The organism is Sphingomonas sp. CBMAI 2297 (assembly GCF_029870595.1).
Taxonomy (GTDB): domain Bacteria; phylum Pseudomonadota; class Alphaproteobacteria; order Sphingomonadales; family Sphingomonadaceae; genus Sphingomonas.
Genome location: NZ_JAPDIR010000010.1, coordinates 106,278 through 161,263, shown reverse-complemented (window position 1 = coordinate 161,263; position 54,986 = coordinate 106,278). Strand labels below are relative to the sequence as shown.

Genomic DNA, 54,986 nt, shown 5'->3' with positions numbered 1-54,986 from the left:
AGGACAGCCGCACCTACAATGCGTTCGGCGAGCTGGTCTATCAGTCCGTCAACGGGCGCGAGACCTATTATGGCTACAGCACGATGGGCCGCTCGCTCTGGATTTCCCAGGCGCAGGTGCAGATCCAGGGCGAGAATGGCGCCCTGACGAACGTCCGCCCGACCGAGACCTATTATTACGATCTTTCCGGACGGCTGGTTGGGGTGCGCGATGCGAATGGCGGCGTGAACACGCGCCTGCTGCTCGCGGGCAGCGGCTATGGCGGCACCGATCCGCTCGTGACGGCGGAATTCCATCCCGATGGCGGCGTCGTGCGTCACGATTATGACCAGTTCGGCGACCTGCGCAGGACGACGGACGAGATCAGCCGCGTCTCGACCATGACCTATGACGGCATGGGCCGGCTCATCGCCTCGGTCCGGGGCTATGAGACCGACTATTATTCCTATGACATGCTCGGCCGGCGCCTCAGGCATTGGACGGGAGCGCTCGGCGCGACCGTCTTCGACGCGACCGACTATGACGCGCAGGGGCGCGTGGTCCGCACGATCGCGATGGGCGGCGACACCACCACCATCAGCTATGAATGGCGCTCCACCATGGCGACGCCCGGCACCGAGACGGTCGGCGGCTGGGTGAGCACCACCACCTATGCAAATGGCCGCACGCTGGTCGAGCACACCGATTTCTTCGGCCATGACGTGTACCGCAAGGACCTGGGCGGGCACGTCTACACCTTCACCTATGACCGTGCCGGGCGGATGGTGACCAGCGCGCCGGCGGGCAGCGACGCCTTCACCTACACCTATCTCAATACCGGCTGGGTCGGCCGCATCGTCACTACCGGCCAGAGCGGCGGGACGCCGGTGACCGATCGTTCCACGACCTATGGCTATGATCTGTGGGGCAACCTCACGCTCGAGCAATATTCGGAGAACAGCCGCTACCAGACGAACCTTCGCAAGGATTATCGCAACGCGACCGCCACCTACGATATCCTCGGCCGGCTGACGCAGATCGTCGAGGCGGGCGCCGCCGTGGCGGCCTCGACGACGAGCTATTGGTACGACGCGGTCGGCAATGTGCGCCATGTGCGGGCGCTGCACTACACGCTCGATGCCCAGGGCAACCGCTCGTCCGCGGCGACGACCGACGACCGATGGTATCGCTACGACAGCATGAACCGCGTGGTGACGAGCCAGGGCGCGCTGGTGAGCGGCCAGATCGTCCGGAGCACGACCGGGATCGACATGCTCTATGACGCGGCGGGCCAGCGCGTGCAGGCGACGCGCTGGGTGACCAATGCCGATCAGGCCGAGCGCTATGAATATGACGCGCTCGGCAATCTGAAGACCGTGAAGATCAAGCTGGGCACCGCCGCCGAGCGGCTGGCGGCACTGTATCAATATGACGGGCTGGGGCGGCTGACCCGGCAGACCGACTATTCCGGCAACGGCACCGGTGTCGTCTATGACCGGCTGCTCGAATATAACACCAAGGGCCAGCTCTATCGCGAGACCGTGTCGGGGCTGCAGGGCAGCGACACCTACACCACCGTCAACACCTATGATTTCGGCACCGGCGGCAATTATGCGCTGGGCGCGGTGGTTGCCATCGATACCACCAATACCCGCAACGGCGCCGCGCAGCCCACGTCGCGGACCGAGAATGATTTCGTCTGGTATGGCGGTGCCGTCCAGTCGGCCACCCGCTACCGGGCCGACATCACCAAGGCCACGGTCTTCACCAGCACCTATTACAGCAATGCCTGGGGGCAGCTGACGTCGGTGGGGATCGCCGACGGTCGCCCGCGCACCGTGACGTTCGTGAACGACATGGCCGGCCAGGTGATCCGCCGCGACGAAGCCGACAACAATGGCAGCCAGGGCGATCCGCACGAGATCTGGTATCGCTTCGGCGGCGAGCAGCACGGCTATCTCGGCAACAACGGCACCTTCGAGACCAGCTACCAGGTTTCGATCACCAATCGGACGGCGGCGATCGGCACCGGCCCGTTCCGCCTGGGTTCGACGACTTCCGTCTCGCAGGTGGATTTCGACCAGAGCTACTCGCCGATCACCAGCTACACGCAGGGCGGCTCGGGCGGCAGCTACACGGTGCAGTCGGGCGACACGCTGCAATCGATCGCGGCCCAGCTATGGGGCGACGCTTCGCTCTGGTTCCGTCTGGCCGAAGCCAATGGCATGACGGCGTCGGGCGCGCTGATCGAGGGGCAGCAGCTGGTCATCCCCTCGGGCGTGCTGCGCAGCTCGAACACTGCGAGCACCTTCAATCCCTATGACCCGCTCGAGGCGCTGGGCGACACCAGCCCGACCACGCCGCAGCCGGCCGCCAAGCCGAAGAAGAAGAAATGCGGCGGCGTGCTCGGCACGATCATCATGGTGGTGATCGCAGTGGTGGTGACGGCTGTGACGAAGGGGGCGACGGCGACCTTCTTCGCGAATGCGCTTGGTGCGACCGCTGGCGCGGCAACCGCCGGGGCCGTTGGCGCGGCAGCCGGCAGCATTGCCAGTCAGGGCTTTGGCCTAGCGACAGGTCTGCAGGACAGGTTCAGCTGGAAGGGTGTGGCACTCGCGGCGATCGGTGGCGGTGTAAGCGGAGGCCTTCAGGCCGAGTTTGCGCAACGCGGCCTCGATGGAGCGATGCGGGGCAGTGAGTTCCTCGGGAACGTCGTGCGAGGGGCGGCGATCAATGGCGTGACCCAGGGCGTCGGCATCGTCACTGGATTGCAGGGCAAATTCGATTGGGCCGGGTTTGGAGCCGCGAGCATTGGCTCTGCACTGACAGCGGAAATCAAGGGCCGAATCCCCGACGGTCCTTCCGACAGTTGGTTCAAACGACTTCCAGGGGAGGTCCAGGAAGTCGGGAAGAGCATGGCGCAAGGGATAGGGGAGGCGGCCGCGAGGTCGCTTCTGACCGGCACCAGTTTCGGCGACAATCTCTTGAGGACGCTTCCTCAGGTCATCGGCGAGACGCTCGGCGAGCGGATCAATAAGTATATAGATTCTAAGGGTATCATACCTTCGGTTGAAGATATAAGGATCTCCAGTGCCGATGGTGGCGCACCGCCAGCCTTAGGCGGTGTGATAGATATTCTTGGTAAGATAAACGCTCTACCTATAACGATAGTAGGGGGTGCGATCGGCTTGCTGAACATGGGAATGGGTTTGCTGGCAGGAAATGACGTTAAAATTAGGTTCGAGGATAATTCTATCCAGTTCATTGGTGGGGGCATTGGTCAAGCCCGAGATGGTCGCCTGATATTTGGAGGAAGCGGCGCCGTTACACTCGGGAATGTCCAACTCTATGCGGGTTCAATAAATCCGGGTGCCGATGACACTGGGTATTCAGGATCAAAATATCGAGATTTCAATGGAATAAATGTAATTCGTACGGGCGATCATGAACAATCGCACACATATCAATACCAAAATCTTGGCCTGGCCTTCCTGCCTCTATATCTTCTTAACGGTTTTCAATCGGGGGCAAATTCGTTCGAGGCTGCGGCCGATCGCGGCGGGCGAGGGGGAAGCCCGTACCCGGATTATGTTCTTCCGTGGCATGCAAGGTGATTTCTAAGTTCGCGTAGACAATAGGTAGGAGGGTGCGGGCCCCGAGGATATGGGGACGATCCTACACAAGGTATGCGTCACGATCCGTTGCTTGACCGGGCTGCCGGCGATGCGGGCGCCGCTGCCGAAGGCCTCTCTCACGGCAAAAGCAGCGACGCGTCCCCATAGGAATAAAACCGATACCCCTCGGCGATCGCATGCGCATAGGCCGCCTGCATCCGCTCCAGCCCCATCAACGCCGACACCAGCATGAACAGCGTCGAGCGCGGCAGGTGGAAGTTGGTGACCAATCCGTCCACGCCCTTGAAGCGATAGCCCGGGGTGATGAAGATCGCGGTGTCGCCTTCGAAGGGGCGGATCAGCCCGTCCTCGCCCGCGGCGCTCTCGATCAGGCGCAGGCTGGTGGTGCCCACCGCGATCACTCGGCCGCCACCGGCGCGGACGGCGTTGAGGCGGTCGGCGGTTGCCTGGTCGATGCAGCCCCATTCGGCATGCATCCTGTGGTCCGCCGTGTCCTCGGCCTTGACCGGCAGGAAAGTGCCCGCGCCGACATGGAGGGTCAGCATGCTATGGCCGATGCCGGCTGCGTCGAGCGCGGCGAGCAGCTCCGGCGTGAAGTGGAGCGCCGCCGTCGGAGCCGCCACGGCACCGGGCGCGCTCGCGAACATCGTCTGGTAGTCATCGGCATCGCGCGCATCGGTGGGGCGCTTCGAGGCGATGTACGGCGGCAGCGGCATGCGGCCGCAGCGCGCCAGCAGCAGCTCGACCGGCTCGTCGCCCCGGAAGTCGAGCGCGAAGCTGCCGTCCTCGGCGCGGTCGCCGGCCGTGGCGATGACGCCCTGGCCGAAATCGATCGTGTCGCCGTCGCGCAGCCGCTTGGCGTTGCGGATGAAGGCACGCCAGCGGCGCGGCCCCTCGCGCTTGTGGAGCGTGGCGCCGATCCTGGCCTCTCCGCGCATGCCCTCGAGCTGGGCGGGGATCACGCGGGTGTCGTTGAACACCAGGCAATCGCCGGCCCGCAACTGGCCGGGCAGGTCGGTGACGCGCAGATCGCGTGTCTCGGCGCCGTCGAGGACGAGCAGGCGCGCCGAATCGCGCGGCGCGGCGGGGCGCAGCGCGATCCGGTCGTTCGGAAGCTCGAAGTCGAAAAGGTCTACGTTCACGGATAGTTTCCGCCGGGGCCGGCGCGCGTTATTGCGGCAGCGTCGCCTTCACTTCGCCCGGCGGCAGCGCCTTGGGGGCATCGGCCGGCAGGTTGGCATAGGGCGGCGGGTTGTCCGACTGGATATAGGCGTGGACGATCTTCGTCGGGTTGGCCGGCGGCTCGCCCCGCTCGATCTTGTCGACCCATTCCATGCCGGCAACGACCCGGCCGAACACGGTATAATCGTGATCGAAGGCGAGCTTGGGCGACATCATGATGTAGAACTGGCTGTTCGCGCTGTTCTCGGCCTCGGTCTTCTGCGCGGGCGTGGCATGGTCCGGCGCGCCGCGGCGGGCGGCGGCGACGGTGCCGCGCACATGCGGCAGGTTGTTGAACTCGGCCGGCACGTTGGGCAGGTCGGAATCGCCGGTGCCGTTGCCCTTGGGATCGCCGCCCTGCGCCATGTAATAGGGATCGTCGACCACGCGATGGAAAGTCAGCCCGTCATAGAAATGGCGGCGGGTGAGCGTCTTGATCCGCTCGACCATCTTGGGCGCGGCATCGGGGCGCAGCCGGATTAGCACGCGGCCGCCGGTCGACAGGTCGAGCACCCAGGTCTCGGCCGGATCCGCGGGCACCACCGCGGGATGGATGCTGTTCACATCCTCCGCGCTCACGCCCTTGAGCGGCTCGGCGGCCGGCTTGCGGGCCTTGCCCCCGCCGCCCTGGGCAAGGGCGGGCGTGGCGAACATCATCAGGGCCGTGGCGGCCAGTGCGGCAAACAAACGCATCAAATTCCCCACTCGGATATACACCCTCGACAGGCGCTCTAGACCAATAGCGTGGCCTCAACCACTCCCTTTGCGACCGATCACGGCGATGCGCGCGGTCATCTCGGCATGGACGGCGGCCGGCACGAACTTGCGGATATCGCCGCCATAGAGCGCGATTTCCTTGACCAGCCGGCTGGCGATCGGCTGGAGCGAGACATCGGCCATCAGGAAGACCGTCTCGATCCGGCTGTTCAGCTGCTGGTTCATGCCGGCCATCTGATATTCATATTCGAAATCGGCGACGGCGCGCAGGCCGCGGACGATCATGCTGGCACCCTCGCGCTCGGCAAAGTCCATCAGCAGCGAATCGAAGCTGACGACATGGATCTCGCCCGCGATCCCCGCCACTTCGCGCTTCACCATCTCCATCCGCTCCTCGACGGTGAACATCGGGTTCTTGGAGGGATTGGTGGTCACGCCGATCACCAGCCGGTCGCACAGCTTCGCGCCGCGCCGGATGATGTCCATATGGCCGAGCGTGATCGGATCGAAGGTGCCGGGATAGACGCCGGTGCGCACAGTCATAGGTCCTTTCCTCCGTCGCGATGACGGCAAGAATAAGTCACCGGTCGCGTTCCAATGTATAGCGGGCGATATCGCGCAGCAGATCGGCTTCGGCGCCATAGGGCTTAAGATGCGCGATCGCCTGTTCGACCAGCATTTGCGCCTGCGCCCGCGCGCGGTCCATGCCGAGCAGCGAGAGGAAGGTCTCCTTGCCCGCCGCGCCGTCCTTGTGCAGCTTCTTGCCGACCAGCGCCTCGTCACCCTCGGCATCGAGGATGTCGTCGGCGATCTGGAAGGCAAGGCCCACGTCGCGGGCATAGCCGCGCAGGCCGGTGCGGCCCTCCTGCGGCGCCCGGCCCAGGATCGCGCCGCTCTCCACCGCGCAGCTGATCAGCGCGCCGGTCTTCATCGCCTGCAGCCGGGTGACGGTGGCGAGGTCGAAGCTGGCCTTTTCGGCCTCCAGGTCCATCATCTGCCCGCCCGCCATGCCGGCCGGGCCGGCGGCGAGGGCGAGCGTGCCCGACAGCTCGATGCGGACAAAGGGATCGGGATGGGTGCGCTCGTCCGCGATCACTTCGAAGGCGAGCGCATGCAGGCAGTCGCCGGCCAGGATCGCGGTCGCCTCGTCGAATTCGCGGTGCACCGTCGGCTTGCCGCGGCGCATGTCGTCATCGTCCATCGCCGGCAGATCGTCATGGATCAGCGAATAGACATGGATGCATTCCAGCGCGAGCGCGGTGCGCGCGATGCAGGTCCTGTCGACGCCGAACAGCTGCGCGGTGGCGGAGACGAGCAGCGGGCGCAGCCGCTTGCCGCCGCCGATCGCGGCATGGCGCATCGCACGGTACAGCCCCTCGCGCGGATCGGAGGGAATCGCCAGCAGCAGGTCGAACTGGCGGTCCATTTCCGCCGAGACCTGCTTGAGCGCCGCCTGCAGCGCGAGGGAGGCGTGCGCCATGGCGTGGCTCAGCCGGCGGCGAAGGGGGCGGTGCCCGCGGCCCGCCCTTCGGCGTCGGTGCGGATTGCCTCGATCCGCGCCTGGGCGGCGTCGAGCCGCGCGGCGCATTGCCGGCGCAGCCGGTCGCCCCGCTCATAGAGGTCGATCGCTTCCTGGAGCTGCGCCTCGCCGCTCTCCAGCCGCGCGACGATGCGTTCCAGTTCCTTCAGCGCTTCCTCGAACGAGAGCGCGGTGACGTCCGCTTCTTCTGCCATGGTTTCGCTATGCGCCGGGCCGGGGCGCGATTGCAACCGCGCATCCCGCTTCCTAGCTGCGCGTTACGGGATCGGGCCCAAGGAGAAGCGCGCATGTTCACCAGCATCAATCCTGCCACCGGCGAGACGGTCGGCACCTATCGGGAGCTGGACGCGGACGGGATCGAGACGGCGCTCGCCCGCGCCGATGCGGCTTTCCGCTCCTGGCGCGATTCGCCGCTCGAGCAGCGGACCGCGTTGCTGGGCAGGATCGCCGACGCCTGGGAAGCGAACAAGCAGCATCTGGCCGAGACCGCGACCAGGGAGATGGGCAAGACGCTGGCCAGCGCGGTTGCCGAGGTGGAGAAGTGCATCAGCGGCTTCCGCCATTATGCGGAGAACGGCCCCGCTTATCTGGAGCCGACGACGGTGCGGACCGCGGGCGGCGGCCATGCGGTGGCGCGCTGGCTGCCGATGGGGCCGGTGCTGGCGGTGATGCCGTGGAACTTCCCCTATTGGCAGGTCGTGCGTTTCCTCGCGCCGACGATCATGGCGGGCAATGTCGGCCTGTTGAAGCACGCTTCGAACGTGCAGGGCTGCGCGGCGCTGATCCAGCAGATGGCGAGCGCGGCCGGCGCGCCCGACGGGCTGTTCCAGAACCTGGCGATTAAGTCCGACAAGGTCTCGGCGATCATCGCCGACCGGCGCGTGGTGGCGGTGACGCTCACCGGCAGCGAAGGCGCGGGTGCGCAGGTGGCGCAGGCGGCCGGGCGGGCGCTCAAGAAGGTGGTGCTCGAGCTGGGCGGATCCGACCCGCTGATCGTGATGCCTTCGGCCGATCTGGAGCTGGCGGCGAAGACGGCGGTCACCGCGCGCATCCAGAATGCCGGGCAGAGCTGCATCTGCGCCAAGCGGATGATCGTCCATGCCGATGTGTACGACGCGTTCCTCGACCGGTTCGAGGCGGGGATGAAGGCAGTGGAGATCGGCGATCCGATGGCGCAAGGCGCGGGCATGGGCCCGCTCTCCAGCACTGCCCAGCGCGACACGGTGCTCGAGCAGGTCGCGCGTGCCGTGGCCGAGGGCGCGACCCTGCGTTTCGGCGCGGAGAAGATCGCGCGGGAAGGGGCCTGGATGACGCCGGGCGTGCTGACCGACCTGGATCCCGAATCGGACGTGGCGAAGGAGGAGATCTTCGGGCCGGTCGCCGCCGTCTACAAGGTGAAGGATATCGACGCGGCGATCGCGCTGGCCAATGACGTGCCCTATGGCCTTGGTTCGGCGGTCTGGACCAAGGACGAAGCCGAGATCGAGCGCTTCGCCCGCGACATCCAGTCGGGCATGACGGCGGTGAACTCGCTGCTCGCCTCCACGCCCGAGGCGCCGTTCGGCGGGGTGAAGCTCTCCGGCCATGGCCGCGAGCTCGGTCCCTGGGGCATGCACGAGTTCATGAACCTGAAGGCCGTGATGTTCGGCAAGGACGTGAAGCCGGGGGACTAGGGCGAAGCGACATTCAGGCCAAGGATGTGGCCGGCGGGCCGGAGCGTTTCGAGCCAGCCCCTTGCGTCGCCCTGAGCTTGCTTGGCGCGCATCCCGTAAAGGCAAGCACACCCTATTCCGTCATCCCCGCACCGGCGGGGATGACGGAATAGGGCACTCCTTGTCCCAAGGGGATAGATGCCAACTTGTTTCAGGGTCCGAAGTGCCACCAGCGACATCGCCGGTGGAGAATTGGATGCTGAAACAAGTTCAGCATGACGGAGGGAGATGCTTCAACATGCAACTTCCACCCCTCGCCTCCGGGAGCGGAAGAGGCAGAGCTGAATGTCGATGCTGCCTGGACTAGTTCCTCCCCGAGACAAGCTCGGGGGAGGAATTTACGAAACCACGAATTTCCCCGTCATCCCGAAGCTCGCATGGAGCAGGTGGGTGCACCTGATCGGATAGGTGCCGGGCCCGGGCGCGGTGAAATGGAGGTCGACGACCGTGTCGCTGTCGAGCTCCACCTTGCCGTCCCTGATCTTCGCCCGGTCCGCCGCCGGCATCGCCGCCGCCGCGAAGAATTGCTTCGCCGCGAAGCTGTGCCCGCCGCTGCTGGTCAGGCGCAGCACATAGGTCTGGCCATGGACCAGCGCGATCGTCGACGGCGTGAACTTGAAGTTGGAGAGCGCGACGTCGATCCGCTGCTCGGGTGCCGGGGCCGCCGCCGTGAGCGCGAGCGCGAGCACGGGCAGCAGCGCCTTCATCCCCGGCGCTCCCCCATCACTTCGTTGATCAGGTCCTTGCGGCTCAGCTTGCCGATCATCGTCTTGGGCAGGCTCGCGCGCACCACCACTTCTGCGACGCGCTCATGCTTGCCGATACGGGCATTGACCCATTGGGCGAGCGCGGCGCCGTCGATCGGCGCGGCATCCTCGTCGAGCGTCACATAGGCGTGCGGCATCTCGCCATGATAGGCATCGGGCAGGCCGATCACGAGCGCCTCCTTGATCGCCGGATGCTGGTAGAGCACCGCTTCGATCTGGCTCGGGAACACCTTGAAGCCGCCCACCGCGATCATGTCCTTCAGCCGGTCGACGATGCGGATATAGCCGTCCTCGTCGATCAGGCCGACATCGCCGGTGCGCAGCCAATGCCTCTCTCCATCGACTTCGACGAAGACCTCGGCATCGGCGTCGGGGCGGTTCCAATAGCCCTTCATGATCTGCGGGCCGGCGACGACGATCTCGCCGGGCTCGCCTTCGGGCGGCGGCCGGCTGGGGTCCTCCTTGTCGACCAGGCGGACGCGGGTGCCCTGGATCGGCTGGCCGATCGTGCCGGGCTTGTTGAGCCCCGCATAGGGATTGGTCGAGACCACGCCCGAGCTTTCGGACAGGCCATAGCCCTCGATCACCCGCGCGCCGGTGATCCGCTCCCATTCCTCCTTGAGCTGGGCGGGCAGGGGCGCGCCGCCCGAGATGCAGAAGCGCAGCGACTTGAAGTCCTCGGGCTTCATGCCCGGCGCGTCGAGCAGCGCCTGGTACATGGTCGGCACGCCGGGCAGCGCGCGCGGCTGGGTGCGGCGCAGCTCGGCCAGCGCCTGCTTGGCGTTGAAGCGGGGCAGCATCACGATCTCGCCGCCGGTCACCACGGTGCGATTGAGCACGCAGGTATTGGCGAAGACGTGGAAGAAGGGGAGGACGGCAAGCACCGTGTCCCTGGCCACGCCCATCTCGGGATCGAGCCGCGCGACCTGGCGGGCATTGGCCGACAGGTTCTGGTGCGTCAGCATCGCGCCCTTGGGCGTGCCGGTGGTGCCGCCGGTATATTGGATCAGCGCCAGGTCCTTCTCGGGATCGATCTTCGGCGCGGTGCAGGCGCCGTCGTTCGCGATCAGTCCGGAAAAGGCGAGGATGCGTTCGTCCTGTGGACGTTCGGTCACCTCGGCGCGCTTGAACAGGCGATAGAAGAAGGATTTCGCCGCGGGCAGCGCGCCTGCCACCGATCCGACCACCAGCCGCTCGAGCGCGCTCTGCTCGAGCACCTTGAGCGCGGTGGGCAGCAGGGCCGAGGCCGAGAGAGTGAAGAGCAGCCTGGTGCCCGAATCCTCGACCTGGTGGCTCAGCTCCTCGACCGTGTAGAGCGGCGAGAAATTGACCACCGTCGCGCCGAGCTTGAGGATGCCGTAATAGGCAGCGACATAATGGGGGACATTGGGCAGGAACAGCCCGATCCGGTCGCCCGGGCCATAGCCCAGCGCCTTCAGGCCGCAGGCGACGCGGTTGGCGCCGTCCAGCGTCTCGCCATAGCTGTAGCGCCGCCCCATGAAATCGAGCAGCGGCGCATCGGGATGCGCGCGGGCGCTGCCTTCGAACAGATCGACCATGGACTGGGGCGGGAACTGCGTGTCCCATGCGCCCGGGTGACGATAGCTGGTACGCCAGATCTGTTCGGGGTCAGTCATTGACACAGGTGTAAGCAAGCCTTTGCGGGGGTCAAGTCGTAAGCCGTTTGCTCCAGGTGATGAGCACCGAGACGGCGAAGAAGCCGATGTCCAGCACGGCTTCGAGCCGCTGCGGCGAGAGATCGTCGACGCGCTGCATCTGGATGGCGATGTCCGCGCGGCGATTGGGCGAGGCGAAGGCGAGCAGCGCAAGCGCAGCTAGCGCCCCGAAGGCTATCCTTCTGGCTCGTCCCGACATGGTAAAGGCCATACGCCGCGCGGCGCTGCCGGGCAAGCGGGTCAGGCGGCTTCGCGATGCGCCGAGCGGGCGCGGTCGCGCCCAGCGGACTTGGCCTCGAACAGCGCGATGTCGGCGCCGCGATAGAGCGTCTTCCAGTCGATGTCGCTGGTCAGCGGGCCGGTGCAGGCGCCGATGCTGGCCGTGACCTTGAGATCGAAGGGCATGCGCGTGGTGCGCAGCCGGGCGAGCAGCTGCTCCGGTTCCACCCCGGCATCGGCGGGGGCCAGGATCGCGAACTCCTCGCCGCCCAGCCGGGCGACCAGCGCGCCCAGCGGCGCGCTCTGGCGCAGCGTGCGGGCGAGCAGGCGCAGCACCTCGTCGCCGCCGTCATGCCCCAGCGTCTCGTTGACGCGCTTGAAATGATCGATGTCGGCGATGAGCAGCAGCTGCTCGCCCGGCCGGCCGATCGCCTGGGCGAGGAAGGCGCGGCGGTTGAGCAGCCCGGTGAGCGGGTCGGTGTCGGCCAGGCGGCGGGCCATCACTTCGCTGGCGATCGCGTCGTCGCGCTCGTCGCGCAGCAGCTTGATGCGATAGGCGATGGCGAGGCTCGACATCAGCGCCTCCAGCGCCATCGAGAGGAGCGTCGAATTGTCGAGCCAGAAGCTCCATTGGAGGACGTGGAAATTGGCGAGCGTCCGCATCATCGAGGTGAGGATGGGCGCGCCCCAGCCGATCGCGAACAGCCACAGATAGTTGGAGCGCACCCGCCAGGCGCGCCACAACATGGGGGCCACCACCGCGCCGAGCATCAGGAAGACGGAGCTGAAGGCGGCATCGACGATCTGGACGTTGAGCGGCGCGAAGCAGAAGACGAGTAGCCCCACGCCGAACAGCGCCCCGGCCACCACATAGACGAAGCGGCCGACCCAGCCGGAGAACACCTGCTCCTCGAAGAAGCTGCGCGCGAAGATCAGCGCGCTCGCGCCGGTGAAGCCGAGCAGGAGATAGTTGAGTCGCAATCGATCATTGTTGGCGATGTCCGGAAAGGCCCAGGCCAGTCCGCCGGAGGAGGAGAAGACATAGCCGAGCAGCCCCAGCGCCATCACGCAGTAGAAGAGCTGGAAACGGTGGCGCAGCGCGCCCCACAGCGCGAGATTATAGACGAACAGCGCCAGGCACAGCCCGCCAAAGCCGGCATAGAGCCCGGTGAGCGCGATATTGGCCTGCTGGCTCTCGGCGCCGGTCACCAGTCGTGACCCCAGCATCACGCCGCGCATGTTCGCCGATCCCTCGACGTGCCAGAGCAGGCGCACGACCTTGGCCTCGCGCCGCGCGATCGGCATCTCGGCGACCGCGCCGAGCTCGACCCAGGGCGTGATGCCGCGGGCGTCGGTGCGCTGGGTCGTCATCCGCCCATCGGCATAGAGCGCGTGCAGCGCCAGGTCCCGCTGCCAGAGACTGGCGAAGCGCACCGAGAGCGGATCGGTCGTGCGGGAGCGCTGCTCGATGTCCCGCGAGATCACCCAGAAATCGCCGGGGCCGAGCCGGTATTGCGGTGTCCTGCAATCGAAGCGCTCGGGGTGGCGGATCAGCTCGGCCGGGTTCATTCCGCCGGTGTCGCGCAGCACGCAGACATTGAGCGCCTGCCCCACCATCCCTTGCGCCTGCGCAGGCGCGACCATGCCCAGCAGCGCGATCAACGCGCCGACAAGGACGGACAGCCGCAGGAAACGCAACGCCAGCATGGCGCGGGTCTACGCCCAACATGACAAACAACCCGTAAAGATACATGCGTACCGGATCGTCTTTATGAAGCCGCTCAGCCACTTATCCCGTGCCAGGGGCGCGGCGATGCGCGCCGCTCCCCTGGCCCCGGCGGTTCAGCAGCCGTCGCCGATGCCCGCGGCGCGCTTCAGCAGTCCGCCCAGCTTGGGCTTGCAGGGCTTGGGCTTCTGCTCGGGCCGCTCTTCCGGCTCGTCCGCCATCTGGCCGCGCATCGCATCGGCCATGTCGGGCATGCCGGCCATGAAATTGCCCAACGCCCGGTAGCGAACCTTGGCGGTCCATTTCGGGCGCCAGGCGATCTTCGGATCCCTGGGCCGCTCCGGGAAGGCGAAATTGGCCTCCGGTCCATAGGCATAGAGGAAGCCCATCATCATCTGGCCCGCGGCCTTCTTCACTTCGGCGGGAATGGCGCAGCTGGTCTGGCTGGGCGGCATCACCACCTTCTGGCCGATCAGCCGGTTCACCGTGCCCGGGGAGAGCCAGCTCCACAGGTCGCCGCCGAACTGGCGAGTGGCGGAGGACGCCCACCAGACCATGTCGTCCTTGCCTTCGCCGGCCGAGCCCATCGCCCAGGCATAATAGCCCGTCGCGGCGGGAACCGCCGCCCAGTTGAGCGGGATCGAGCCGTCGGCCGCCTGGCCGGACTTCACGCGCGGCGCGGCCATGAAGTCCTGGGCGAGCGTGAAGCCGATCTCCGGGCTGTAGTTGCCGGCGATCCGGTGCGGGCCGAGCAGCGAGGAATTGCCGCGCACCTTCGCGTTCGTCTTGCCGTTCGGCCAGTCGCCATAGGTTCGGCTGGTGCCCGGCCGGGGCACCGCCTCGGCGGGGATGCTCGCGCTGAACAGCTCCGGCGGGGCCTGGCCCTTGCCGAGCCTGGCGAAATCGATGACCACCGGCTGGCCCGGCCCGGCATGCGCGCCGCAACCCCAATAGATCAGCAGCCGCCCCTTGGGCCGCATGAGCTTGTCATAGGCGGATTTGTCCTCGTCGCGCGTGCCCGGCGCGGGCGAGACGAGCGGCACCGATGCGCCCATGCGCATGCCCTCGGGCAGGAAATGATCGGCCTTGGGCGCGCCGCCGGTGGCGGGCAGGCGCGAGCCGAGGCGCAGCGTCATCTCGCGGCCGTCGCCCTGGCCCATCATGCCGGCGGTGGTGCCGACGTCCATCACATATCGTGCTTCGGGGGCGGTATCGTTGCCCGTCTGCGCAACGACCAGGCCGGCGGCGAGCGTGCCCGCCAGCGCGGCGCCGGCGCCCGCGATTTTCCAATTCATCGATCGCATTCGGATTCTCCCTGGCAAGACCATGGCTGCGACCCGAAACGCGTGCCTTCCTTACGGCAACGACACGAAAATACAACGGGTGTATTATTCAAATATAACACATGCGCCATGGGCGAAGGCCAGGCGCGTGGCGCATCGCGATCGTCACGGCAAAGACCGCGCGACGTAATCGTCCGATCATGCGGCTTACGCATCGCGCGACCAGGGCGCGCCCGAGCCGGCGAGAGACCGGCCGCGGGGAGCGGGTGGAAGGCCAACTCGCGCAGGAGCTTGTCATGAAGATCATTCTCATTGCCGCCGCGCTCGCGGTTCCGGCCGTGCCGGCGTTTGCCCAGAACAGCGTGCAGGTTTCGTACCGGGCCGGCGATCTCACCACCGCCGAGGGCCGCCAGGCGCTGCACCGCCGCGTGAACCGCGCCGTGGTCCGTGTCTGTGGCGACCATCGTTCCGCCGGCTTGCTGCTGCACAACCCTGGCGTCCGCGCCTGCCACAGGGTCGCGGCGGAGACCGCGCGCCCGCAGGTCGACCGCGCCATCGCGCTCGCCAATCGCGGCGTCGAAGTCGCGAGCCGCGAGCGCTGATCCCCGGGTTGGGGACGCATATTCTCCAGCGTCGTCCCCGCTCAGGCGGGGATGACGGGCGCGGTTTCAAGGACTCGTCTGGGCTCCATCCAACCCGGGCATCGGCGACGCCGGGCGCAATGGCTGTGGCGGAGGGGCGGGGCCGCCAAGGGGCCGGGCAAGCAAAGCGGGCCGGGAGTCGCCCCCCGGCCCGCATCGTCTCTCAGCGGCCGAAGCCCTTATTTGGAGGCCTTGGCGGCCTCGGCCCTCTTGCCCTTTTTCGGCTTGGGCGCGGCCGGCGTGACCTGGAAGGTCAATGCGCCGTCCTTCAGCTTCACATTCACCTCGCCGCCATGGACCAGCTTGCCGAACAGCAGCTCCTCGGCCAGCGGCTGCTTGATCTTCTCCTGGATCAGGCGGCTCATCGGGCGCGCGCCATAGAGCTTGTCATAGCCCTTCTCGGTGAGCCACGCCTTGGCCGGCTCGTCGAGCTGGATGTGGACGCCGCGATCGGCCAGCTGCAGCTCGAGCTGGAGGATGAACTTGTCCACCACCCGGCTGACCACCGCGGTCGGCAGATAGTCGAACGGCACGATCGCATCGAGGCGGTTGCGGAATTCCGGGGTGAAGAGCTTCTTCACCGCTTCTTCCTGCACGTCGTCGCGGCTGATCTCGCCGAAGCCGATCGACTCCCGGGTCATGTCGGAAGCGCCCGCATTGGTGGTCATGATCAGGATCACGTTGCGGAAGTCCACCGTCTTGCCGTGGTGGTCGGTCAGCTTGCCATTGTCCATCACCTGCAGGAGGATGTTGAACAGGTCCGGATGCGCCTTCTCGATCTCGTCGAGCAGCAGCACCGAATGCGGCTGCTGGTCGACCGCGTCGGTGAGCAGGCCGCCCTGATCATAGCCGACATAGCCCGGAGGGGCGCCGATCAGGCGCGAGACGCTGTGCCGCTCCATGTATTCCGACATGTCGAAGCGCTGGAGCGGGATGCCGAGCAGCTCGGCGAGCTGCTTCGCCACCTCGGTCTTGCCGACGCCGGTCGGGCCCGAGAACAGATAGTTGCCGATCGGCTTGTCGGGATCGCGCAGGCCCGCGCGGCTGAGCTTGATCGCCGAGCTGAGCACCTCGATCGCCTTGTCCTGGCCGAACACGACTCGCTTCAGGTCGGTCTCCAGGTTGGCCAGCGTCTTGGTGTCGTCGGTCGACACGCTCTTCGGCGGGATGCGCGCCATGGTGGCGATCACGGCCTCGATCTCCTTGGGCGTGATCGTCTTCTTGCGCTTGGACGGCGGCACCAGCATCTGCATCGCGCCGACTTCGTCGATCACGTCGATCGCCTTGTCGGGCAGCTTGCGGTCGTTGATGTAGCGCGCGCTCAGCTCCACCGCCGACTTGATCGCGTCCGGCGTGTATTTGACGTGGTGATGCTCCTCGAACGCGGTGCGCAGGCCGGCGAGGATCTTGATCGTGTCCTCGACCGTCGGCTCGTTCACGTCGATCTTCTGGAAGCGGCGGAGGAGTGCCCGGTCCTTCTCGAAATGGTTGCGGAACTCCTTGTAGGTGGTCGAGCCGATGCAGCGGATCGAGCCGCCCGACAGCGCCGGCTTGAGCAGGTTCGACGCGTCCATCGCGCCGCCGCTGGTCGCGCCCGCGCCGATCACGGTGTGGATCTCGTCGATGAACAGCACCGCGTGCGGCAGCTTCTCCAGCTCGGTGACGACCTGCTTCAGCCGCTCCTCGAAATCGCCGCGATAGCGGGTGCCGGCGAGCAGCGCGCCCATGTCGAGCGAGTAGATCACCGCTTCCTTGAGCACTTCGGGCACCTCGCCCTCGACGATCTTGCGCGCGAGGCCCTCGGCAATGGCCGTCTTGCCCACGCCGGGATCGCCCACATAGAGCGGATTGTTCTTCGAGCGGCGGCAGAGGATCTGCACGGTGCGGTCCACCTCGGCGGCGCGCCCGATCAGCGGATCGACCTTGCCGGCCTTGGCCTTTTCGTTGAGGTCGACGGTGAACTGCTTGAGCGCGCTCTCGCCCTTGCCGGACTTGGTCTCCTGCTTGGCGGCCTTGTCCTCGTCGGCGGCGCCCTTCGGCGTGGGCGCCTCGGTGCTGCCGGTGCCGCCCTTGCCGACGCCGTGCGAGATGTAGCTTACCGCGTCGAGGCGGCTCATATCCTGCTGCTGCAGGAAATAGACGGCATAGCTCTCGCGCTCGCTGAACAGGGCGACGAGCACGTTGGCGCCGGTCACTTCGTCGCGGCCCGAGGACTGGACGTGCAGGATCGCGCGCTGGACGACGCGCTGGAAGCCGCTGGTCGGCGACGGATCGGTCGCCTGGTCGACCTTGAGCGCCTCGAGCTCGGTGTCGAGATAGTGCGCCACGGTATTCTTGAGTTCGCCCAGGTCCACGCCGCACGCGCTCATCACCTTGCTCGCATGCTCGTCGTCGACGAGCGCGAGGAGGAGGTGCTCCAGCGTGGCATATTCGTGGCGCCGCGAGCTCGCGGCTTCGAGCGCCTTGTGAAGGGTCGATTCCAGGGCGGAGGCGAAGCTAGGCATTCAGGTACAACTCCTGTGGGCCGGAAAGGATTCGCGGCCCCTGTCTCCCCCTATGTCGGGAGGCATGGGCCCGGCATCAAGCGCAGCGGCCCCGCACCGGAGCGGATTGGCGTTTCGCCCCATCTCCGGTGCCGTCACGCTCATTTCTTAAATAGAGCGTCCGCGCTTGCGCGGTGGTTAATGGCAAATGAAATTTTGTTCCGACTTCGGGCGATCTCGGCCTCGAGCAGCGCGATACGCTCGTTAAGCTCCTCAACCGAAAGGGGATCGAGGTCCTGCTTCGCGAGCTGGGCGACGAGGTCGTCCTTGCGACGCGGAAGATTTTCGTCGGCGTCCATGATGGCCCAGCGTTGACCGGGGCCGGACCGATGTCAATAAGACCCCGGGTTTCTTCTGCGTTCGAAAGCGACGAGCCGATGGGTCTTCCGGAAACGATGCTGGCAATCGACCCCGAGGCGCCGGGCGGGCCCGAGGTGCTGGTGCCCGTGTCGCGCCCGGTGCCGCGGCCGGGGCGCGGCGAGCTGCTGGTCAAGGTCGCTGCGGCGGGCGTGAACCGGCCCGAGGTGATGCAGCGCAAGGGCCTGTATCCGCCGCCGCCCGGCGCGCCCTCGATCCTTGGCATGGAGATCGCCGGCACCGTCGCCGCGGTGGGCGAGGACGTGCCGCGCGAGCTGCTGGGCCAGCGCGTCTGCGCGCTGATCGCCGGCGGCGCCTATGCCGAATATGCGGTGGCGCCGCAGGGCCAGTGCCTGCCCGTGCCGCCCGCGCTGTCGATGGTCGAGGCGGCGGCGATGCCGGAGACGCTGTTCACCGTGTGGAGCAATGTCTTCGAGCGCGCCTATGCGACGGAGGGCGAGTGGATCCTCGTCCATGGCGGCACCAGCGGCATCGGCACCATGGCGATCCACCTCGCCAACCTGTTCGGGCTGACGATCATCGTCACCGCGGGATCGGCGGCCAAGTGCGAGGCCGCGCGGCGGATCGGCGCCGATCACGCGATCGACTACAAGGCCGAGGATTTCGTCGCCCGGGTGATGGAGATCACGGCGGGCAGGGGCGTCGACATCGTGCTCGACATGGTCGGCGGCGACTATGTGCCGCGCAACCTCCAGTGCCTGGCGGAAGAGGGGCGGCATGTGTCGATCGCCGTGCAGGGCGGCATGCAGGCGACGATCCCGATCTTCGAGATCATGCGCAAGCGGCTGACGCTGACCGGATCGACGCTGCGCCCGCGCCCGCTCGAGTTCAAGGCGCTCCTCGCCGACGAGCTGCACCGCACGGTCTGGCCGTTCGTGACGGAGGGCAGGCTGAAGCCGGTGATCGACAAGGTGTTCCCGCTCGCCGAGGCGCCGGCGGCGCATGCCCGCATGGAATCGGGCGAGCATGTCGGCAAGATCGTGCTGACGATCGACTGAGCACCGGCCCCCAGCCGGCTGAAAAGATTCCGATTTCGCTAGTGGAACGATCGATCGGCATCTAGATTCCATCCTCGAATCGGGGGTGTCCAGGGTGCTTGCGTTCCTTCTTGCCGAAGGGAATTTCGCGTTCGTCGTCGCGGTATTGCTGATGCTGCTCATCGGCCTCGTGCAGGTGATCGGCTTCGGGCATGACGTGGACGCGGACCTGCATGCCGACGTCCATGGCGATCTCCATTTCGACTTTCTGTCCTGGCTCGGCATCGGACGGCTGCCGCTGCTGATGCTGATCGTCATCTTCCTGGCGGTGTTCGGGGTCGGCGGGCTCATGCTCCAGCAGCTGCTGCGCGACTGGACCGGCGCCCCGCTGCCGATGTTCGCCGCGGTGCCGCTGGTGGGCGTCGCCGCGCTGCCGGTCACCGGGCTAGCCGCCCGGCTGCTGGCGCCGATCCTGCCGCGCGACCATACGACGGCGGTGCCGCTCGAGGTGCTGATCGGCACCACGGCGCAGATTGTCACCGGGCGCGCCAGCCAGGGCTCGCCCGCCCGCGCCCGCGCGCAGGACCATCACGGCCAGGTCCATTATGTCATGGTCGAGCCCGACGGCGCCGGCCAGGTCTTCCAGGAGGGCGAGCAGGTGCTGCTCGTCCGCCGCGAAGGCGAATGCTTCCGCGCGATCTCGCGCGGCGACTTCTACCTCCCCCGACTGGATGGGTGACCCATGAATGCGATCGTGCCCCAAGGAGCTTCGTCGATGATCCCCTATTTCGTATATGCCGGCGTCGGGCTGCTCCTGTTCCTGGTCATCGGCCTCATGCTGGCCCGCCTCTACAAGCGCGCCTCGAAGGAGATCGGCTTCGTCCGGACGGGCTTTGGGGGCGAGAAGGTGGTGATCAACGGCGGCGCGCTGGTGCTGCCGGTCTTCCACGAGACGATGCCGGTCAACATGAACACGGTCCGCCTCGCCGTGGAGCGCAAGAACATGGACGCGCTGATCACGCTCGATCGCCTGCGCATCGACGTTAAGGCCGAATTCTATGTCCGCGTCCGCCCCGATGCCCAGGCGATCGCCACCGCGGCGCAGACGCTCGGCATGCGCACCATGCACCCCGATGCGCTCAAGGAGCTGGTCGAGGGCAAGTTCGTCGACGCGCTGCGCTCGGTCGCCGCGGGCATGACGATGGCGCAGCTCCATGAGCAGCGCGCCGAGTTCGTCCAGAAGGTGCAGCAGGTTTCCTCGGTCGATCTGGCGATGAACGGGCTGGAGCTGGAATCGGTGTCGCTCACCGGCCTCGACCAGACCTCGATCGAGCATTTCAACGCCAACAATGCCTTCGACGCCGAGGGCCTGACCAAGCTGACCGAGCAGATCGAGCTGCGCAAGAAGGCGCGCAACGACATCGAGCAGGACACGCGCGTGCAGATCGAGACCAAGAATCTCGAGGCGCAGCGCCAGTCCTTCCTGATCGGCCGCGACACCGAGTTCGCCCGGCTCGAGCAGGAGCGCGAGGTGGAGATGCGCCGTGCGGTGCAGGCCGCGGAAGTCGCGCGCGAGCAGTCGCTGCGCCAGCAGGAGGCCGAACAGGCGAAGATCGAAGCCAAGAAGCTGGTCGACAGCCAGCAGATCGAAGCCGATCGCGCGGTGCAGCAGGCCAAGATCGCGCAGGAGCAGGCACTCGAGCTCGCCCGGCAGGAGCAGCAGATCGCGGTGCAGAACAAGAGCCGCGAGGAGAGCCAGGCCCGGGCGATCGCCGACGAGGCGCGCGCCAAGGCGGTGATCGCCGAGGAGCGCGTCGGCACCGCGCGCGAGGCCGAGGTCGCCGAGCGCCAGAAGCGCATCGAGCTGATCGACGCCGCCCGCGAGGCCGAGCGCGCCGCGATCGGCATCAAGGTCCAGGCCGATGCCGAGAAGCAGGCGGCGGCCGACCGCGCCGAAGCGGCGCGGCTCCAGGCCGAGGGCGAGGCGGAGGCCGCCAAGCTCAAGGCCGAGGCCGACCGCGTCCGCTTCGAAGTCGAGGCCGCGGGCCAGCGCGCGATCAACGAGGCGGCGAACCTGCTCTCTTCCGACAACATGTCGCTCCAGACCAAGCTGGCGCTGCTCAAGGTGCTGCCGGAAGTGATCCGCGAAGCCTCCAAGCCGCTCGAGGCGATCGATTCGATCAAGATCGTCCAGGTCGACGGCATCACCGGGCGCGGCGGCGCGGCCGGTGTCGCGGAGAGCGGCGGGGACGGCGATCGCAACCTCGCCAATTCGGCGGTGGCGGCGGCGCTGCGCTACCGCGCCCAGGCGCCGGTGATCGACGGGCTGATGCGCGAGCTGGGCTTCGATGGCGGCACGCTCGACGGGCTCGTCGCGGGCGCTGCGGAAACGGGCGTCAAGGGCGTCGCCGCGGCGCCGGCGGACGATGGCGATGATGACGACGCGCCGGCGGGATCGTCCGGCGCCGCGTCGCGAAAGGCGCGCTCGGGCAGCTGAGCGCGTCGCCTTGGGGGAGGGGACGCATGCATTTCCTGCGGAAGGATCCGGCGCTCAAGCTGCTCTGTGCCGTGCTGCTGCTCGTGCTGGCCGGCGCGCTGCTGCTGTCGGATCGCTATTGGGTGGCGGCGAACCGCCCGGTCGTGGACGATCTGGCCGAAGTGAAGGTGCCGCCCGAGCTGGGCGAGATGATCTCGGCGATCGATGCCTATGGCGTCCATATCCAGCGCGTGCCGAGCAAGGCCGAGCAATATGTCGCGATCAAGCGCGCCAGCTACGGTTTGGAAGCGCCCGTGCCCTCCCATGCCAATATGAGCGCGCCCAGGTTCGGCTATTCGGTGCGCGAGACGACCTTTCTCGGCATGCCCTTCTGGTACAATGTCGAATATGGCCATGTGCTGTTCTTCCGCTCGGACTGGGGCGTGGTCGCCGCGCCGCTCAACGAGGTCGGCCATGCGGCGCTGGACAAGGCCAATGGCCGTGATCTGCGCGCGTCGAGCGGGGTGCCCTGGTGGAGCCATGTCTGGGGCTGGCTGTTCGTCGCGGGGGTCGGGCTGGCGCTATGGCTCTGGCATCGCCGCACGGTGCGCTGGCGGGCGGAGAACGGCTATATTTGATCATAAGCCTTGCTTATGTTTTGCCCGGCGCATTTTATTGGACGCCGCGCGCCGCCCGGTCCGAAGAACCGGCTGATCTAGGGAGGAAATCATGGCTGCGCTGGTGCTTCACGAATATGCCGCTTCGGGCAATTGCTACAAGATCCGCCTGACCGCCGCGCATCTGGGGCTGCCGCTCGCGCGGCGCGAATATGATATCGTGAAGGGCGAGACGCGCACCCCCGAATTCCTGGGCCGGGTCAATGCCAATGGCCGCATCCCCGTGCTCCAGATCGGTGCCGACGATTTCCTGCCCGAGAGCAACGCCGCCTGCTTCTACCTGGCCGATGGCAGCGACCTGATCCCGCACGACCGGTTCGAGCGCGCGGACATGCTGCGCTGGCTGTTCTGGGAACAATATAATCACGAGCCCAATGTCGCGACGTTGCGCTTCTGGACCGTCTGGATCGGCCTCGACAATCTGAGCGACGCGCAACGGGCGATGCTGCCGGCGAAGCGGGCCGCCGGCGAGGCGGCGCTCGCGCTGATGGACGAGCATCTGGCGAAGCGCGACTGGTTCGTGGCCGACCGGCCGACGCTCGCCGACATCGCGCTCTACGCCTATACCCATGTTGCCGAGACGGGCGGATTCAGCCTCCAGCCCTATCCCGCGCTGCGGGCCTGGCTCGATCGGATGGCGGCGCTGCCGCGGCACATTCCGATCACCGCCTGAATTATGGGGTGCCCGATTCGTAGAGCGTAAGCGATCGATTATGCAGATTTCTGTGACATCCCCGTGAAGTCGAAACGATTCCAATTGTAATATTCCGCGGCCATTTAGCCGGGCCAGGCAAGGGCATTTGCAGGGCTGGTTGAATGGCCACGATCACCAGACTTCCGTTCGACGCGCAGCATGTCGCGGATTTCCACGCATCGACTCCGTCGATCCCCGAAAAGGCGATCACCGAGCGCAAGCGCTATCGCACGGTCTGGATCTCGGACATCCATCTCGGCACGCGAGGCTGCAATGCCGAGATGCTGATCGACTTTCTCGACCATGTCGATTGCGACGTGATGTATCTGGTCGGCGACATCATCGACGGCTGGGCGCTCAAGAAGCGCTTCTACTGGCCCGATTCGCACAACGACATCGTCTGGCGGTTCCTGAAGCGGGCGAAGCGCGGCACCGAGATCGTCTATATCCCGGGCAATCACGACGAGATGTTCCGGCAGTTCTCGGGGCTGAACTTCGGCGGGGTGCATATCCGCCGCCAGGCGATCCATACCACCGCCGATGGCCGCCGCCTGCTCGTGCTGCACGGCGACGAATTCGACGCGATCACCATGTCGCACCGCTGGCTCGCGCATCTGGGCGACGCCGCCTATGAGGCGATGATGGGCCTCAACCGGCTGGTCAACCGCGTCCGGCGCTGGCTCGACATGCCCTATTGGTCGCTGAGCAAATACGCCAAGGCCAAGGTGAAGAACGCAGTCGAGTTCATTTCGAAATTCGAAGAGATCGTCGCGCACGAAGCCGGTGCGCGGGGAGTCGACGGCGTGATCGCCGGACACATCCACACTGCCGAGATGCGCAACATCGAAGGCGTCGCCTACTATAATGACGGCGATTGGGTGGAGGGTTGCACCGCGCTCGTTGAGCATTACGACGGTACCATGGAAATTCTCCATTGGGCCGAAGAGATGGCGAAACGCGAGAGCGAGGCAGCATCCGGGGTCAGACTGGCGGCTGCGTGACGGCAACGGAGGTCGGGCCTGTGCGGATAGCTATCGTGACCGACGCCTGGGAGCCCCAGGTGAATGGAGTCGTGCGCACGCTGCAATCGGTGCGCCGGGTGCTCGAGAAACAGGGCCATCTGGTCGAGGTGATCTCGCCCGATCTCTTCTACTCGCTGCCATGCCCCACCTATCCGGAGATCCGCCTCGCGCTCGCCCGCGTCGCCAGCGTCGGGGCAATGCTCGAGGAGTTCGGGCCCGCCGCGATCCATCTCGCCACCGAAGGGCCGCTGTGCGTCGCCGCGCGGCGCTGGTGCATCCGTCACGAAATGCCCTTCACCACAGCCTATCACACCCAGTTTCCGGACTATGTGTCGGCGCGCTCGGGCGTGCCGGCCGAATGGATCTGGCGCTACATCAAGTGGTTCCACGCGCCGAGCCAGGCGATCCTTGCCTCCACGCCGTCGATCCGCCAGTCGCTCACCGATCACGGCCTTTCCCATGTGAAGCATTGGGGCCGGGGCGTGGACCTCGCCAATTTCCGTCCCGGCCTCGATCCGCATCCGGCGATGCGGGACCTTGAGGGGCCGGTGCAGCTCTATGTCGGCCGCGTCGCGATCGAGAAGAATCTCGAGGCGTTCCTCAGGACGACGCACCCGGGCACCAAGGTGGTGGTGGGCGACGGGCCGGCACGCGCTTCGCTCAAGGCCCGCTTTCCCGAGGCGAGGTTCCTCGGCCCGATGTTCGGCGCCGAGCTGGCCTCGGCCTATTCGGCGGCGGACGTGTTCGTCTTTCCGAGCAAGACCGACACGTTCGGGCTGGTGATGATCGAGGCGCTGGCCTGCGGCGTGCCGGTCGCCGGCTATCCGGTCACCGGGCCGATCGACGTGCTCACGCCGGAGACCGGCGCGATGGATGCCGATCTCACCAGGGCCATCGGCGAGGCGCTGACCCGCGACCGCGCGGCGTGCGCCGCCTATGGCAGGACCTTCACCTGGGAAGCGAGCGCCCGCCAGTTCCTCAACGCGCTGCACCCGATGCACGGCGAGCGGGTCGCGGCCTAGGACGGATCGGCATTCGGCTCCGCCCCTTTCATTCCCGGTGGCGAGGGAAGGAATTGAATGTCGAAGCCTCTCTCTTTTTCCGCCATGCTGAAACGAGCTGGCGTCTATCCCCTTGGGACAAGGCGTGCCCAATAGCCGTCATCATCGCGCCGGCGGGGATCCAGGCTAGTCGGGGACGATCGAAGCAATCGCGCGGAGGCTTGCCGGAAACGGCAAGGCGAGCCTTGCGCGCCTTGCCCCTGGCCCTGGATCCCCGCCGGCGCGGGGATGACGAGGAAGGGGCGCGGGGATGACGGGGTTTGCCGATCGGGGCGTGACTCCAGTCAGGATGGTCATCCCGGCGAATTCGGGCGAAGGCGAAGGCTGGAACCGGGATCCGGGTTTTCGCCGGGGCGACGGTAATTGCCGCTGGTTACCTCCCCCTTTTCCTTGCTCTTCGCGCGGCATCGCATTAAGTCAGGCCCGTTACAGGCCGCCCGTGATGGGCGGCCTCTTCTATTTCTGGAGACTGTAAGTGGCCCAGCCGCTGATGCCCCATGCGACCGCTTCCTGGCTGGTCGACAACACGTCGCTCTCGTTCGACCAGATCGCCGAGTTCTGCGGTCTGCACATCCTCGAGGTCCAGGCGATCGCCGACGATACCGCCGCGACCAAGCTCACCGGCCGCGATCCGGTCCGCGCGCACGAGCTGACGATGGACGAGATCGAGAAGGGCCAGAAGGATCCGAACTACGTCCTCAAGATGCTGAAGGGCCCCGAGCAGGTCCGCCGCACCAAGGGACCGCGCTACACGCCGGTCTCGAAGCGCCAGGACAAGCCGGACGGCATCGCCTGGATCCTGCGCAACCATCCCGAGATCTCGGACGGCGCGATCGGCAAGCTGATCGGCACCACCCGGACCACGATCGCCGCGATCCGCGACCGCAGCCACTGGAACATCGCCAACATCGTGCCGAAGGACCCGGTGACGCTGGGCCTCACCTCGCAGCGCGAGCTCGATGCGATCGTCGCCAAGGCCGCCAAGGCCGCCGGCATCGAGGCGCAGGTCGATACCCGCCTGGAGGGCGACCGCGAGGCGCTGATCGAGCAGCTCCGCGCCGAGCGCCAGGCCGCGACCCGCGATGCCGAGGCCGCCGGCGAGGATGCTCCGGCCGCTCCGGTCGAGCACACGGCCGAGACGCTGTTCCGCAACAACAACTAAGGCGCGGCCGGCCCCGCCGAGGCGGGGCCGGCGCTCGCCGATCCGCCCGCCCGGGGCGTGCCGCTTCCCCTCGAATGCTATTCGGGGGGATTCGCGTATGCGCGCCGATGTCCTGACGCTGGCTCGGCGGGCGGGCCGCCGGAAAGGCCTAGGCTTCGTCCGGGAACAGCGCGGCGTGGCGGGCGCGGACGCCGTCCCACAGCCCCGCCGCCTCCGGCAGCTGCAATCCGAAGCATCGTTCGAGCTGCTCGACCAGCGCTTCGGCATCGGGAAGCAGCATATGCGTCTCGCCCGCGGGGCCCCGCTCGGTCAGCACGCGCCCGCGCAGCGTCGTGTGGCGATCGCCGCGCCGCTGCAGGACGACGAGATTCTGGACGAACGGCGATTCGGGCTGGCGCTGCAACTCGCCGCACCGCCGCGCGAGCAGCGCCTCGTCGGCGGGCGCGTCCTGGAAGTCGTAGCTGAAGGGATCGCCTTCGCCATACCGTTCCTCGAAGCGCCACCAGCCATCGACCTGGCGCAGCGCCACGTCATAGGGCGGATGGCGCGCGCTGCCCGGCGCCAGCGGCAGCGGCGCCGCCTGCATGCCGCCAAAACCGACATCGACCAGCCAGGGTCGGTCCTCCAGCGTCACCACCAGCGCCAGATGATTGCCCATCGCCGCTTCGCCATGCACCTGGCGCATCACGCCCCCCGAGATGCGGCGCACCTCGAAGCCCAGCGCTTCGAGCACTCGCCCGAACAGCCCGTTCTGCTCGAAGCACCAGCCGCCCCGCCGCCGGACGACCAGCTTGTCGAAGATCGCGTCCGGCTCGATCGAGACCGGGCGCCCCAGCTGCACGTCGAGATTCTCGAAGGGGAAGGCGGCGAGATGCGCGCCCATCAAGGCGGTCAGCGTCGCGCGGTCGGGGGCCAGCGGCCCGTCATGCCCGATCCGCGCGAAATAGGCCTGGAGATCCATGCGCCGTCCCTTTGTGCGTGGGCGACGCATGCCGGGCTCAGCCGTCGATGTCGAGCCCCAGCGCGACCCGGGCGGCGAGTGCGTGCTGCGGCTCGCGCTGCAACGGGTGGAAGCGGGCACCCTGCACGTCGCGAAAGGCACGTTCCAGCCCCGCCTTGCGATAGAAGCCCGCGCCCCCGGCGACGTCCATCGCCCGGCTCACCGTCCCGATCGCCGCGTCGCCGAGCAGGGTGCGGCACGTCATCGCGCGGCTGGTCGTGGCCGGCCCCGGCGCGCCGCCGGCCGCGATCGCGATCATCTCGCGCATCGCCATGTCCGCCGCGGCATGGGCATTCTCCATCTCGCCGATGCGCTGGAGCAGATGGGAGTCGGGCCGGCGGGTGCGCGCGATTTCCAGCGCGCGCCGCCGGGCGCCGTCCGCCACGCCCATATAGGCGGAATAGATCGCGGCGAAGGCGATCATGCTGATCACATGGAACAGCATGTGCCACTTGCCCTGGGGCCGCCGCCCGGCGATCGCCGCGTCGGCGACGAACAGCCTGTCGAGCATCAGGTCGTGCGAGCCGGTGCCGCGCATGCCGAGCACGTGCCAGGCATCGGCGATCGTCACGCCCTCCGCGCGCAGCGGCACGCCGAAATGGAGGACGGTCGGCCCCGCCTCGGGATCGTCGTACACGGCGCTGGTCATCAGCAGGTCGCCCAGTTCGCAGCCGCTGGAGAAGGGCTTGCGCGCGGTGATGCGGAAGCCGCCTTCCACCTTCTCGGCGGTGCCGGCGCTCTCCAGCCAGTCCGATCCGCCGCTCGAGACGAGGATCAGTTCCTCGGCCGCCACCCGGCGGAGCAGGCCCTCGGTCGGCGCGTCCTGGTGCTTCAGGCGCCACGCCGCGGCGGCGACCAGATGGGTGTGCATCGAAAAGGCTAGCGCGGTCGCGCCGCATGCCGCGCCCAGCACCCGGATCGCCCCGCAGACATCGGCGAAATCGGCGCCGCCACCGCCCAGCGGCTCGGGCACCAGCGCCTTGAAGAAGCCCGCTTCCTTCAGCCGCGCATAGCCTTCCGCCACGAAGCTCTCCTCGGCATCGTGGCGATCGGCATGCGCCGCGATCTCCGTGGCGATCGCCCGGGCCTCGGCGATCCAGTCCCGCCCCGCAAGCTTGCCTTCCATCGTCATTCCCCCTTCCGGTCGATTGGTCGTGCCACCAATCGGCCATCCGCCGGGCCATGCTCCAGTTCAGAAACTGAACTTGCCCGGTACAGAGTCTGAACTACCATGGATGCACGATCATGAAGGATTGGGGATGACGCAAGGGAGCTACAAGCAATTCTGCCCGGTCGCGATGGCCGCGGAGATATTGTGCACGCGCTGGACGGTGGTGCTGCTGCGCGAGCTGTTCGCGGGATCGACGCGGTTCAACGACCTGCGCCGCGGCGTGCCGCGCATGTCGCCCGCCTTGCTCTCGCAGCGGCTCAAGGAGCTCGAATGCGCGGGCATCGTCGCGCGCGAGGAGGGTGGCACCGACTATCGCCTGACCGAAGCCGGGCGCGAGCTGGAGCCGGTGGTCGAGGCGTTCGGCATCTGGGGCCAGCGCTGGGTGGCGTATGAACTCTCGCTCCAGCATCTCGATGCGCAGCTGCTGATGTGGGACATGCGCCGCCATCTCGATCCCACGCCGCTGCCGCCCCGGCGCAACGTGATCCAGTTCCGCTTCCCCGAACAGCCCGAGCCGCGCCGCCGCTACTGGCTGGTGGTCGATCCGCAATCGGGCGTCGACCTCTGCTCGATCGATCCCGGCCATGAAGTCGACCTGTTCGTCTCTTCGGACCTGCGCACGATGACGGCGATCTGGATGGGGTATGAGACGGTGCGCGACGCGCTCGATCGCGAGACGCTGCTGCTCACCGGTGCCCCCGGCATCGCGGCGCAGATGCAGCGCTGGCTCGGCCTCAGTCCCTTTGCCCGCCATGCCCGGCAGGATCGCCTCGCCGCATGACGGAAGCGGGCGGGGCGTGTAGCCTTGCCGCCGCGACTCGGCATGCCGGGCGCCATCCGAGACCGTGGAGGGATCCCATGTGTGACGAGCTGACCGCCGCCGACAATGCGCGTTTCCTGCTGACACGCCGCGAATTCGGCGCTGGCGCCGCTGCCGCCGGCGTCGCGGTGCTGCTGCCGGCCCCGGCCGATGCGGCCGAGATCGCGGGACGCGATGTCGTCATCGCCACGCCGGACGGCGCCTGCGACGCCTATTTCGTCGCGCCCGCCACCGGCAGGCATCCCGCCGTGATCGTGTGGCCGGACATTTTCGGGTTGCGGCCCGCCTTTCGCCAGATGGCGGACCGGCTCGCCCAGTCGGGCTATGCGGTGCTCACCGTCAACCAGTTCTACCGCTCCACCAAGGCGCCCTTCGTCACGCCCGGGCAGGGCTTCGACGACGCGCTCCGGGCCAAGGTCGGCCCCTGGCGCCAGCTGCTCACGCCCGATGCGACCACGCGCGACGCCAAGGCATTTGTCGCCTGGGTCGATCGGCAGAAGGAAGTCGACACCAGGCGCGGCATCGGCAGCACGGGCTATTGCATGGGCGGCCCGATGGTCATGTACACCGCCGCCGCGGTGCCCGCCCGGGTCCGTGGCGGCGCGACCTTCCATGGCGGCGGGCTCGCGGCCGAGGGCCTGATCGCGCTGGTGCCCCAGATGAAAGCGCACTGGCTGATCGCCATCGCCGAGAATGACGATGCCCGCGCGCCGGAGGACAAGGACAAGCTCAAGGCCGCCTTCGCCGCCAGCAGCCAGCCGGCCGAGATCGAAGTCTACAAGGGGACGATGCACGGCTGGTGCCCGCCGGACAGCCAGGTCTATAATGCGGATCAGGCCAATCGCGCCTGGGAGCGCCTGCTCGCCACGTTCAAGGCGCTTTGAACGGCGCTTGACGCGATCGATTGACTTGTTCACGTTGTGTTCGATTGATCCGGAGGGAAATCATGACAGGCGACCTGATCTTCTACACCCATCCCCAGTCGCGCGGGCGCATCGTCCGCTGGGCGCTGGAGGAGGCCGGCGCCTCCTATGAGACGCAGGTCGTCGAATATGGCACGACGATGAAGGGCGAGGATTATCTGGGCATCAACCCCATGGGGAAAGTGCCCGCGATCGTCCATGGCGGCCATGTCGTCACCGAATGCGCCGCGATCTGCGCCTATCTGGCCGAAGCCTTTCCGGCGGCGGGCCTCGCCCCCGATGCGAGCGAGCGCGCCGATTATTATCGCTGGCTGTTCTTCGCCGCCGGCCCGGTCGAGCAGGCGGTGACCAACCATGCCGCCCAGTTCGTCCCCAGGCCGGAGCAGGGCCGCATGTTCGGCTATGGCAATTACGATCTCGCGGTGGACGTGCTGGAAAAGGCCGTCTCGGCGCATCCCTATATCGCCGGCGACCGCTTCACCGCGGCGGACATCTATGTCGGCTCGGCGGTCGGCTGGGGCACGATGTTCGGCACGCTGCCCAAGCGCGAAGCGTTCCTGGACTATTTCGGCCGGCTGAGCGGGCGCGAGGCCTATCAGCGCGCCTCGGCCAAGGACGATGCGCTGGCGGCGGAGCTGCAGCCGGCACAGGCGCCGGCCTAGCCGGCCCTGTCGCACCCCGGCCTTGTGCCGGGGGGCACCGGAAGACGAGTCGGGGATGACCCGATCGGCAAACCCGTCATCCCCGCGCAGGCGGGGACGACGATGAGGAATATGAGGCTCCGGCCTGGAAGCCTTCGCATCGGGCACGAGCCATCATGGACCCCGGCTCGAGGCCGGGGTGGCGAGGTACATGTGCCGTCCGCCCGGCCGCCGCTATCCGCTCACAGCTTGTAGAAGCGCACGGCATTGTCGTGGAGGATGTCCTGCTTCTGCGCCTCGGTCAGGAAGGCCGCGCTCTCGATCCCCTCGATCGCGAGGCCGATCGCATCGGGCCAGTACATATGGTCCGATCCGAACATGATGCGCTTGGAGAAGCCCGAGTCCACGAAGGTTCGCAGATAGGCGTGAAAGGCCGGACGCGGCAGCAGCCAGTCGATCGCGCCGGTATCGATGTTCACGTTCGGATAGAGCATCAGCATCGCGATCGTGTCGTCGAGATAGGGCCAGCCGCCATGCATGATGTTGAGGCGCAGCTTGGGATGGCGATTGAGCGCCTCCTCCACCAGCTCGGGATTGCCGAAGCGGGCGCGCGCCGAAGTGCAGCAGGGATCGAAGCTGGTCCCCGCCGGCATGGTGCCGGTGTGGAGCGCGACGGGCACGTCGAACTCCTCGGCCAGCGCGAGATAGGGGTCGTATTTGGGGTCGCTGAGCGACAGCCCGGCATATTGCGACGTCACTTCGCCCAGCACCTTGAGCCTGCCGTCCGCAAAGGCCTTGCGGAGCAGGTCGATCGGCGGCAGCGGCGTGTCGTCCGAGCCGCGGATGCCTGCGCCGGCGACGAAGCGATCGGGGTCGCGATCATGCCAGTCGATCGCCGCCTGGAGCCGGTCGCCGTCGCCGCCGCTCACCACGCCCTTGACGACATTGTGCTTCTTCATCTCGGCGATGCAGGCGGCGAGATGGTCGGCGCCGGTCCGGATCGGGCTCTTGAAGCCGGAGATCGGATTGGTGACCGGGGCGGGAAGCTGCATCGTCGCGGGATAGGCGTGCATATGGACGTCGATGACGGGGCGTCCGATCGCGGGCGCGGCCGCCGCGCCGGGCAACAGGGCATAGGCGGCCCCGGCGCCGCCCAGCTTCAGAAAATCCCTGCGACCGATACCCATGACGATCCTCCCTGACAGCTCCGCTCGCGCCGGAGTCGCGCCTCATGAATCGCAATTTGGGGGCGTGGCTGTCCATGCGGTTCGTCCCGCCGGCGGAGCGTTCGTCACAAATCGCGGATGCGCGTGGGTGGTTTTGTGCCGGCGACGGGAGGATTCATATTCTCCACTGTCATTCCCGCCACCCATTCCTCGTCATCCCCGCCTGCGCGGGGATGACGGGATTTGCTTATCGGGCCGGGACCCTAGCGGGGCTTCCCTTCCAGCTGCTCCATCCGCGCCGGCAGCGCCGCCATAACCGCGTCGCGATCGGCCTGGTCGGTCTCGCTCCAGCGGGCGATCTCCGCGAGCGTGCGGCCGCAGCCGATGCACCAGCCCGTGGCCGCGTCCATCACGCAGATGCTGACGCAGGGGCTTTCGATGATGGGCACATATTCGATCATCGCGTCCAGCGGGCCAGCCAGTCGGCCATTTCCTGGGGTTGCATGATCCGGGCGTCGCCCAGGCCGAGAATGTCGTCGCGGTTGCGGACCTTGCCGGTGCGCGGATCGATCACCAGGATCGCCGGCACCGCTTCGAGCGAGGCCGCGCCGAAGCGTCGCGGCAGGTCCAGGTTGCGATCGAACATGCCGATGTCGATCTGGACCAGCACGAAATTGCGCGTCACCCAGCCGCGCATCTCGGGCAGGGCGAGCACGCCGGCCAGCACCCGGCAATCGACGCACCAGTTGGCGCCGAAATCGAGGAGGAGCGGCTTGCCCGATCGCTTCGCGCCGGCGAGCGCCGCGTCGATGTCGCGGCGCGCGTCGCGCCCGGCATCATAGGGCGCGGGCAGGGGAAGGGGCAGCTGGTCGAGCGTGCGGGCTGCGAGCCGGGGTGCCGCGCGCTGGGCCGGCGCCGCGCCGGGCAGCATCGCCGCCGCCAGCGCGAGAGCCAGCCCGGCCCGCCGGATCATTCGGCCAGCGTGTAGTTCAGGAAGTCGGGGATCGGGCCGTTCCAGCCCTCGTCCGGGCCGTCGTCGCGTGCGTCGCGGCGGCGGTTGCGGTCCCGGTCGCGGCGCGGCTGCTCGTCGCGGGCGCGGGGCTCGCGGACCGGCTCCTCGCGGCGCGCCTCTTCGCGCCTGGGCTCTTCCTTCTTCGAGCGCGGCTTGCGCGCCTTGTCCTCGTCGCCCTTGCGCCGGCGGTCGCGCGGCGCTTCCGCGCGCTCGTCTTCCTCGGAGGGGGCGGGGGCGCCGCGCAGCTTCACCCGCTCGATCTTCTGGCCGGTGAGCTTCTCGATATTGGCGATGTTCTCGGCGTCTTCCTTGGTCACCAGCGTATAGGCGGTGCCGGTCGCCCCGGCGCGGCCGGTGCGGCCGATGCGGTGGACATAATCGTCCGGATGCCAGGGCGCGTCGAAATTATAGACGTGGCTCACGCCCTTGATGTCGAGCCCGCGCGCGGCGACGTCCGAGGCGACCAGGATGTTCACATCGCCCTTCTTGAACCGCTCCAGCTCGGCGAGGCGCGCCGGCTGGTCCATGTCGCCATGGATCTCGGCGGAGCGTATGCCGTGGCGCTGCAGGCTCTTGTTGAGCTCGCGCACCGTGGTCTTGCGATTGCAGAAGATGATGCCGGTCTGGACGTTCTCGGCCACGAGCAGCGCGCGCAGCGTCTCGCGCTTCTTCATCGTCGTGGTCTCGACGAGGAACTGCGTGATGTTGGTGTTGGTCGTCGCCGGGCGGGCGACTTCCACGCGCTTGGGATCGTTGAGGAACTTGTCCGCCAGCTTCTTGATCACCGGCGGCATCGTCGCCGAGAAGAGCAGGGTCTGCCGTTCCTTGGGCAGCTTGGTGCAGATTTCCTCGATATCGGGGATGAACCCCATGTCGAGCATCCGGTCCGCCTCGTCGATCACGAGCAGGCTGCAGCCGTTGAGCAGGATCTTGCCGCGGCCGAACAGGTCCATCAGCCGGCCCGGCGTGGCGATCAGCACGTCGACGCCCTTTTCGAGCGCCTTCACCTGGTCGCCCATCTGCACGCCGCCGATCAGCAGGGCCATGGAGAGCTTGTGGTGGGTGCCGTATTTCTCGAAATTCTCGGCAACCTGGGCGGCCAGTTCGCGCGTCGGCTCGAGGATCAGCGAGCGCGGCATCAGCGCGCGGGTGCGTCCCTCGCCGAGGATGTCGATCATCGGCAACACGAAGGCGGCGGTCTTGCCCGTGCCCGTCTGGGCGATGCCGACCAGGTCCTTGCCCATCAGCACGGGGGGAATCGACTGGCGCTGGATGGGTGTGGGCTCGGTATAGCCCGCATCGGTCACTGCGCGCAGAAGTTCGTCAGAAAGGCCGAGATCGGCAAAGCTCATGCAATTTTCCGGAAAATCGGCGTGGCAGGTCCACGCGCGAAGCCTTCACGCGCTTGCGGATTTATCGGGGAAAGTCAAGCGCGGAGGTGCTCAACGCTCCAGCGCGAGCGCCCTAAAGTCCTCCACATCGCAGGAACGGCCCGCCCGGGTGCGAATCGAATCGCGTCCGGCGCAGATCTTCTGGTCCTTGTTCGTCTTCACGTAGAAGCCGTTATAGAAGCCGAGCGCCTGGCATTTGCGCCCCAGCTTGGCGCGCAGCAGCGAGCCGTCGCGCAGCACCAGGTCGACGCTGTCCTGGGTGTTCACGCCCGCGAAGCCGGAGATGTCCTGCACCTTCACGCAGTCCTTCGCCTTCTTCTCGACCACATGGGGAGCGCGGCGCACGATGATGGTCGCGCTGCTGGTGATGGTGACGCGCGGCACCTGGATCGTCACGCGCTGCTGCTCTTGCTGAAGGCTCAGGGTAACCGCTTTCCAGTCGGGCACGCCTGCGGGCGCCGCGGCGGGCGCGGCGACGAGAAGCAGCAGGCTGGATGCGACCAGGAACGGATTCGGCATTTCGCGTTGGTTATGTACGTTGAAGGTTTGAACAGTGGATGAACTGACACCGGTCGTGCTAGCCCAAAAATGCCATGACACCAGCCCAGCAGCAGCTCGTCGATACCATCCTGGAACGCTTCGGCCCCAAGACGGTGACCACCGATCCCCATGCGATCGAGCCCTGGGAGTCGGACTGGCGCGGCCGCTACCATGGCAGCGCGCCGGCGCTGCTCTCGCCCGGATCGACGGAGGAAGTCGCCGCGATCGTCCGGCTTGCGGGCGAATTGGGCGTGAAGATTGTGCCCCAGGGCGGCAATACCGGCATGGTCGGCGGCGCGACGCCGCCGGCGGACGGCTCGGCGCTGCTCCTCTCCACCCGACGGATGAACCGGATCCGCTCGGTCGACACGGCCGGCAATCTCGCGGTGGTCGAGGCCGGGGTGATCCTCGCCAATTTCCACGCCGCCATGGCCGAGCAGGGCCGCCGCTTCCCGCTCACGCTGGGCGCCAAGGGCAGCGCGACGATTGGCGGGCTGGTCTCCACCAATGCCGGCGGCACCCAGGTGCTGCGCTTCGGCAACATGCGCCACCTCGTGGCGGGGGTGGAGGCGGTGCTGCCCGACGGCTCGATCCATGAAGGGCTCGTGCCGCTCAAGAAGGACAATCGCGGCTATGACCTCACCCAGCTGCTGATCGGCGCGGAAGGCACGATCGGCATCGTCACCGCCGCGACGCTGCGCCTCTATCCCGCCATCGTCGAGCGTGCCGCCGCCTGGGTGGGCGTCGCCGATCCCGAGGACGCGCTCCGCATCCTGCGCCTGATGGAGGCGCGCACCGGCACGATCGAGAGCTTCGAGATCATCCCGGGCGAGATACTGGGTCATGTCCTCAGCCATATTCCCGGCACCCGCTCGCCGCTGGCCGGCGAGCATGCCTGGCACGTGCTGATCGAATCGGTGGCGACCGAGCCGGGCGCCGAGCCGCCTGCCGCCCTGCTCGAGCGGCTGCTGGTGCCCGTGTTCGAGGCGGGCCTGGCCGAGGACGCGGTGATCTCGACCAGCGAGGCCCAGGTCGAGGCCTTCTGGCACATCCGCGATTCGATCTCGGAGGCGGAGCGCGCGCTGGGCCCGGCGATGCAGCACGACATCTCCGTGCCGGTCGACAAGATGCCGCGCTTCATGCTGGCGGCCGCGGCCGAGGCCGAGCGGCGCTTCCCCGGCACCCGCGCCACCGCCTTCGGGCATCTGGGCGACGGCAATGTCCATTTCCACGTCCGCGCGCCGCAGGGCGCCGATCGCGACGCCTGGTACGCCGGCGATGGGCCGGCGGTGAGCCGCCTCGTCTACGACATGGTGGTGGCCGAGGGCGGATCGATCTCCGCCGAACATGGTATCGGACAGATGAAGCGCGCCGAACTGGAGCGTTTGAGCCCGCCATCGCGTATCGCGGTACTGAAAGCGATCAAATCGGCACTGGATCCCCGCGGAATCCTGAATCCCGGCAAGCTGGTAGCGCTTGCGCCCGAGGCTGACACCCCATAGACCCTCGCCCCGGGATTCCAGACATCAGCATTTTTAGTTCCCAGGAGATTTAGGATGGCTTCCGCCCCGCAGCAGTCGCTGCCTCTGTTCTACAACGAGCTTCAGCCGCTCTCGAGCCAGCAGCACGCCGATTTCAAGATTCGCGCCGCCGACAAGGCGCCGTTCCTCGCCAAGCAGCACGCGGTGCCGGTCACCGTCGAGGAATTCCCGCTGGTGCAGCGCTTCATGCCGATCGTCTTCTCGCAGGGCGAAGAGCCGGTGCCGCTGGCGCTGATGGGCCTGAACGAGGGGGTCAACACCTTCTTCGACGAGGACGGCGCGCTCAACGAGACGAACTTCTACGTCCCGGCCTATATCCGCCGCTATCCGTACCTGCTGGCGCGCCTGCGCCCGGACAGCGACGAGCTGTCGCTGTGCTTCGACCCGACTTCGGACACGGTCGGCGCGTTCGAGGAGGGCGAGGCCCTGTTCGTCGACGGCCAGCCGAGCGACACGACCAAGAACATCCTGCAGTTCAACGAGCAGTTCGAGCAGGCCGGCGCCCGCACCGGCCAGTTCATGCAGGAGCTCAAGGAGCTCGACCTGCTGATCGACGGCGAAGTGACGATCCAGCCGGACGGCGCCGCCCAGCCCTTCGTCTATCGCGGCTTCATGATGGTCGACGAGAACAAGCTCAACGAGATGCGCGGCGACCAGCTGCGCAAGATCGTGCAGAACGGCATGCTGCCGCTCATCTACGCGCATCTCTTTTCGCTGGGCCTGATGCGCGACATCTTCGGCCGCCAGCTGCGCCAGGGCAAGATGCCCGAGCCGCAGCTCGTCCAGCCGAACGCCTGATCGTGATGGGGCGCGGCGATCGATACAGCCGGGGGGCGATCGCCTTCCACTGGTCGATCGCCGCGCTCGTCCTGTTCAACCTGATCGTCGGCCTGTTCCACGACGCGATGCCGCGGGCGTGGGGCGTGATCCCGATCCACAAGTCGGTCGGCATCGCCGCGCTGGTGCTCACGCTGGGCCGGATCGGCTGGCGACTCACCCACAAGCCGCCGCACCTGCCGGAATTGCTGCCGGCCTGGGAGAAGGCGACCGCGCATACGGTCCACTTCATCCTCTATGCGCTGCTGCTGGTCCTGCCGGTCAGCGGCTGGCTGCTCTCCTCCAATCCCGAGCGTCCGCGTCCGATCAACTGGTTCGGGCTGTTCGAGATCCCGGTACTGCCCGCCACGCCGGGCATCGCCCATACCGCGCACGAGGCGCACGAGCTGCTCGGCTATCTGATGGCGGCGCTGGTGGTGGTTCACATCGCCGCGGCGCTGCGCCACCATTTCATCCTGCGCGACCGGGTGCTGGCGCGCATGCTTCCAGGGGCGCACCGGCTCGGCTGATCGCGCGTTGAAAACGGTTTCTCGCGACCCCTTGAACTATCCGACCCCTCACTTATATTTGATTTGTACGGCGTCGTGTCCCCCCTTTCGCGAGGCCGTACGGCACGCCCTCGGGCGTGTCTCCTCCCTGAACCTTGGCCACCTCGTGGGTAACCACGAGGTGGTTTTTTATGTGCCGCCTTGCCGCCGATCCCTGATAGGAATCGGGCATGGACTGGTTCTCGAAATGGTTCTGGCTCTGGCCGTCGCTGCTGGGGTGTCTCGTGCTTGGGCGAGGTGTGGTCGCGGTTGTCCGGCGTCGTGTCCTGGTGTTTCGCAACCCCGATCCCGATGCGGCAATTTACCGGGAGTATGAGCCGAGACTCTATTGGCTGCTGGTGATGGTGCATTTCCTGATGGCCGGCCTGTTTTTCTGGATGGCCGGGTACAAGGTTCCCTGGCCGGCGCTATTCCGCCGCGATCGCCCCCGGTAGCGCTTCGTCCGCCACCGCGTCGATCAGGTCGCGCAGCAGCCGCACCGCCGTCGCCAGTCCCGGGCCCGGCTGGTCGAGCGCCGAATCGAGATAGAGCGATCGGTCGAACTCGAGCTGGATCGCGTGCACGCCGCGGCGCGGGTCGCCATGGCGCTCCAATATGTGGCCGCCCGAATAGGGCGTGTTGGCCATGGTGCGGATGCCATGGGCGCGCGCCACGCCTTCGATTCGCCCCAGGAAACGCCCTGCCGCCGACTTGCCGAACCGGTCCCCCGGCACCAGCCGCGCCGCCGTCGCCGGATTGCCGAGCGGCGGCATCGAATGGACGTCGAGCAGCACCGCCACGCCGAATCGCGCCCGCGCCGATGCCAGGGCGGCGGCGATGGCGGCGTGCCAGGGCCGGTGGTCGGCATGGATGCGCTGCTGCACCTCGTCGGCGCTCAGCCGGCGCTGCCAGATGTCGCCCGCGCTTCCCACCCGGCGCGGCACCAGCCCCAGTCCGGAGCGGAGCTTGGCCGAGAGCGGCGCGCCGTGCGGCCAGGCGCCGTCGTCGAGCCGCGGGTCGCGCTCGTGCTCGGCGCGGTTGAGGTCGATCCAGGCGCGCGGGCGGGTGGCGACGAACAGTGTCTCGTCGCGCCGGGCGGCAAGGGCGATCGCGTCGGCATGGCGGTCCTCGAGCCCCCGCAGCGCCGCCAGCGGCACGCGCAGCGCAGCGCGCAGCGCGTCGGGATAGTCGCGCCCGGCATGCGGCACGGACAGGATCACCGGGCTCCGCGGCTCGGCGGGGCCATGGCGGACGAAGGATTCTCCGGTCACGACGTCATGACTATGCGCGCCATCGCGCTGCCGCAATGGCATGGAATGGTATAGGGGCGGAAAATCTTAAGGGCTTCGGGTATAGGATGAGGTCTTGTCGATTTCGAGTGGGGGAACATGATCCGGATTCTGCTGGCCGAGGATGACCGCGTGATGCGGGAATACCTGACCCGGGCGCTCGAGCGTTCGGGCTATGCGGTCAGCGCGGTCGATCGCGGCACCGCGGCGATACCGCTGCTGGAGGGCGAGCGGTTCGACCTGCTGCTCACCGATATCGTGATGCCGGAGATGGACGGCATCGAGCTGGCCCAGAAGGCGAGCGAGATTGCGCCGGACATGCGGGTGATGTTCATCACCGGCTTCGCGGCGGTGACGCTCAAGGCGGGCAAGCAGGTGCCCCAGGCGCGCGTGCTCTCCAAGCCCTTCCACCTGCGCGACCTGGTGCTCGAGGTGGACCGGCTGTTCGAGGCGGAGAACGCCGGGTTCAATTGAGGCCTCCGATTCCGGCGGCGGCGGATCGGGCGAACGGACCGGCGCCGCAAAAACTGAAAACCATGCTTGCGCGGGTTTGTGTTGCCCGCTAAAGGCCCGCTTCCCGTTTCGGCCGACAGGCCAATGGGCGCGTAGCTCAGTGGTAGAGCACTGTGTTGACATCGCAGGGGTCGCAAGTTCAATCCTTGCCGCGCCCACCATATAGAAAAGCCGCCAGGTCATCGATCTGGCGGCTTTTTTGATGCCTTTCAGCGATGGCGTGCGATCACGGCATCAGTGGCTCCGGATGCTCGGGCGGGCTCGGCCCGGCGCCGCGTGGCAGATCGGGAGGTCCCGATCGCGTGCAAGCCGTTCCGGTGATCAGCGGTGCTCATTATGGCAGTTCCCAGGTTCGAATAGATAACGGAGATCGCATGATGAACGCGCTATCGATCGGAAATGTCATCGCCACGCGCGAGATCGACCTCGGCCCTTCCGCGAAAGTCGAGGTGGTGATCGGTGCACCCTTCTCGATCGATGCGACAGGGGAGGAGTTCTGGTGTCCCTATAGGATCATCGGAATTGGATCGGGCAAAGTGAAGCGCGCAATCGGGGCGGACTCGCTCCAGGCGCTCGTCCTGGCATTGTATGACATTAGCAATGCCCTGTATTTTTCCGAGGAATTCGAGCGCGGTGAGCTTCGCTGGGCGGGTGGGATGACCTTCGCGGATTTCGGCATTCCCGTTTCGGAGCGCACGATCGATGAGGTGCGACAGGCACGGCAGCGGATCGAGGGGTAGAGATGGACTGTATGGCGTGAATGCGCCTGGCATCCGCTTCGGCGCCGTGCGGTCCTCGCCCATGCTGTGAAAAGCCGCCAGGTCAGTGACTTGGCGGCTTTTCCGATGTCTGCGCTGGCGCCGCGCCGCGCTTTGGCGCATCCTGGCCCGCATGCGGGAAAAAGCTTCGGAATATGATTGGGCGGGCGGGCGCGGCGCCCAGTGGCGTGACGGGCTCGACGGGATGGAGGCGATGCTCGCGCCGATCGACGCGCCGTTCGTCGCGGCGCTGGCGCTGGATGCGCCCTGCCGAATCGCCGAGATCGCCTGCGGGGGCGGCGGCACGGCGCGCGCCATCGCCGCGGCGGCGCCCGCCGGCAGCGACATCACCGGCTTCGACATCTCGCCCGATCTGGTCGCCGCCGCCACGGCGCGGGCGGGCGCGGTGGCCCGCTTCGTCGAGGCCGATGTCGCGACTCATCGGCCCGAGCGGCGGTTCGATCGGCTCGCCTCGCGCTTCGGCGTGATGTTCTTCGACGATCCGGCGGCCGCTTTCGCCAATCTGCGCCACTGGCTGGCGCCGGGCGGGCGGCTGGCCTTCGCGGTCTGGGGCCCGGCGGCCGAAGTCGGCTTCATGGCGGAGATCCGCGCGGCGGTCGCCTCGGTGATCGAGCTGCCCCCTGCCGATCCCGATGCGCCCAGCCCGGTCCGCTACGGCGATCCCGGGAAGCTGATCGCGCTGCTGGATGCCGCCGGTTTCCGGGACGCCGCCAGCCGCGGCTGGCACGGCGCGCTGCCCGTGCCCGGCGCGACGCCCGAGGCGGCGGCCGATTTCCTGCTCGCCTCTTCGTCGATGGCGGCGCCGCTGCTCGGCGCGCCGCCCGCCCGGCGCGAGGCGGCCCGCGCCCGCCTGGCGGAGGCCTGTGCCGGCCATTGGGAGAATGGCGGCGTCCGCATGCCGGTCCGGGTGGAGATCGTCACCGCCGCCGGTTAGGGCGGGGACTGATATCCCTTTCTCGTCGTCCCCGCCTTTGCGGGGATGACGGTGGGAAATCAGATACGTGCCTGGGTTCTCGCCCTAGGCGACGCGCAGTTCCGCCAGAAAGGCATGGACCTGGTCCGACAGGGCATCGGCGCCGACATGGAGCCGGCCCGCCACGTCGCGCATCGCCCGCGCCTGGTCCGAGGCGTCGCGCGAGGTGCCGCCGATCGCCTCGACGTCGCGCTGGATGCCGGTGCTCGCATGCACCGCCTCGTCGACGTTGCGCGCGATCGTCCGCGTCGCTTCCTCCTGCCGGGCGACCGCGCTTTCCACGGCGTCGGCCAGCGCGGCCATCGCGCCGATCGCCTGCTCGACCCGGTTGTGCCCCGCCGCGACCTCGTCGATCCCGCCGCGGATCTCGCGGACATGCGCGGTGATCCGGTCGGCGGCGATGCCGGTCTGGGTGGAGAGCTGCTTCACTTCGTTCGCCACCACGGTGAAGCCGCGCCCCGCCTCGCCGGCGCGCGCCGCCTCGATCGTCGCGTTGAGCGCGAGCAGGTTCACCTGCCGGGCGATGTCGCTGATCAGCCCGATCACCGAATCGATCGACTGCGCCGAATGGAGCAGGTCGCGCGTCCGCGCGCTCCCGCTCTCGACCAGCTGCGAGACCGCCGCCGCCGCCTGGCGCGCATCGCTGGTGTTGTGGGCGATGCCGGCGAGCGCGCCGGCCAGGTCGCGCCCGCGCGCGGCGATCTCCGCCATGTTGTCGCTCGTCTGCGAGGCGGCGGTCGCCACCGCCAGCGCGCGGTCGCCCACGCCGCTCGCCCGGTCCGCCGTCAGCACCGCGCCGTCCTCGAGCGCGGTCGAGAGCAGGCCCATGTCGCGCGATAGCGCTTCCACCTGCGCCTCGAAGCGCTTGCTCGCCGCTTCGATCCGCGCCGCGCGTTCCACCTGGGCGCGCGCCGTCGCCACTTCGCGTTCGGCCGCGAGATGGACGAGCCGGCGGTTGTTCATCGTCGCCAGCACCCGGCCGGCCCGGGTCAGGATCATCCCCTCCGATCCGCCCGAGGCGCGATAGCGTTCCATCAGCCGGCCGAGATCGTCGGTCATCTCGGCAACGGGGCAGGCGCGGACATAGCGCGACACCGCCGCGCCGTAAGAGGGGTTGCGCATCAGCGCATGGCCGAAGGGATTGAGCAGCAGCCGCCGCACGTCCTTCTCGAAGATCGCGCCCAGCGGACGCGCATGCGCGTCGACGATCGCCACCAGCCGCAGCTCGGGATCACCGCCGAACAGCTCGGCCGCGCGCCACATCGTGTCGGTGAGCGTCAGCAACGGCGGATTGAGCTCGCGCTCGGTAAGCCAGGTGCCGCCTGGGGCGGGCGAGGGATCGGCCAAGGACATCCCCCGCCGGATAGGGGGCGGTTGGTAAATGCGCGCTTAGCCCAGCGTTACAGTACCGAGACAAAGCACATTTTTTCGCGGGTTGCGGGCGATTCCTCGCGAAAATCGCGCCGCCGGCTGTAACCCTGTTGTCATATGGCGGTGCCTAGGGCGGGACATGAAGCTCAGCATCGAGAATCTGGCCCTGAGCCATGGCGAGCGCCGCCTGCTCGACGGCGTGGATGCGGTGCTCGCGCCGGGCAAGGTAACGGCGATTCTCGGCGCGGCCGGCGCGGGCAAGGCCGTGCTGCTGCGCGCGCTCGCCGGCCGCGCCGATGCCGATGCCGGCCATGTCCGGCTGGGCGGGCGGCTGATCGGCCGGCTGGGCCGGGCCGAGCGCGCCAGGGCGATCGCGCTGGTCGAGCATCATGATCGGCGCCGCCGGTTCGGCCGGGCTCCCGCCGATCTCGCCGCCGCGCTGGCCGCGCGTCCGGCCTGGCTGCTGGCCGGGGATCCGCTGAGCGCGCTCGATCCGGCCGCGCAATTCGCCCGGATCGAACAGCTGCGCGCGGCCGCGGACCAGGGAATGGGCATCGTCGTCACGCTCGCCGATCCCGTTCTCGCCGGCCGCCTGGCCGATGCGGTGCTGCTGCTCGGCGGTGGCCGCATGATCGCCTTTGGCGCGCCCGGCGACGCGCTCGCCCATCAGCCGCTGCGCGCGGCGTTCGGCGTGGAGGTGATGGTAATCGGCGATGCGCGGGGCCGGTTGCTCCCCGTGCCGATCGGCTGCGCAGAATAGTCCTCGCTTCCCTGCAAGGGAGGGGGCGAGGGTGGGTGGCGTTGCGGCGATACCATGGTCGCAGGGATGCGGCGCCGTATCGCGTCCATCGATCCACCCCCGGCCCCTCCCTTGCAGGGAGGGGAGTCGATGTGCCACTGCGTAATTAAATTACACACTGAGTCGGGCCGGCAGAGTCCGCAGGAGAGCGAAATGCGTAACATCGACCATGTTATCGTCGGCCATGACGGAGGTGCCGGCGCCCGCACCGGAGACGTCTTCAATCCGAACACCGGCCAGGTGCAGGCCCGGGTGCAGCTCGGCACCCAGGCCGATCTCGACAAGGCCGTCGCCGCCGCGCTCGCCGCCCAGCCCGGCTGGGCCGCGACCAACCCGCAGCGCCGCGCCCGCGTGATGTTCGCGTTCAAGGCGCTGGTCGAGAAGAACATGGACGAGCTGGCGCACCTGCTCAGCTCCGAGCATGGCAAGGTGGTCGCCGACGCCAAGGGCGACATCCAGCGCGGCCTGGAAGTGATCGAATTCGCCTGCGGCATCCCGCACGTGCTGAAGGGCGAATATACCCAGGGCGCCGGCCCCGGCATCGACGTGTACAGCATGCGCCAGCCGCTCGGCATCGGCGCGGGCATCACGCCGTTCAACTTCCCGGCGATGATCCCGATGTGGATGTTCGGCGTCGCCATCGCCTGCGGCAATGCCTTCATCCTCAAGCCCAGCGAGCGCGATCCCAGCGTGCCGGTGCGCCTCGCCGAGCTGATGCGCGAGGCCGGCGCGCCGGAGGGCATCCTCCAGGTCGTGCACGGCGACAAGGAGATGGTCGACGCGATTCTCGATCATCCGGCGATCGCGGCAGTCAGCTTCGTCGGCTCGTCGGACATCGCGCATTATGTCTATCGCCGCGGCGTCGAGGCCGGGAAGCGCGTCCAGGCGATGGGCGGCGCCAAGAATCACGGCATCGTCATGCCGGACGCCGATCTCGACCAGGTGGTGGCGGACCTGTCCGGCGCCGCCTTCGGCTCGGCTGGCGAGCGCTGCATGGCGCTGCCGGTGGTGGTGCCGGTGGGCGACAAGACCGCCGATGCCCTGCGCGAGAAGCTGATCCCGGCGATCGCGGCGCTGCGGGTCGGCGTTTCGACGGATGCCGAGGCGCATTACGGCCCGGTGGTGAACGCCGCCCACAAGCAGCGCGTCGAGAACTGGATCCAGACCGGCGTGGACGAAGGCGCCGAGCTGGTGGTCGACGGGCGCGGCTTTCAGCTCCAGGGCCATGAGCAGGGCTTCTTCATCGGGCCGAGCCTGTTCGATCGCGTCACGCCGGACATGCAGGCGTATAAGGAAGAGATTTTCGGACCGGTCCTCCAGATCGTCCGCGCGCCCGATTTCGAGACCGCGCTGCGGCTGCCGAGCGACCATCAATATGGCAACGGCGTCGCCATCTTCACGCGCAACGGCCATGCGGCGCGCGAATTCGCGGCGCGCGTCAATGTCGGCATGGTCGGCATCAACGTGCCGATCCCGGTGCCGGTCGCCTATCACACCTTTGGCGGCTGGAAGCGCTCGGCGTTCGGCGACACCAACCAGCACGGCATGGAAGGCGTGAAGTTCTGGACCAAGGTGAAGACCATCACCCAGCGCTGGCCCGATGGCGGCGCGAGCGGTGACAGCGCCTTCATCATTCCGACGATGGGCTGATCCATGCTCGCGCTCGGGGCGGGCCTGCTCCTTGCGCTGGCCGGTGGCGGCCAGCAGGGGGTCGTGGACGGGCCGGGCCGCTTCTGCGGTTACGGCCCGGTCATCGATCTGCGCGCGGGCGAGCGGATCAAGCTGGGCCAGGGCGGCATCCATAGCGGCCGGTTCCGCTGGAAGGGTGCGTTCGGTAGCCTGGACGTCATGGGTATCCAATGGGGCAGCCCGCCCCCGGGCGAGGCGCGCAAGCAGCCCACGGCCGCGGGGCAGACCCTGTTCGAGGCGTGGCGCGAGGGTGGCCGCCATGTCGTGGCGATCTGGAACGGCAGCCATGGCGTCGCCTATTTCCGCTCGCCCCGCCCGTTCACGCCCGCGCAGATGGCCGCGATCGAGCGGGTATCGCTGTTCGACGAGGCCGGCGCCGCGCCGGAAGGGTGCAAGCTGAGGACGGTCTTTGTCTGGGGATGATCGGTCAGGTCTCGGCCGTGGCTTCGCGCTTCCCTTTCCCGAACCACGGCACCGCCGCCGCCGCGAAGGCTTGGTGGTAGCGCGGATGCTCGGTGCCCATCCAGCGATCCCACCAGGTGAAGTAGAGCCCGAAATTATGCCCGCCGCCGCTATGGTGCAGGTCATGATGCGTCGCCGTGGTCAGCCAGGCGGTGAGCGGGAAGCGCGTGAATCCCGGCGGCATCAGCTCGTGCCCCGAATGGCCGAGCACGTTGCGGCCGATCTGGTGGAGCAGGAAGGCGAGCAGCACGATCGCGTGCATCGGCACGAACAGCAGGAAGAGCGGCAGGAACATGCCCTCCAGCACGCCTTCGATCGGCGCGAAGCTATAGGCGGCCCAGGGCGTCGGCGTGCGCGACTTGTGATGGGTCAGGTGGGCGCGGCGGAACATCGCCCGGGTGTGCAGCCCGCGATGCATCCAGTAGAAATAGGCATCGTGCGCGATCACGATCGCCACGAACTCCAGCGCTGCCTGCCACCAGGGCGGGGTGGCGAAGGCGAGATGGATGATCCCCGCCTGGTTCATCGCCAGCGTGGCGATGCTCCACAGCGCGAAGATGCCGACCGAGAGCATCGAATGGCGGAACTCGCGGGCCCGGTCGCCCCGGGCGGGCGGGCGCTTCTGGATCCGCCGGGCCGCGGTCCAGCGCGCGCCGGCCCACAGGATGGCGGTCATCCCGCCGGCGGCGGCGAGATAGCGGGCCAGTTCGACGGCGAAGCTGTGTGCGCCGTGGGCGGCGAGCGGTACGATCCAATGTTGCATGTCGCATCCTCGAAAGCGGATGCCGATCTGCTAGGCCGCGATGCCGCGCCGGTCCCGCCGCGCCCGGAAAATGCCGCGCATTTCCGGAATCGATCAGCCTTTTTCGGGATCGAGGATCGCCGCGCGCCGATATTCGCTGGGGCTGGTGCCGGTGGCGTCGCGAAAGGCGCGGTTGAACGGGGCGAGGCTGCCATAGCCAAGGTCCATCGCCAGGGTGAGCACCGGCAGGTCCACCCGGGCCGGGTCGCTCAGCCAGGCCCTGGCATCTGCGATGCGGTGCGAATTGAGGAAGTCCGAGAAGTTGCGATAGCCCAGCCGCTGGTTGATCAGCGCGCGCAGCCGGTGCTCGGGCACGCCCAGCTTGCCGGCGAGCACGCCGATGCCGAGCCCGGGCTCGCGATGGACATGGGCGGCCATCGCCGCGTCGAGCTTCTGCTTGAGCACATGCTCGGCCGGCGACAGCGGGGAGCGGGCGGGCTGCGGCGCGGCCTTGTCGAACAGCAGCTCGGCATTGGCCGAGAGCATCGCGGCGCCGAACGCCAGGATCGCGATCAGCGCGGTGCCCGACTGGAGCAGCATCAGCCAGATGTCGGTGCGCAGCAGGTCGTACACGCTCTCCACCACCACGATGCCCAGGGTCTGCACGCCCACCACGATCACGAAGCCCAGCCGGAACATCCGGCGCTTCTCGCTCAGGTCGTCGCCGCGATTGGCGATGGCGATGACGATGGCGTGCGCCGCGAGCAGAAAGGCGATGCCGTGCTGCACCGCACCCGCCGCCACCGGCATCCGGTGCGTCACGTACAGCGCATGGGTGAAGAGCAGCCAGTCGATCAGCGTCACCCCCAGGGCAAGCGCGAACAGGCGCCTGTCGATGGGCCGCTCGAAGATCAGATGGGCGAACACCCACAGCGCCAGCGGGGCGTTGAGCGAGAAGAGCTGGATCACCGGCCAGGCCGCCGAACGCCACAGCTGCAATGCGGGCGAGACGATCGCGAGATAGGCCGCCACGCATATCAGCAGCGCGATCGTCGCCCGGCGGATCGGCGCGGGCGCGCCGCTGCGGCCCGCCACCAGCGCCATCAGCAGCAGCTGGCCGACGCCCATCAGCCGCATCGCCGTATCGATAAGCAACAGCCGCTCCATGCGCAGCCTTATGGCGCCGCCCTCCGCCAGCGTCTATTGGCGGAGACGGCAGGAACCAGGGGGGAAGGGCGATGACCGGATTGCGCTTCGTACTCAAGGCGATGATCGCCTGCATCGCGCTGGCGATGGTGGTGCCGGGCAAGCGCACGATCAGCGTGATCGCGTCGACGCCGCCCCAGGCGGCCAAGCGCATCGCGCTCAGCTTCGACGACGTGCCGCGCGGCCGCGGCGCCTTCCTTACGCCCGACGAGCGCACCGCGCGCCTGGTCGAGACCTTCCGCTCGCGCCACGTGCCGCAGCCGGTCTTCTTCCTCAACCCCAACCGGATCGTCCATTTCGGCGACGGGATCGACGCGCCGAAGCGCATCGCCGCCTATGTCGCCGTCGGCGGGGTGCTGGGCAACCACACCAACACCCATCCGAAGCTGTCCAAGGTGGCGGCCGACATCTTCCTCGCCGATATCGACCGGGCCGAGGCCTATCTGAAGACGCAGGGCAAGGCGTACCGCCCCTGGCTGCGCTTCCCCTATCTGGACGAGGGCGGGCCGGACAAGGCGAAGCGCGACGCCGTCCGCGCCGGCCTGGCCGCGCGGGGGATGATGAACGGCTATGCGACGATCGACGGCTCGGACTGGAACATGGAGGGCCAGGCCATCGCGGCGCGCAAGGCGGGCAAGGCCGTCGACATGGACGCGCTGCGCGACCTCTATGTCGAGACGCATGTCCGGTCCGCCGATTTCGGCGACGAGCTGGCCCGCCGCGCGCTCGGCCGCTCCCCGGCGCATGTCCTGTTGCTGCACGAGACCGACATGGCGGGGCTGTTCCTGGGCGACCTGATCGACGCGCTGCGCCAGGACGGCTGGGAGATCATCGGCGCCGACGAGGCCTATGCCGATCCGATGCACCGCGAGCGCCCGGACGTCGCCTGGACGGCGGGCACGATGATCGAGCAGCTCGCCTGGGAGAAGAAGCTCGCCAAGCCGCGCTGGTACGAGCGCAACGACGTCAAGGTCGCCAATGCGCTCTTCGCCGAGCGGGTGCTGCACGAGAAGCTGGGGGCGGGGAAATGATCCTCGCCTCCTGTTCAGCCCTATTTGCTCCCCGGCCTTTGCCGGGGAACCGTGTCGTTTCCACCCTTCCGGATCGCCGTCCGGCCCGAGGATCCCTTCATGACTGACCAGTTCGAACTCACCGACGACCAGCGCGCCATCCAGGAGATGGCCCGGAAATTCACCGCCGACGCGATCACGCCGCACGCGGCGGAGTGGGACGAGAAGCACATCTTCCCGCGCGACACGATCCGGGCCGCGGCGGAGCTGGGCTTCGCTTCCATCTATGTCTCGGAAGAGAGCGGCGGCATCGGCCTGGGCCGGCTCGAGGCGGCGCTGATCATGGAGGCGATGGCCTATGGCTGCCCTTCGACCAGCGCCTTCATCTCGATCCACAACATGGCGAGCTGGATGATCGACCGCTTCGGCAGCCAGGCGGTCAAGGACAGATATCTGCCCTCGCTGGTCACGATGGAGCGGATCGCCTCCTATTGCCTCACCGAGCCGAGCTCGGGCTCGGACGCCGCCGCGCTCAAGACGCGGGCGGTGCTGGATGGCGATCACTATGTCGTCAGCGGCTCGAAGCAGTTCATCTCGGGCGCCGGCGAGAACGAAATCTATGTCACGATGGTGCGCACCGGCGAGGAGGGCCCCAAGGGCATTTCCTGCCTGGTGATCGAAAAGGACATGCCCGGCGTGTCCTTCGGCGCGAACGAGCGCAAGCTGGGCTGGCATTCGCAGCCCACCCGCCAGGTAAGCTTCGACAATGTCCGCGTGCCGGTGGCGAACCGTATCGGGGGCGAAGGCGAGGGCTTTCGTTTCGCCATGATGGGCCTGGACGGCGGCCGGCTCAATATCGGCGCCTGCTCGCTCGGCGGCGCCCAGCGCTGCCTGGACGAAGCGGTGCGATACACCAGGGACCGCCAGCAGTTCGGCAAGCCGATCGCGGATTTCCAGAACACGCAGTTCGTCCTCGCCGACATGGCGACCGAGCTGGAGGCGGCGCGGGCGCTGCTCTATCTCGCCGCCGCCAAGGTGACGTCCGGCGCGCCGGACAAGACCAAATTCGCGGCCATGGCCAAGCGCTTGGCGACCGACACCGGCAGCTCGGTGGTCGATCGCGCGCTCCAGCTGCATGGCGGCTATGGCTATCTGATGGACTATCCGATCGAGCGTTTCTGGCGCGACCTGCGCGTCCATTCGATCCTCGAGGGCACCAACCAGGTGATGCGCATGATCATCGGCCGCGAGCTCACCCGCCAGTGAGCCTCGCGTCAGATCGGACGGACCATGACGGCCTCCAGCCCCTGCGAGCCCATCTTGGCCTCGAATTCCAGGCGCTGGCCCTCGGCGAGCTGCGCGAGGCCCGCCGCGCGCAGCGTCGCGAGGCGGACGATCACGTCTTCCTTGCTCCCGTCATGCGTGATGAAGCCGATGCCCTTGTGCACATTGTACCACTTCGTCGTGCCGGTTCCGGTCATGGCGTGTCTCTCCCTCGTGTCGCGGCGAGGCTATGGCCCCGCGTGCGGGCGGGCAATCCGGTGAAGGACGAAAATGGACGCTGAAGTCATCCTCCGGACCGAAGGCAAGGCCGGCCGCATCCGGCTCAACCGGCCCAAGGCGATCCATGCGCTCAACACCGGCATGTGCGCGGCGATGCTCGGCGCCCTGACGGTATGGCGAGACGACCCGGCGGTGGAGATCGTTCTGATCGACCATGCAGAGGGACGCGGCTTCTGCGCCGGCGGCGACATCCGCATGATCGCGACGAGCGGCGCGGGCGACGGCAGCCAGGCGCGCGACTTCTTCCGGGTCGAATATCGGCTGAACCATGCGCTGTTCACCTATGCGAAGCCGGTCGTGGCGTTCATGGACGGCATCACCATGGGCGGCGGCGTCGGCATCTCGCAGCCGGCGCGCTACCGGGTGGCGACGGAGAACACGCGATTCGCCATGCCCGAGACCGGCATCGGCCTGTTCCCGGACGTGGGCGGCGGCTGGTATCTCTCGCGCCTGCCGGGGAAGATCGGCGAGTATCTCGCGCTGACCGGCCACCGGCTCGACGGCGCCGAATGCCTCGCGCTCGGCCTCGCCACCCATTATCTGCCCGCCGCCGCGCTCGACGGGGCCAAGGCGCGCATCGCCGCCGATCCGGCATCGGTCGAATCGGTTCTCGCCGAACTGTCGATCCCGGCGCCCGACGCGAAGATACGCGCCTTCCAAGGCATCATCGACCGGCTCTTCGCCGCCGATACGGTGGAAGGCGTGTTTGCCGCGCTCGCGGCGGATGGCGGCGAATGGGGCGCCGTCCAGCTCGCGACGCTCGGCACCAAATCGCCCCAGTCGATGAAGGTGTCGCTCCGCCTCGTCCGCGAGGGCCGGTCGAGGGACGGTTTCGCCGGGGAGATGGCGCAGGAATTCGCCATTGGCGGCCGCGTTGCCCAAAGTCATGACTTCATCGAGGGCGTCCGCGCGCTGATCGTGGACAAGGACAATGCGCCGCGGTGGAGCCCCGCGACGCTCGAGGGCGTCAGCGACGCGGCGGTCGATGCGATCTTCGCGCCGCTGCCCGAGGGCGAGGCATGGACGCCGGCATGAAACGCTGTCCTACCGCCACCGTCCCATGGCATGGCCAAGGCATGACCGCAGCGCCCTTCCTCATGTCCGCGTGCTCGCCCGGTGGCCTTGAGGGCGCCGGGGAAGCCGCGCGCGATGACGTCGGGACTTTTGAGACTTTCCGCGCCGCCAGGGCGCCATGGAGGAAGCTTTGACCGCTTACGAAACCATCCTCGTCGAGCAGCGCGGCGCCGCCACGCTGGTCACGCTGAACCGCCCCCAGGCGCTCAATGCGCTCAACAGCCAGGTCCTGTCCGAGCTGCTCGACGCGATGAAGGCGTTCGACGCCGATCCGTCGCAGGGCTGCGCGGTGATCACCGGCAGCGAGAAGGCCTTCGCGGCCGGGGCGGACATCAAGGAGATGCAGGCCCAGGGCTTTGCCGACATGTACGGCCATGACTTCTTCGCCGGCTGGGACGCGTTCACGCGCACCCGCAAGCCGATCATCGCTGCCGTTTCCGGCTATGCGCTGGGCGGCGGCTGCGAGCTGGCGATGATGTGCGACTTCATCCTGGCGGCGGACAGCGCCAGGTTCGGCCAGCCCGAGATCAAGCTGGCCGTCTCGCCCGGCATGGGCGGCTCGCAGCGCCTCACGCGCGCCGTCGGCAAGGCCAAGGCGATGGAGATGTGCCTCACCGGCCGGATGATGGATGCCCAGGAAGCCGAGCGCGCCGGGCTGGCCAGCCGCATCCTGCCGGCCGCCGAACTGGTCGAGGAAGCGGTGAAGACCGCGCAAGCGATCGCCGCGATGGCGCCGCTGGCGGTGCTGGCCAACAAGGAGATGGTCAACGCCGCCTATGAGACCACGCTGGCGCAGGGCGTGCAGTTCGAGCGCCGGCTGTTCCACGCGCTGTTCGGCACCGCCGACCAGAAGGAAGGCATGGCGGCCTTTGTCGAGAAGCGCCCGGGGAACTGGACGGGGAAATAGGCGTCGTCTGAAAATGCAACCGTCATGCCGGCGGAAGCCGGGATCGCATGCCGTGGCGCGGGACGGGCGCCGCACGAGATTCCGGCTTCCGCCGGGATGACGATCAAGGAAGAGAGGAAGACCAATTGGCACGCGTAGCATTTATCGGCCTGGGCCATATGGGCGGCGGCATGGCGGCGAACCTCGCCAAGGCGGGGCATGACGTCCGCGCCTTCGATCTTTCGCCGGAGGCGCTCGACCGTGCCAAGGCCGCGGGCTGCCTTCCCGCCGCCACCGCCGCCGAGGCGATCGTGGGGGCCGAGGCAGTGATCACCATGCTGCCGGCGGGCCGGCATGTGGAGGCGGTCTATACCGAAACGCTGCTGGAGAACGCCTCGCCCGGCGCGATCCTGATCGACTGCTCGACGATCGACGTCGACACGGCCCGCCGCATGGCGCAGGCCGCCGTCGAGCATGGGCTGATGGCGGTCGATGCGCCGGTCTCGGGCGGCATCGCCGCGGCCAATGCCGGCACGCTCACCTTCATGGTCGGCGGCACCGAGCAGGCGTTCGGCCGGGCGGAGCCTTTCCTGGCGGACATGGGCAAGGCGGTGATCCATGCCGGCGCCAGCGGCGCGGGCCAGGGGGCCAAGATCTGCAACAACATGATCCTGGGCGCGACGATGATCGCCACCTGCGAGGCCTTTGCCCTGGCCGAGAAGCTGGGGCTGGACGCGCAGCGCTTCTACGATATCGCCTCGGTCAGCTCCGGGCAGAGCTGGTCGATGACGAGCTATTGCCCGGTCCCCGGCGTCGGCCCCGAAAGCCCGGCCGACCGCGACTATCAGGGCGGCTTCGCGGCGCCGCTGATGCTCAAGGACCTGAAGCTGGCGCTGGAAGCGGCGGCGAGCGTCGGCGCGAACGTGCCGATGGGCACGCGGGCGGAGCATCTCTACCAGGCGTTCGTCGACGGCGACGGCGCGGGGCTCGATTTCTCGGGGATCATCAAGACGCTGCGCTAACGCGATTCCGCCCCGAGACGAGCTCGGGGCGGAATTTTAACGCCTGCGATCGTATCGAAGGGATCATGCGCCTGCCCATCCTCTCGGCCCTCGCCCTGATCGCCGCGCCCGCCGCCGCCCAGCAGGAGCGCGCGCCCTTCGTCGTCGCCGAGACCGGCCAGGGCTTCGCGCATCTGGACGATGCGGTGAACGCCGTGCGCGACGGCACCGCGACGATCCTGATCGCGCCGGGCACCTATCGCGAATGCACCGTGCAGACCGGGGGCAGGATCACCTTCAAGGCGGTCCAGCCCGGCACCGCGATCTTCGAGAGCCAGACCTGCGAGGAAAAGGCCGCCTTCGTGCTGCGCGGCCGGGGCTCGGCGGTGGACGGCATCGTCTTTCGCGGCTTCGCGGTGCCCGACGGCAATGGCGCCGGCATCCGCATCGAGATGGGCGACCTCACCGTCACCAATTCGATGTTCCTCGACAGCCAGGAAGGCATATTGGGCGGCGGCCACGAGACGGTGCGCCGCATCGCCATCGACCACACGACCTTTGCCGGACTCGGCCAGTGCGAGACCGAGAATTGCAGCCATTCCATCTATCTTGCGGTCGACGGCGACGTGGCCGTCACCAATTCGCGCTTCGAGCGCGGCACCGGCGGCCATTACGTCAAGCTGCGCGCCCGCCGGGTGACGATCACCGGCAACAGCTTCGACGACAGCCGGGGCAGCAAGACCAACTATATGATCGACCTGTCCGAGGGCGGCACCGGCCTGATCGCCGGCAACACCTTCGTCCAGGGGCGTGCCAAGGAGAACAGCTCGGCCCTGATCGTGGTGGCGGCGGAGGGGCGCACCTATCCGAGCACGGGCCTGCGCATCGAGGGCAATACGGCCAGCATGGCACCCGGCGCGCCAGGCAATCCCGCCTTTGTCGCGGACTTCACCGGCCAGCTCGGCACGCTCGGCCGGAACGACCTGGGCCCGGGCATCCGCATCTTCGAGCGGCGGCGGTAATATTTCCCTCTCCCCTTGTGGGAGAGGGAGGGAGCCGACGAAGTCGGCGGAAGGGTGAGGGGGAGTGAGCCTCAGGCCCCCTCATCCTTCCCGCTCGCTGCGCGAGCGGGCCCATCATCGGGTGAACAGCGCCCCGCGCTGTTCAGGCCATGCCGGGGGCATGGCCGACCCGTTGATCTTCTCCCGCAAGGGGAGAAGGAGCTTGCTACTTGCAGCTGTCTCCCGCGCCGGCATCGAGATCCAGGCAGCGCCCGTCGATCTCCACCGGCACCGGCACATGGATCAGCGCGGCGAGCGTCGGGGCGATGTCCACCGTCTCCACCGACAGCGGCTGCTCGAAGCCGGTCATGCCCTTGCGCCAGAACAGGATCGGCACGCGGCGGTCATAGTCCCAGAAGCTGCCATGGGTGGCGATCGAGCCGCCCTCGGTGCCGGCGATCGGCGTGACGCGCGGCTTGAGCGCGATCACCAGGTCGCCCGAGCGCTGCGGGTCATAGGAAGCGCGGGCACGCTCGAGCAGGGTCCAGGTCTCGGGCGGAGTGTGGACGATCGGCGTCGCCGCGATCTGGGCGCGGGTGAGCACCGCCTCCACCTGCGGATTGGCCGACCAGCGCTTGATCGCCTCGGCCTGGACGCGGACGCGATCGGCCTTGCTCAGGTCGGGCGCGAGATAGACGTCGCCCGAATTGCCGCCCACCAGCACCGGCCCGGCGATGCCGAGCGCCGCGCCGATCTCCTTGCCCATCGTCTTGGCGTCGAGCCCCTTGGCTACGCGCGCCGCCATCGGCGCGGCATGCTCGCGGTTGCGCTCGGGCATGTCATGGCCGCCATGATCGGCGGTCAGCACCACGGCATAGTCGATACCGGTCTTGTCGAGCACGGCGAACAGCTTGCCCAGCGTCTGGTCGAGCGAGAGGAGCTGCAGGCACATC

General features: G+C 67.8%; 55 protein-coding genes and 1 tRNA gene (2 of these 56 cut by a window edge). 31 read left to right on the top strand and 25 right to left on the bottom strand.

Annotated features, from left to right (window positions below; all coding sequences use genetic code 11):
- Window positions 1–3,593, top strand: partial view of a LysM peptidoglycan-binding domain-containing protein gene (locus OMP43_RS15380; protein WP_280280395.1) — the end only. The gene continues 5,713 nt to the left of window position 1, outside the view; only the last 3,593 of its 9,306 coding nucleotides appear in the window; the start codon falls outside the window, past its left edge; the stop codon is at window positions 3,591–3,593.
- 137 nt (window positions 3,594–3,730) lie between these two features.
- Here OMP43_RS15380 and queA read toward each other — a convergent pair whose 3' ends face one another.
- From queA to OMP43_RS15355, 5 genes are read right to left on the bottom strand one after another with little or no spacing between them, the layout of a single operon-like run.
- A complete protein-coding gene (queA, locus tag OMP43_RS15375; RefSeq protein WP_280280394.1) occupies window positions 3,731–4,756 on the bottom strand; it encodes a tRNA preQ1(34) S-adenosylmethionine ribosyltransferase-isomerase QueA in 1,026 nt (341 codons plus the stop codon).
- A 28-nt stretch (window positions 4,757–4,784) separates the two neighbouring features.
- Window positions 4,785–5,528, bottom strand: a complete 744-nt coding sequence (locus OMP43_RS15370; RefSeq protein WP_280280393.1) for a peptidylprolyl isomerase — start codon at window positions 5,526–5,528, stop codon at window positions 4,785–4,787.
- A gap of 57 nt (window positions 5,529–5,585) precedes the next feature.
- Window positions 5,586–6,095: a pantetheine-phosphate adenylyltransferase gene (coaD, locus tag OMP43_RS15365; protein ID WP_280280392.1), complete on the bottom strand. Its 510-nt coding sequence runs from the start codon at window positions 6,093–6,095 to the stop codon at window positions 5,586–5,588.
- 37 nt (window positions 6,096–6,132) lie between these two features.
- Window positions 6,133–7,032 (bottom strand): polyprenyl synthetase family protein, encoded by a 900-nt coding sequence (locus OMP43_RS15360; protein WP_280280391.1) that lies wholly within the window; start codon window positions 7,030–7,032, stop codon window positions 6,133–6,135.
- A gap of 8 nt (window positions 7,033–7,040) precedes the next feature.
- On the bottom strand, window positions 7,041–7,286 hold the full coding sequence (locus OMP43_RS15355; RefSeq protein ID WP_086128559.1) for an exodeoxyribonuclease VII small subunit: 246 nt from the start codon (window positions 7,284–7,286) through the stop codon (window positions 7,041–7,043).
- 93 nt (window positions 7,287–7,379) lie between these two features.
- Here OMP43_RS15355 and OMP43_RS15350 point away from each other — a divergent pair, with 93 nt between their 5' ends.
- Entirely contained in the window at window positions 7,380–8,765 is a 1,386-nt protein-coding gene (locus OMP43_RS15350) for an NAD-dependent succinate-semialdehyde dehydrogenase (RefSeq protein WP_280280390.1), read from the top strand.
- Window positions 8,766–9,142: 377 nt separating this feature from the next.
- On the opposite strand, the gene OMP43_RS15345 is transcribed toward OMP43_RS15350, so the two are convergent.
- From OMP43_RS15345 to OMP43_RS15325, 5 genes are all read right to left on the bottom strand, one after another.
- A complete protein-coding gene (locus tag OMP43_RS15345) occupies window positions 9,143–9,511 on the bottom strand; it encodes a copper-binding protein (RefSeq protein WP_280280389.1) in 369 nt (122 codons plus the stop codon).
- Window positions 9,508–11,208: a long-chain fatty acid--CoA ligase gene (locus OMP43_RS15340; RefSeq protein ID WP_280280388.1), complete on the bottom strand. Its 1,701-nt coding sequence runs from the start codon at window positions 11,206–11,208 to the stop codon at window positions 9,508–9,510. The genes OMP43_RS15345 and OMP43_RS15340 overlap by 4 nt, the downstream gene beginning before the upstream one ends.
- A gap of 31 nt (window positions 11,209–11,239) precedes the next feature.
- On the bottom strand, window positions 11,240–11,446 hold the full coding sequence (locus OMP43_RS15335; protein WP_280280387.1) for a hypothetical protein: 207 nt from the start codon (window positions 11,444–11,446) through the stop codon (window positions 11,240–11,242).
- A gap of 41 nt (window positions 11,447–11,487) precedes the next feature.
- Window positions 11,488–13,173, bottom strand: coding sequence for a diguanylate cyclase (locus OMP43_RS15330; protein WP_280280386.1), 1,686 nt, complete (start codon window positions 13,171–13,173; stop codon window positions 11,488–11,490).
- Between the two features lie 135 nt (window positions 13,174–13,308).
- Window positions 13,309–14,496 carry a hypothetical protein gene (locus tag OMP43_RS15325; protein ID WP_280280385.1) on the bottom strand — a complete coding sequence of 396 codons (1,188 nt, stop codon included), beginning with the start codon at window positions 14,494–14,496 and terminating at the stop codon, window positions 13,309–13,311.
- A gap of 275 nt (window positions 14,497–14,771) precedes the next feature.
- Between OMP43_RS15325 and OMP43_RS15320 the strand changes: the two genes are divergently transcribed.
- On the top strand, window positions 14,772–15,077 hold the full coding sequence (locus OMP43_RS15320; RefSeq protein ID WP_280280384.1) for a UrcA family protein: 306 nt from the start codon (window positions 14,772–14,774) through the stop codon (window positions 15,075–15,077).
- A gap of 218 nt (window positions 15,078–15,295) precedes the next feature.
- Here OMP43_RS15320 and clpA read toward each other — a convergent pair whose 3' ends face one another.
- Together clpA and OMP43_RS15310 are read right to left on the bottom strand one after the other, a co-directional pair.
- A complete protein-coding gene (gene clpA, locus OMP43_RS15315; RefSeq protein WP_280280383.1) occupies window positions 15,296–17,620 on the bottom strand; it encodes an ATP-dependent Clp protease ATP-binding subunit ClpA in 2,325 nt (774 codons plus the stop codon).
- Window positions 17,621–17,760: 140 nt separating this feature from the next.
- A complete protein-coding gene (locus OMP43_RS15310) occupies window positions 17,761–17,958 on the bottom strand; it encodes a DUF1192 domain-containing protein (RefSeq protein WP_280280382.1) in 198 nt (65 codons plus the stop codon).
- Window positions 17,959–18,036: 78 nt separating this feature from the next.
- Here OMP43_RS15310 and OMP43_RS15305 point away from each other — a divergent pair, with 78 nt between their 5' ends.
- The 8 genes from OMP43_RS15305 to OMP43_RS15270 all read left to right on the top strand — a co-directional run bounded on the left by OMP43_RS15305 (window position 18,037) and on the right by OMP43_RS15270 (window position 26,106).
- Window positions 18,037–19,035 carry an NAD(P)H-quinone oxidoreductase gene (locus OMP43_RS15305; RefSeq protein ID WP_280280381.1) on the top strand — a complete coding sequence of 333 codons (999 nt, stop codon included), beginning with the start codon at window positions 18,037–18,039 and terminating at the stop codon, window positions 19,033–19,035.
- A 94-nt stretch (window positions 19,036–19,129) separates the two neighbouring features.
- Window positions 19,130–19,753, top strand: coding sequence for a YqiJ family protein (locus OMP43_RS15300; RefSeq protein WP_280280380.1), 624 nt, complete (start codon window positions 19,130–19,132; stop codon window positions 19,751–19,753).
- Between the two features lie 36 nt (window positions 19,754–19,789).
- Window positions 19,790–21,511 (top strand): flotillin domain-containing protein, encoded by a 1,722-nt coding sequence (locus tag OMP43_RS15295; protein ID WP_280280379.1) that lies wholly within the window; start codon window positions 19,790–19,792, stop codon window positions 21,509–21,511.
- Between the two features lie 26 nt (window positions 21,512–21,537).
- Complete coding sequence (locus OMP43_RS15290) at window positions 21,538–22,128, top strand: hypothetical protein (RefSeq protein WP_280280378.1); 591 nt, start codon at window positions 21,538–21,540, stop codon at window positions 22,126–22,128.
- 91 nt (window positions 22,129–22,219) lie between these two features.
- Window positions 22,220–22,840 carry a glutathione S-transferase family protein gene (locus tag OMP43_RS15285; RefSeq protein ID WP_280280377.1) on the top strand — a complete coding sequence of 207 codons (621 nt, stop codon included), beginning with the start codon at window positions 22,220–22,222 and terminating at the stop codon, window positions 22,838–22,840.
- 143 nt (window positions 22,841–22,983) lie between these two features.
- Window positions 22,984–23,862: a UDP-2,3-diacylglucosamine diphosphatase gene (locus OMP43_RS15280; protein ID WP_280280376.1), complete on the top strand. Its 879-nt coding sequence runs from the start codon at window positions 22,984–22,986 to the stop codon at window positions 23,860–23,862.
- Window positions 23,863–23,882: 20 nt separating this feature from the next.
- Window positions 23,883–24,905, top strand: coding sequence for a glycosyltransferase family 1 protein (locus OMP43_RS15275; protein WP_280280375.1), 1,023 nt, complete (start codon window positions 23,883–23,885; stop codon window positions 24,903–24,905).
- 514 nt (window positions 24,906–25,419) lie between these two features.
- The gene (locus OMP43_RS15270) at window positions 25,420–26,106 is read left to right on the top strand and encodes a DUF1013 domain-containing protein (protein WP_280280374.1); all 687 of its coding nucleotides are present in this window, start codon (window positions 25,420–25,422) and stop codon (window positions 26,104–26,106) included.
- A 148-nt stretch (window positions 26,107–26,254) separates the two neighbouring features.
- Here the strand turns inward: OMP43_RS15270 and OMP43_RS15265 are convergent, their stop codons facing one another.
- Window positions 26,255–27,067 carry an arylamine N-acetyltransferase gene (locus OMP43_RS15265; RefSeq protein ID WP_280280373.1) on the bottom strand — a complete coding sequence of 271 codons (813 nt, stop codon included), beginning with the start codon at window positions 27,065–27,067 and terminating at the stop codon, window positions 26,255–26,257.
- 37 nt (window positions 27,068–27,104) lie between these two features.
- Window positions 27,105–28,232: an acyl-CoA dehydrogenase family protein gene (locus tag OMP43_RS15260; RefSeq protein WP_280280372.1), complete on the bottom strand. Its 1,128-nt coding sequence runs from the start codon at window positions 28,230–28,232 to the stop codon at window positions 27,105–27,107.
- A 133-nt stretch (window positions 28,233–28,365) separates the two neighbouring features.
- On the opposite strand from OMP43_RS15260, the gene OMP43_RS15255 reads away from it, so the two are divergent.
- From OMP43_RS15255 to OMP43_RS15245, 3 genes are all read left to right on the top strand, one after another.
- Entirely contained in the window at window positions 28,366–29,058 is a 693-nt protein-coding gene (locus OMP43_RS15255) for a helix-turn-helix domain-containing protein (RefSeq protein WP_167297889.1), read from the top strand.
- Window positions 29,059–29,135: 77 nt separating this feature from the next.
- Window positions 29,136–29,981, top strand: a complete 846-nt coding sequence (locus OMP43_RS15250; RefSeq protein ID WP_280280371.1) for a dienelactone hydrolase family protein — start codon at window positions 29,136–29,138, stop codon at window positions 29,979–29,981.
- Window positions 29,982–30,043: 62 nt separating this feature from the next.
- Window positions 30,044–30,682, top strand: coding sequence for a glutathione S-transferase family protein (locus OMP43_RS15245; protein ID WP_280280370.1), 639 nt, complete (start codon window positions 30,044–30,046; stop codon window positions 30,680–30,682).
- 221 nt (window positions 30,683–30,903) lie between these two features.
- Here the strand turns inward: OMP43_RS15245 and OMP43_RS15240 are convergent, their stop codons facing one another.
- The 5 genes from OMP43_RS15240 to OMP43_RS15220 form a co-directional block, all read right to left on the bottom strand.
- Window positions 30,904–31,848 (bottom strand): amidohydrolase family protein, encoded by a 945-nt coding sequence (locus OMP43_RS15240; RefSeq protein ID WP_280280369.1) that lies wholly within the window; start codon window positions 31,846–31,848, stop codon window positions 30,904–30,906.
- Window positions 31,849–32,090: 242 nt separating this feature from the next.
- Entirely contained in the window at window positions 32,091–32,276 is a 186-nt protein-coding gene (locus OMP43_RS15235; protein WP_280280368.1) for a DUF1289 domain-containing protein, read from the bottom strand.
- An 8-nt stretch (window positions 32,277–32,284) separates the two neighbouring features.
- On the bottom strand, window positions 32,285–32,800 hold the full coding sequence (locus tag OMP43_RS15230; RefSeq protein ID WP_280280367.1) for a thioredoxin family protein: 516 nt from the start codon (window positions 32,798–32,800) through the stop codon (window positions 32,285–32,287).
- Window positions 32,797–34,191, bottom strand: a complete 1,395-nt coding sequence (locus tag OMP43_RS15225) for a DEAD/DEAH box helicase (protein WP_280280366.1) — start codon at window positions 34,189–34,191, stop codon at window positions 32,797–32,799. The genes OMP43_RS15230 and OMP43_RS15225 overlap by 4 nt, the downstream gene beginning before the upstream one ends.
- A 90-nt stretch (window positions 34,192–34,281) precedes the next feature.
- Window positions 34,282–34,749 (bottom strand): hypothetical protein, encoded by a 468-nt coding sequence (locus OMP43_RS15220; protein ID WP_280280365.1) that lies wholly within the window; start codon window positions 34,747–34,749, stop codon window positions 34,282–34,284.
- Between the two features lie 74 nt (window positions 34,750–34,823).
- Between OMP43_RS15220 and OMP43_RS15215 the strand changes: the two genes are divergently transcribed.
- The 4 genes from OMP43_RS15215 (at window position 34,824) to OMP43_RS15200 (ending at window position 38,130) form a co-directional block, all read left to right on the top strand.
- Window positions 34,824–36,272, top strand: coding sequence for an FAD-binding oxidoreductase (locus tag OMP43_RS15215; RefSeq protein WP_280280364.1), 1,449 nt, complete (start codon window positions 34,824–34,826; stop codon window positions 36,270–36,272).
- A 54-nt stretch (window positions 36,273–36,326) separates the two neighbouring features.
- The gene (locus OMP43_RS15210) at window positions 36,327–37,109 is read left to right on the top strand and encodes a SapC family protein (protein ID WP_280280363.1); all 783 of its coding nucleotides are present in this window, start codon (window positions 36,327–36,329) and stop codon (window positions 37,107–37,109) included.
- A gap of 5 nt (window positions 37,110–37,114) precedes the next feature.
- Entirely contained in the window at window positions 37,115–37,657 is a 543-nt protein-coding gene (locus OMP43_RS15205; protein ID WP_280280362.1) for a cytochrome b, read from the top strand.
- A 209-nt stretch (window positions 37,658–37,866) separates the two neighbouring features.
- On the top strand, window positions 37,867–38,130 hold the full coding sequence (locus tag OMP43_RS15200; protein WP_280280361.1) for a hypothetical protein: 264 nt from the start codon (window positions 37,867–37,869) through the stop codon (window positions 38,128–38,130).
- On the opposite strand, the gene OMP43_RS15195 is transcribed toward OMP43_RS15200, so the two are convergent.
- Window positions 38,104–38,988 (bottom strand): N-formylglutamate amidohydrolase, encoded by an 885-nt coding sequence (locus tag OMP43_RS15195; protein WP_280280360.1) that lies wholly within the window; start codon window positions 38,986–38,988, stop codon window positions 38,104–38,106. The genes OMP43_RS15200 and OMP43_RS15195 overlap by 27 nt on opposite strands.
- Window positions 38,989–39,063: 75 nt before the next feature.
- Here OMP43_RS15195 and OMP43_RS15190 point away from each other — a divergent pair, with 75 nt between their 5' ends.
- The 4 genes from OMP43_RS15190 (at window position 39,064) to OMP43_RS15175 (ending at window position 41,190) form a co-directional block, all read left to right on the top strand.
- Window positions 39,064–39,438, top strand: a complete 375-nt coding sequence (locus tag OMP43_RS15190; protein ID WP_280280359.1) for a response regulator — start codon at window positions 39,064–39,066, stop codon at window positions 39,436–39,438.
- Window positions 39,439–39,563: 125 nt separating this feature from the next.
- Window positions 39,564–39,638 (top strand) — tRNA-Val (locus OMP43_RS15185).
- A 216-nt stretch (window positions 39,639–39,854) separates the two neighbouring features.
- Entirely contained in the window at window positions 39,855–40,217 is a 363-nt protein-coding gene (locus OMP43_RS15180; protein ID WP_280280358.1) for a hypothetical protein, read from the top strand.
- 151 nt (window positions 40,218–40,368) lie between these two features.
- On the top strand, window positions 40,369–41,190 hold the full coding sequence (locus OMP43_RS15175) for a methyltransferase domain-containing protein (RefSeq protein ID WP_280280357.1): 822 nt from the start codon (window positions 40,369–40,371) through the stop codon (window positions 41,188–41,190).
- Window positions 41,191–41,274: 84 nt separating this feature from the next.
- Here the strand turns inward: OMP43_RS15175 and OMP43_RS15170 are convergent, their stop codons facing one another.
- Window positions 41,275–42,576, bottom strand: a complete 1,302-nt coding sequence (locus OMP43_RS15170) for a methyl-accepting chemotaxis protein (RefSeq protein ID WP_280280356.1) — start codon at window positions 42,574–42,576, stop codon at window positions 41,275–41,277.
- 163 nt (window positions 42,577–42,739) lie between these two features.
- On the opposite strand from OMP43_RS15170, the gene OMP43_RS15165 reads away from it, so the two are divergent.
- The 3 genes from OMP43_RS15165 to OMP43_RS15155 all read left to right on the top strand — a co-directional run bounded on the left by OMP43_RS15165 (window position 42,740) and on the right by OMP43_RS15155 (window position 45,511).
- On the top strand, window positions 42,740–43,360 hold the full coding sequence (locus OMP43_RS15165; protein ID WP_280280355.1) for an ABC transporter ATP-binding protein: 621 nt from the start codon (window positions 42,740–42,742) through the stop codon (window positions 43,358–43,360).
- A gap of 192 nt (window positions 43,361–43,552) precedes the next feature.
- The gene (locus OMP43_RS15160) at window positions 43,553–45,049 is read left to right on the top strand and encodes a CoA-acylating methylmalonate-semialdehyde dehydrogenase (protein WP_280280354.1); all 1,497 of its coding nucleotides are present in this window, start codon (window positions 43,553–43,555) and stop codon (window positions 45,047–45,049) included.
- A gap of 3 nt (window positions 45,050–45,052) precedes the next feature.
- On the top strand, window positions 45,053–45,511 hold the full coding sequence (locus OMP43_RS15155; RefSeq protein WP_280280353.1) for a hypothetical protein: 459 nt from the start codon (window positions 45,053–45,055) through the stop codon (window positions 45,509–45,511).
- Window positions 45,512–45,515: 4 nt separating this feature from the next.
- Here OMP43_RS15155 and OMP43_RS15150 read toward each other — a convergent pair whose 3' ends face one another.
- Both OMP43_RS15150 and OMP43_RS15145 read right to left on the bottom strand, forming a co-directional pair.
- The gene (locus OMP43_RS15150) at window positions 45,516–46,313 is read right to left on the bottom strand and encodes a sterol desaturase family protein (protein WP_280280352.1); all 798 of its coding nucleotides are present in this window, start codon (window positions 46,311–46,313) and stop codon (window positions 45,516–45,518) included.
- Between the two features lie 93 nt (window positions 46,314–46,406).
- Window positions 46,407–47,447 carry a helix-turn-helix domain-containing protein gene (locus OMP43_RS15145; RefSeq protein WP_280280351.1) on the bottom strand — a complete coding sequence of 347 codons (1,041 nt, stop codon included), beginning with the start codon at window positions 47,445–47,447 and terminating at the stop codon, window positions 46,407–46,409.
- Between the two features lie 83 nt (window positions 47,448–47,530).
- Between OMP43_RS15145 and OMP43_RS15140 the strand changes: the two genes are divergently transcribed.
- Both OMP43_RS15140 and OMP43_RS15135 read left to right on the top strand, forming a co-directional pair.
- Window positions 47,531–48,529, top strand: a complete 999-nt coding sequence (locus OMP43_RS15140; protein WP_280280350.1) for a polysaccharide deacetylase family protein — start codon at window positions 47,531–47,533, stop codon at window positions 48,527–48,529.
- Between the two features lie 99 nt (window positions 48,530–48,628).
- Window positions 48,629–49,774 (top strand): acyl-CoA dehydrogenase family protein, encoded by a 1,146-nt coding sequence (locus tag OMP43_RS15135; protein WP_280280349.1) that lies wholly within the window; start codon window positions 48,629–48,631, stop codon window positions 49,772–49,774.
- A gap of 8 nt (window positions 49,775–49,782) precedes the next feature.
- On the opposite strand, the gene OMP43_RS15130 is transcribed toward OMP43_RS15135, so the two are convergent.
- Window positions 49,783–49,989 carry a cold shock domain-containing protein gene (locus OMP43_RS15130; protein WP_280280348.1) on the bottom strand — a complete coding sequence of 69 codons (207 nt, stop codon included), beginning with the start codon at window positions 49,987–49,989 and terminating at the stop codon, window positions 49,783–49,785.
- A gap of 73 nt (window positions 49,990–50,062) precedes the next feature.
- Between OMP43_RS15130 and OMP43_RS15125 the strand changes: the two genes are divergently transcribed.
- From OMP43_RS15125 to OMP43_RS15110, 4 genes are all read left to right on the top strand, one after another.
- On the top strand, window positions 50,063–51,106 hold the full coding sequence (locus OMP43_RS15125) for an enoyl-CoA hydratase/isomerase family protein (RefSeq protein ID WP_280280347.1): 1,044 nt from the start codon (window positions 50,063–50,065) through the stop codon (window positions 51,104–51,106).
- A gap of 169 nt (window positions 51,107–51,275) precedes the next feature.
- Window positions 51,276–52,052, top strand: a complete 777-nt coding sequence (locus tag OMP43_RS15120) for an enoyl-CoA hydratase (RefSeq protein WP_280280346.1) — start codon at window positions 51,276–51,278, stop codon at window positions 52,050–52,052.
- A 47-nt stretch (window positions 52,053–52,099) separates the two neighbouring features.
- Entirely contained in the window at window positions 52,100–53,053 is a 954-nt protein-coding gene (mmsB, locus tag OMP43_RS15115) for a 3-hydroxyisobutyrate dehydrogenase (protein WP_280280345.1), read from the top strand.
- 65 nt (window positions 53,054–53,118) lie between these two features.
- Window positions 53,119–54,054 (top strand): right-handed parallel beta-helix repeat-containing protein, encoded by a 936-nt coding sequence (locus tag OMP43_RS15110; RefSeq protein ID WP_280280344.1) that lies wholly within the window; start codon window positions 53,119–53,121, stop codon window positions 54,052–54,054.
- A 205-nt stretch (window positions 54,055–54,259) separates the two neighbouring features.
- Here the strand turns inward: OMP43_RS15110 and OMP43_RS15105 are convergent, their stop codons facing one another.
- Window positions 54,260–54,986, bottom strand: the 3' end of a protein-coding gene (locus OMP43_RS15105; protein ID WP_280280343.1) for an alkaline phosphatase family protein. Its footprint extends 929 nt past the window's final position; the window shows 727 of its 1,656 coding nt (coding positions 930–1,656); its start codon lies off the right edge, out of view; its stop codon occupies window positions 54,260–54,262.

What these genes read in the sequence shown, in the direction of transcription:
- OMP43_RS15370 (WP_280280393.1), bottom strand. Translation starts at nt 5,528, where the DNA reads ATGCGTTTGTTTGCCGCACTGGCCGCCACGGCCCTGATGATGTTCGCC.
- coaD (WP_280280392.1), bottom strand. Translation starts at nt 6,095, where the DNA reads ATGACTGTGCGCACCGGCGTCTATCCCGGCACCTTCGATCCGATCACG.
- OMP43_RS15360 (WP_280280391.1), bottom strand. Translation starts at nt 7,032, where the DNA reads ATGGCGCACGCCTCCCTCGCGCTGCAGGCGGCGCTCAAGCAGGTCTCG.
- OMP43_RS15355 (WP_086128559.1), bottom strand. Translation starts at nt 7,286, where the DNA reads ATGGCAGAAGAAGCGGACGTCACCGCGCTCTCGTTCGAGGAAGCGCTG.
- OMP43_RS15350 (WP_280280390.1), top strand. Translation starts at nt 7,380, where the DNA reads ATGTTCACCAGCATCAATCCTGCCACCGGCGAGACGGTCGGCACCTAT.
- OMP43_RS15345 (WP_280280389.1), bottom strand. Translation starts at nt 9,511, where the DNA reads ATGAAGGCGCTGCTGCCCGTGCTCGCGCTCGCGCTCACGGCGGCGGCC.
- OMP43_RS15340 (WP_280280388.1), bottom strand. Translation starts at nt 11,208, where the DNA reads ATGACTGACCCCGAACAGATCTGGCGTACCAGCTATCGTCACCCGGGC.
- OMP43_RS15335 (WP_280280387.1), bottom strand. Translation starts at nt 11,446, where the DNA reads ATGTCGGGACGAGCCAGAAGGATAGCCTTCGGGGCGCTAGCTGCGCTT.
- OMP43_RS15330 (WP_280280386.1), bottom strand. Translation starts at nt 13,173, where the DNA reads ATGCTGGCGTTGCGTTTCCTGCGGCTGTCCGTCCTTGTCGGCGCGTTG.
- OMP43_RS15325 (WP_280280385.1), bottom strand. Translation starts at nt 14,496, where the DNA reads ATGCGATCGATGAATTGGAAAATCGCGGGCGCCGGCGCCGCGCTGGCG.
- OMP43_RS15320 (WP_280280384.1), top strand. Translation starts at nt 14,772, where the DNA reads ATGAAGATCATTCTCATTGCCGCCGCGCTCGCGGTTCCGGCCGTGCCG.
- clpA (WP_280280383.1), bottom strand. Translation starts at nt 17,620, where the DNA reads ATGCCTAGCTTCGCCTCCGCCCTGGAATCGACCCTTCACAAGGCGCTC.
- OMP43_RS15310 (WP_280280382.1), bottom strand. Translation starts at nt 17,958, where the DNA reads ATGGACGCCGACGAAAATCTTCCGCGTCGCAAGGACGACCTCGTCGCC.
- OMP43_RS15305 (WP_280280381.1), top strand. Translation starts at nt 18,037, where the DNA reads ATGGGTCTTCCGGAAACGATGCTGGCAATCGACCCCGAGGCGCCGGGC.
- OMP43_RS15295 (WP_280280379.1), top strand. Translation starts at nt 19,790, where the DNA reads ATGATCCCCTATTTCGTATATGCCGGCGTCGGGCTGCTCCTGTTCCTG.
- OMP43_RS15290 (WP_280280378.1), top strand. Translation starts at nt 21,538, where the DNA reads ATGCATTTCCTGCGGAAGGATCCGGCGCTCAAGCTGCTCTGTGCCGTG.
- OMP43_RS15285 (WP_280280377.1), top strand. Translation starts at nt 22,220, where the DNA reads ATGGCTGCGCTGGTGCTTCACGAATATGCCGCTTCGGGCAATTGCTAC.
- OMP43_RS15280 (WP_280280376.1), top strand. Translation starts at nt 22,984, where the DNA reads ATGGCCACGATCACCAGACTTCCGTTCGACGCGCAGCATGTCGCGGAT.
- OMP43_RS15265 (WP_280280373.1), bottom strand. Translation starts at nt 27,067, where the DNA reads ATGGATCTCCAGGCCTATTTCGCGCGGATCGGGCATGACGGGCCGCTG.
- OMP43_RS15260 (WP_280280372.1), bottom strand. Translation starts at nt 28,232, where the DNA reads ATGGAAGGCAAGCTTGCGGGGCGGGACTGGATCGCCGAGGCCCGGGCG.
- OMP43_RS15255 (WP_167297889.1), top strand. Translation starts at nt 28,366, where the DNA reads ATGACGCAAGGGAGCTACAAGCAATTCTGCCCGGTCGCGATGGCCGCG.
- OMP43_RS15250 (WP_280280371.1), top strand. Translation starts at nt 29,136, where the DNA reads ATGTGTGACGAGCTGACCGCCGCCGACAATGCGCGTTTCCTGCTGACA.
- OMP43_RS15245 (WP_280280370.1), top strand. Translation starts at nt 30,044, where the DNA reads ATGACAGGCGACCTGATCTTCTACACCCATCCCCAGTCGCGCGGGCGC.
- OMP43_RS15240 (WP_280280369.1), bottom strand. Translation starts at nt 31,848, where the DNA reads ATGGGTATCGGTCGCAGGGATTTTCTGAAGCTGGGCGGCGCCGGGGCC.
- OMP43_RS15230 (WP_280280367.1), bottom strand. Translation starts at nt 32,800, where the DNA reads ATGATCCGGCGGGCCGGGCTGGCTCTCGCGCTGGCGGCGGCGATGCTG.
- OMP43_RS15225 (WP_280280366.1), bottom strand. Translation starts at nt 34,191, where the DNA reads ATGAGCTTTGCCGATCTCGGCCTTTCTGACGAACTTCTGCGCGCAGTG.
- OMP43_RS15220 (WP_280280365.1), bottom strand. Translation starts at nt 34,749, where the DNA reads ATGCCGAATCCGTTCCTGGTCGCATCCAGCCTGCTGCTTCTCGTCGCC.
- OMP43_RS15215 (WP_280280364.1), top strand. Translation starts at nt 34,824, where the DNA reads ATGACACCAGCCCAGCAGCAGCTCGTCGATACCATCCTGGAACGCTTC.
- OMP43_RS15210 (WP_280280363.1), top strand. Translation starts at nt 36,327, where the DNA reads ATGGCTTCCGCCCCGCAGCAGTCGCTGCCTCTGTTCTACAACGAGCTT.
- OMP43_RS15205 (WP_280280362.1), top strand. Translation starts at nt 37,115, where the DNA reads ATGGGGCGCGGCGATCGATACAGCCGGGGGGCGATCGCCTTCCACTGG.
- OMP43_RS15200 (WP_280280361.1), top strand. Translation starts at nt 37,867, where the DNA reads ATGGACTGGTTCTCGAAATGGTTCTGGCTCTGGCCGTCGCTGCTGGGG.
- OMP43_RS15195 (WP_280280360.1), bottom strand. Translation starts at nt 38,988, where the DNA reads ATGCCATTGCGGCAGCGCGATGGCGCGCATAGTCATGACGTCGTGACC.
- OMP43_RS15190 (WP_280280359.1), top strand. Translation starts at nt 39,064, where the DNA reads ATGATCCGGATTCTGCTGGCCGAGGATGACCGCGTGATGCGGGAATAC.
- OMP43_RS15180 (WP_280280358.1), top strand. Translation starts at nt 39,855, where the DNA reads ATGAACGCGCTATCGATCGGAAATGTCATCGCCACGCGCGAGATCGAC.
- OMP43_RS15175 (WP_280280357.1), top strand. Translation starts at nt 40,369, where the DNA reads ATGCGGGAAAAAGCTTCGGAATATGATTGGGCGGGCGGGCGCGGCGCC.
- OMP43_RS15165 (WP_280280355.1), top strand. Translation starts at nt 42,740, where the DNA reads ATGAAGCTCAGCATCGAGAATCTGGCCCTGAGCCATGGCGAGCGCCGC.
- OMP43_RS15160 (WP_280280354.1), top strand. Translation starts at nt 43,553, where the DNA reads ATGCGTAACATCGACCATGTTATCGTCGGCCATGACGGAGGTGCCGGC.
- OMP43_RS15155 (WP_280280353.1), top strand. Translation starts at nt 45,053, where the DNA reads ATGCTCGCGCTCGGGGCGGGCCTGCTCCTTGCGCTGGCCGGTGGCGGC.
- OMP43_RS15150 (WP_280280352.1), bottom strand. Translation starts at nt 46,313, where the DNA reads ATGCAACATTGGATCGTACCGCTCGCCGCCCACGGCGCACACAGCTTC.
- OMP43_RS15140 (WP_280280350.1), top strand. Translation starts at nt 47,531, where the DNA reads ATGACCGGATTGCGCTTCGTACTCAAGGCGATGATCGCCTGCATCGCG.
- OMP43_RS15135 (WP_280280349.1), top strand. Translation starts at nt 48,629, where the DNA reads ATGACTGACCAGTTCGAACTCACCGACGACCAGCGCGCCATCCAGGAG.
- OMP43_RS15130 (WP_280280348.1), bottom strand. Translation starts at nt 49,989, where the DNA reads ATGACCGGAACCGGCACGACGAAGTGGTACAATGTGCACAAGGGCATC.
- OMP43_RS15125 (WP_280280347.1), top strand. Translation starts at nt 50,063, where the DNA reads ATGGACGCTGAAGTCATCCTCCGGACCGAAGGCAAGGCCGGCCGCATC.
- mmsB (WP_280280345.1), top strand. Translation starts at nt 52,100, where the DNA reads ATGCCGTGGCGCGGGACGGGCGCCGCACGAGATTCCGGCTTCCGCCGG.
- OMP43_RS15110 (WP_280280344.1), top strand. Translation starts at nt 53,119, where the DNA reads ATGCGCCTGCCCATCCTCTCGGCCCTCGCCCTGATCGCCGCGCCCGCC.